This window comes from uncultured Bradyrhizobium sp. (assembly GCF_964252615.1).
Classification (GTDB): Bacteria; Pseudomonadota; Alphaproteobacteria; order Rhizobiales; family Xanthobacteraceae; genus Bradyrhizobium.
Genome location: NZ_CAXUNQ010000026.1, coordinates 1 through 57671 on the forward strand (window position 1 = coordinate 1; position 57671 = coordinate 57671).

The 57671-nt window shown below is 60.9% G+C and carries 41 protein-coding genes and 1 pseudogene (1 of these 42 running past the window's edge); 28 read left to right on the forward strand and 14 right to left on the reverse strand.

From position 1 onward, the window contains the following. The 11 genes from ACFE72_RS14445 to ACFE72_RS14495 form a co-directional block, all read left to right on the forward strand. The coding region (locus ACFE72_RS14445) for a hypothetical protein (RefSeq protein ID WP_375413791.1) at nt 1-190 on the forward strand (190 nt) is incomplete at its 5' end. Between the two features lie 227 nt (nt 191-417). After that, a complete protein-coding gene (locus ACFE72_RS14450) occupies nt 418-3705 on the forward strand; it encodes a DUF2126 domain-containing protein (protein WP_375413792.1) in 3288 nt (1095 codons plus the stop codon). Nucleotides 3706-3724: 19 nt separating this feature from the next. Further along, on the forward strand, nt 3725-6232 hold the full coding sequence (locus ACFE72_RS14455) for a circularly permuted type 2 ATP-grasp protein (protein ID WP_375413793.1): 2508 nt from the start codon (nt 3725-3727) through the stop codon (nt 6230-6232). Next, nucleotides 6229-7107 (forward strand): transglutaminase N-terminal domain-containing protein, encoded by an 879-nt coding sequence (locus ACFE72_RS14460; protein WP_375413794.1) that lies wholly within the window; start codon nt 6229-6231, stop codon nt 7105-7107. The genes ACFE72_RS14455 and ACFE72_RS14460 overlap by 4 nt, the downstream gene beginning before the upstream one ends. A gap of 48 nt (nt 7108-7155) precedes the next feature. Continuing rightward, on the forward strand, nt 7156-8334 hold the full coding sequence (locus tag ACFE72_RS14465) for an NAD(P)/FAD-dependent oxidoreductase (RefSeq protein WP_375413795.1): 1179 nt from the start codon (nt 7156-7158) through the stop codon (nt 8332-8334). A gap of 157 nt (nt 8335-8491) precedes the next feature. Continuing rightward, entirely contained in the window at nt 8492-8959 is a 468-nt protein-coding gene (locus tag ACFE72_RS14470; protein WP_375413796.1) for a cache domain-containing protein, read from the forward strand. Between the two features lie 45 nt (nt 8960-9004). Next, nucleotides 9005-10705 (forward strand): methyl-accepting chemotaxis protein, encoded by a 1701-nt coding sequence (locus tag ACFE72_RS14475; RefSeq protein ID WP_375413797.1) that lies wholly within the window; start codon nt 9005-9007, stop codon nt 10703-10705. Between the two features lie 169 nt (nt 10706-10874). Then, the gene (locus ACFE72_RS14480; protein WP_375413798.1) at nt 10875-12257 is read left to right on the forward strand and encodes an ethanolamine ammonia-lyase subunit EutB; all 1383 of its coding nucleotides are present in this window, start codon (nt 10875-10877) and stop codon (nt 12255-12257) included. A gap of 79 nt (nt 12258-12336) precedes the next feature. Next, nucleotides 12337-13917 (forward strand): B12-binding domain-containing radical SAM protein, encoded by a 1581-nt coding sequence (locus tag ACFE72_RS14485; protein ID WP_375413799.1) that lies wholly within the window; start codon nt 12337-12339, stop codon nt 13915-13917. Between the two features lie 6 nt (nt 13918-13923). Beyond that, nucleotides 13924-14688 (forward strand): ethanolamine ammonia-lyase subunit EutC, encoded by a 765-nt coding sequence (eutC, locus tag ACFE72_RS14490; protein WP_375413800.1) that lies wholly within the window; start codon nt 13924-13926, stop codon nt 14686-14688. Nucleotides 14689-14892: 204 nt separating this feature from the next. Beyond that, nucleotides 14893-17277, forward strand: coding sequence for an RND family transporter (locus ACFE72_RS14495; RefSeq protein WP_375413801.1), 2385 nt, complete (start codon nt 14893-14895; stop codon nt 17275-17277). A gap of 72 nt (nt 17278-17349) precedes the next feature. On the opposite strand, the gene ACFE72_RS14500 is transcribed toward ACFE72_RS14495, so the two are convergent. Then, nucleotides 17350-17853, reverse strand: coding sequence for a hypothetical protein (locus ACFE72_RS14500; protein ID WP_375413802.1), 504 nt, complete (start codon nt 17851-17853; stop codon nt 17350-17352). 472 nt (nt 17854-18325) lie between these two features. On the opposite strand from ACFE72_RS14500, the gene ACFE72_RS14505 reads away from it, so the two are divergent. The 6 genes from ACFE72_RS14505 (at nt 18326) to ACFE72_RS14530 (ending at nt 24483) form a co-directional block, all read left to right on the forward strand. After that, complete coding sequence (locus ACFE72_RS14505) at nt 18326-18559, forward strand: hypothetical protein (protein WP_375413803.1); 234 nt, start codon at nt 18326-18328, stop codon at nt 18557-18559. Nucleotides 18560-18761: 202 nt separating this feature from the next. Continuing rightward, nucleotides 18762-19640 (forward strand): squalene synthase HpnC, encoded by an 879-nt coding sequence (gene hpnC, locus ACFE72_RS14510; RefSeq protein ID WP_375413804.1) that lies wholly within the window; start codon nt 18762-18764, stop codon nt 19638-19640. Next, on the forward strand, nt 19637-20476 hold the full coding sequence (hpnD, locus tag ACFE72_RS14515; RefSeq protein ID WP_375413805.1) for a presqualene diphosphate synthase HpnD: 840 nt from the start codon (nt 19637-19639) through the stop codon (nt 20474-20476). The genes hpnC and hpnD overlap by 4 nt, the downstream gene beginning before the upstream one ends. Continuing rightward, nucleotides 20476-21723, forward strand: coding sequence for a hydroxysqualene dehydroxylase HpnE (gene hpnE / locus ACFE72_RS14520; RefSeq protein WP_375413806.1), 1248 nt, complete (start codon nt 20476-20478; stop codon nt 21721-21723). The genes hpnD and hpnE overlap by 1 nt, the downstream gene beginning before the upstream one ends. 49 nt (nt 21724-21772) lie before the next feature. Further along, nucleotides 21773-23731 carry a squalene--hopene cyclase gene (shc, locus tag ACFE72_RS14525; RefSeq protein ID WP_375413807.1) on the forward strand — a complete coding sequence of 653 codons (1959 nt, stop codon included), beginning with the start codon at nt 21773-21775 and terminating at the stop codon, nt 23729-23731. After that, nucleotides 23728-24483 carry a phosphorylase gene (locus ACFE72_RS14530; RefSeq protein ID WP_375413808.1) on the forward strand — a complete coding sequence of 252 codons (756 nt, stop codon included), beginning with the start codon at nt 23728-23730 and terminating at the stop codon, nt 24481-24483. Before shc ends, ACFE72_RS14530 begins: the two co-directional genes overlap by 4 nt. A 74-nt stretch (nt 24484-24557) precedes the next feature. Here the strand turns inward: ACFE72_RS14530 and hpnH are convergent, their stop codons facing one another. Together hpnH and ispH are read right to left on the reverse strand one after the other, a co-directional pair. Further along, a complete protein-coding gene (gene hpnH, locus ACFE72_RS14535) occupies nt 24558-25715 on the reverse strand; it encodes an adenosyl-hopene transferase HpnH (RefSeq protein ID WP_375413809.1) in 1158 nt (385 codons plus the stop codon). A 36-nt stretch (nt 25716-25751) separates the two neighbouring features. After that, nucleotides 25752-26678 (reverse strand): 4-hydroxy-3-methylbut-2-enyl diphosphate reductase, encoded by a 927-nt coding sequence (gene ispH, locus ACFE72_RS14540; protein ID WP_375413810.1) that lies wholly within the window; start codon nt 26676-26678, stop codon nt 25752-25754. A gap of 411 nt (nt 26679-27089) precedes the next feature. Here ispH and ACFE72_RS14545 point away from each other — a divergent pair, with 411 nt between their 5' ends. Continuing rightward, on the forward strand, nt 27090-29705 hold the full coding sequence (locus ACFE72_RS14545) for an MMPL family transporter (protein WP_375413829.1): 2616 nt from the start codon (nt 27090-27092) through the stop codon (nt 29703-29705). Here the strand turns inward: ACFE72_RS14545 and ACFE72_RS14550 are convergent. Beyond that, entirely contained in the window at nt 29646-30299 is a 654-nt protein-coding gene (locus ACFE72_RS14550) for a DUF2147 domain-containing protein (RefSeq protein WP_375413811.1), read from the reverse strand. The two genes, ACFE72_RS14545 and ACFE72_RS14550, sit on opposite strands and share 60 nt — an antisense overlap. Nucleotides 30300-30437: 138 nt before the next feature. Here ACFE72_RS14550 and hpnO point away from each other — a divergent pair, with 138 nt between their 5' ends. Next, entirely contained in the window at nt 30438-31829 is a 1392-nt protein-coding gene (gene hpnO, locus ACFE72_RS14555) for an aminobacteriohopanetriol synthase HpnO (RefSeq protein WP_375413830.1), read from the forward strand. A 108-nt stretch (nt 31830-31937) separates the two neighbouring features. Here hpnO and ACFE72_RS14560 read toward each other — a convergent pair. Beyond that, nucleotides 31938-32216 (reverse strand): annotated as a pseudogene (locus ACFE72_RS14560) (metallophosphoesterase); the annotation flags it as partial. 112 nt (nt 32217-32328) lie between these two features. Beyond that, nucleotides 32329-33948, reverse strand: coding sequence for a GMC family oxidoreductase (locus ACFE72_RS14565; RefSeq protein ID WP_375413812.1), 1620 nt, complete (start codon nt 33946-33948; stop codon nt 32329-32331). A gap of 207 nt (nt 33949-34155) precedes the next feature. Here ACFE72_RS14565 and ACFE72_RS14570 point away from each other — a divergent pair, with 207 nt between their 5' ends. Further along, complete coding sequence (locus tag ACFE72_RS14570) at nt 34156-35328, forward strand: M20 aminoacylase family protein (protein WP_375413813.1); 1173 nt, start codon at nt 34156-34158, stop codon at nt 35326-35328. A 141-nt stretch (nt 35329-35469) separates the two neighbouring features. Here ACFE72_RS14570 and ACFE72_RS14575 read toward each other — a convergent pair whose 3' ends face one another. The 5 genes from ACFE72_RS14575 to abiEi form a co-directional block, all read right to left on the reverse strand. Further along, nucleotides 35470-36276 carry a hypothetical protein gene (locus ACFE72_RS14575; RefSeq protein WP_375413814.1) on the reverse strand — a complete coding sequence of 269 codons (807 nt, stop codon included), beginning with the start codon at nt 36274-36276 and terminating at the stop codon, nt 35470-35472. A 141-nt stretch (nt 36277-36417) separates the two neighbouring features. Further along, entirely contained in the window at nt 36418-37860 is a 1443-nt protein-coding gene (locus ACFE72_RS14580; protein ID WP_375413815.1) for a UdgX family uracil-DNA binding protein, read from the reverse strand. Between the two features lie 97 nt (nt 37861-37957). Further along, nucleotides 37958-39187 (reverse strand): putative DNA modification/repair radical SAM protein, encoded by a 1230-nt coding sequence (locus ACFE72_RS14585; RefSeq protein WP_375413816.1) that lies wholly within the window; start codon nt 39185-39187, stop codon nt 37958-37960. 27 nt (nt 39188-39214) lie between these two features. After that, nucleotides 39215-40129: a nucleotidyl transferase AbiEii/AbiGii toxin family protein gene (locus ACFE72_RS14590; protein WP_375413817.1), complete on the reverse strand. Its 915-nt coding sequence runs from the start codon at nt 40127-40129 to the stop codon at nt 39215-39217. Further along, the gene (abiEi, locus tag ACFE72_RS14595) at nt 40104-40715 is read right to left on the reverse strand and encodes a type IV toxin-antitoxin system AbiEi family antitoxin (protein ID WP_375413818.1); all 612 of its coding nucleotides are present in this window, start codon (nt 40713-40715) and stop codon (nt 40104-40106) included. Before abiEi ends, ACFE72_RS14590 begins: the two co-directional genes overlap by 26 nt. Nucleotides 40716-40888: 173 nt before the next feature. On the opposite strand from abiEi, the gene ACFE72_RS14600 reads away from it, so the two are divergent. The 7 genes from ACFE72_RS14600 to ACFE72_RS14630 all read left to right on the forward strand — a co-directional run bounded on the left by ACFE72_RS14600 (nt 40889) and on the right by ACFE72_RS14630 (nt 53801). Then, nucleotides 40889-41710, forward strand: coding sequence for an ImuA family protein (locus ACFE72_RS14600; RefSeq protein ID WP_375413819.1), 822 nt, complete (start codon nt 40889-40891; stop codon nt 41708-41710). Further along, complete coding sequence (locus ACFE72_RS14605; protein ID WP_375413831.1) at nt 41616-43217, forward strand: DNA polymerase Y family protein; 1602 nt, start codon at nt 41616-41618, stop codon at nt 43215-43217. Before ACFE72_RS14600 ends, ACFE72_RS14605 begins: the two co-directional genes overlap by 95 nt. Continuing rightward, nucleotides 43214-46558, forward strand: a complete 3345-nt coding sequence (locus ACFE72_RS14610) for an error-prone DNA polymerase (protein ID WP_375413820.1) — start codon at nt 43214-43216, stop codon at nt 46556-46558. The genes ACFE72_RS14605 and ACFE72_RS14610 overlap by 4 nt, the downstream gene beginning before the upstream one ends. Before the next feature lie 126 nt (nt 46559-46684). Next, a complete protein-coding gene (locus ACFE72_RS14615) occupies nt 46685-48094 on the forward strand; it encodes a CoA transferase (RefSeq protein WP_375413821.1) in 1410 nt (469 codons plus the stop codon). 144 nt (nt 48095-48238) lie between these two features. Then, a complete protein-coding gene (locus ACFE72_RS14620; RefSeq protein ID WP_375413822.1) occupies nt 48239-49483 on the forward strand; it encodes an efflux RND transporter periplasmic adaptor subunit in 1245 nt (414 codons plus the stop codon). 156 nt (nt 49484-49639) lie between these two features. After that, the gene (locus tag ACFE72_RS14625; RefSeq protein ID WP_375413823.1) at nt 49640-52762 is read left to right on the forward strand and encodes an efflux RND transporter permease subunit; all 3123 of its coding nucleotides are present in this window, start codon (nt 49640-49642) and stop codon (nt 52760-52762) included. A gap of 112 nt (nt 52763-52874) precedes the next feature. Further along, nucleotides 52875-53801 (forward strand): ketopantoate reductase family protein, encoded by a 927-nt coding sequence (locus ACFE72_RS14630; RefSeq protein WP_375413824.1) that lies wholly within the window; start codon nt 52875-52877, stop codon nt 53799-53801. Nucleotides 53802-53900: 99 nt separating this feature from the next. Here ACFE72_RS14630 and ACFE72_RS14635 read toward each other — a convergent pair whose 3' ends face one another. The 3 genes from ACFE72_RS14635 to ACFE72_RS14645 form a co-directional block, all read right to left on the reverse strand. After that, on the reverse strand, nt 53901-55262 hold the full coding sequence (locus ACFE72_RS14635; protein ID WP_375413832.1) for a TolC family outer membrane protein: 1362 nt from the start codon (nt 55260-55262) through the stop codon (nt 53901-53903). A gap of 297 nt (nt 55263-55559) precedes the next feature. Next, complete coding sequence (locus ACFE72_RS14640) at nt 55560-56339, reverse strand: enoyl-CoA hydratase (protein ID WP_375413825.1); 780 nt, start codon at nt 56337-56339, stop codon at nt 55560-55562. A gap of 67 nt (nt 56340-56406) precedes the next feature. Beyond that, the gene (locus ACFE72_RS14645; RefSeq protein WP_375413826.1) at nt 56407-57126 is read right to left on the reverse strand and encodes a hypothetical protein; all 720 of its coding nucleotides are present in this window, start codon (nt 57124-57126) and stop codon (nt 56407-56409) included. Nucleotides 57127-57440: 314 nt separating this feature from the next. Between ACFE72_RS14645 and ACFE72_RS14650 the strand changes: the two genes are divergently transcribed. Then, nucleotides 57441-57671: the 5' portion of a sigma-70 family RNA polymerase sigma factor gene (locus ACFE72_RS14650; RefSeq protein WP_375413827.1), read on the forward strand. Its footprint extends 315 nt past the window's final position; 231 of the gene's 546 nt are visible here — the first part of the coding sequence; it begins with the start codon at nt 57441-57443; the stop codon falls past the right edge of the window.

Genomic DNA, 57671 nt, shown 5'->3' on the forward strand with positions numbered 1-57671 from the left:
CGAAGAGGGCGGGACGTTCACTGGCAAACCTCGGGCGCATGGCGCCGCGAGATCGCGGAAACTTGCGCTGTTTGAAGCTGTGAATCGAAAATCAGGAAGCCTCGACCCGTACCCGCTGTCATTACCGCGCAGGCGCTGGCGCATCTACGCAGCTCTCGAAAACTGGAACAGACTCATCATCAAGGGCTAGTGAACTGCCTGCAAGAGCTGAAATATTACAGCCAATGCAAATGAGCAAATTTCACAGTCGGTCAACTCCACTGAGAAGAAACAAAAATGGTCAAGGTAACCCCAGGCCCGCGCAAGACGGCGAGTTATCGGCGTCAGCGCCTTCCAATAGGCAACTTTGCCCGTTGTTAGTGCTTGATCCTCGCCGGTTCCGATGTTCTGCTTAAAAACGCCGCTGGAGTTGCCAACTTGTCGATCTTCGTCGCTTTACACCACGTTACGCATTACACCTACGACCGTCCAATCGATCTCGGTCCGCAAACCATCCGCCTGCGCCCCGCGCCGCACACGCGTACGCCCATCCTGAGCTATTCGCTCAAGGTGACGCCTTCCAATCATTTTGTGAACTGGCAGCAGGATCCGCAAGGCAACTGGCTGGCTCGGTTCGTGTTTCCGGAAAAAGTGACCGAACTCAAGGTCGAAGTCGACTTCACGGCGCAGATGACCGTGATCAATCCGTTCGATTTTTTCGTCGAGTCTTATGCCGAAAGTTTTCCGTTCGCCTATACCGCCGATCTCGAGACCGAGCTCGCGCCATATCTCGCGACCATTGAGCCGGGACCGTTGCTCGCAAACTATCTCCAAGGCATTCCCCGGGAAGCCCCCAGCACGGTCAACTTCCTGGTCGACCTCAACGCGAAACTGCGCGATCAGATCCGCTACATCATCCGCATGGAGCCCGGCATCCAGACCCCGGAAGAGACGCTGGCGTCGGGGGCGGGATCGTGCCGCGACTCCGCGTGGCTTTTGATTCAAACCCTGCGGCACCTCGGACTCGCCGCGCGCTTCGTCTCCGGCTACCTCATTCAACTGCGTCCCGACATCGATCCGGTGGAGGGGCCGCGCGAGGTCGAAAACGATTTTACCGATCTGCACGCCTGGGCGGAAGTCTATCTTCCAGGCGCCGGCTGGATCGGGTTTGACGTCACCTCGGGCATGCTGACCGGCGAGGGCCATATCCCCGTCGCCGCGACGCCGCATTATCGCTCCGCCGCGCCGATCTCAGGCAGCGCCGGCTTTGCGGAAGTCAAGTTCGGTTTCGAAATGAACGTCAGGCGCATCCGCGAAGCGCCACGGATCACCAAACCCTTTTCAGACGATGCCTGGGCGCGCCTCGACAAGGTGGGCGAGCAGGTCGACGCCGACCTCAAGGCTGGTGACGTTCGCCTGACCATGGGTGGCGAACCGACCTTCGTCTCGATCGATGATCTCGAATCGCCGGAATGGAATATCGCCGCGGTCGGCCCGACCAAGCGCGGCCTCGCCGACGACCTGATCCGGCGGATGCGCACACGGTTCGCGCCGGGGGGGCTGCTGCATTACGGCCAGGGCAAGTGGTATCCCGGCGAAAGCCTGCCGCGCTGGGCCTTTGGACTGTACTGGCGCAAGGACGGCGTGCCGATCTGGAAGAATCCCGATCTGATCGCGACGATCCAAGGGCCGCACAAGGCCGGAGTCGCGGATGCCGAACGGTTCGCGGAAAGTGCAGCGAAAAAACTTGGCGTGGCTTCCGAGTTTATCTTGCCGGCGTTCGAAGACCCGTCGCACTGGCTGCAGAAGGAAGCCGCGTTGCCGCCGAATGTCGACCCCAGCGACTCAAAACTGTCGGATCCGGAAGAGCGCTCGCGCATGGCACGGGTGTTCGATCAGGGGCTCAACGTGCCCAAAGGTTTTGTGCTGCCGATCCAGCGCTGGAATGCCGACGCCGGCAAATCATCCACGCGCTGGAAGAGCGAGCGCTGGAAGCTGCGTCGCGGCAATTTGTTCCTGACTCCCGGTGATTCGCCGCTTGGCTTGCGGCTGCCGATTGCGTCATTGCCGCACATTTCCGCCGAGGAATATCCCTACATCGTCGAGCAGGACCCGCTTGAGCCGCGCGAGGCGCTGCCGGTTTATGATCACACCGCGATGACCGAAGGCGCCCCGGCGCAGGAAGTGCAGGAACAGCAGCTCAAGCGCGGCGGCGTGCGCACCGCGATGTCGATCGAAATACGCGACGGCATCCTGTGCGCCTTCATGCCGCCGGTGGAGCGGCTGGAGGATTATCTCGAACTGGTCACGGCGGTAGAAGCCACCGCCGAAGAGATGCAGATGCAGGTGCATGTCGAGGGTTACCCGCCGCCGTTCGATCCGCGCGTCGAAGTGATAAAGGTGACGCCCGATCCCGGCGTGATCGAAATCAACATCCAGCCGGCGCAAAGCTGGCGTGAAGCCGTCGATATCACGTTCGGGCTTTACGAAGACGCAGCGCAGGTCCGTCTCGGCGCCAACAGGTTCCTCGTCGATGGACGGCATACCGGCACGGGCGGCGGCAATCACGTGGTGGTCGGCGGCGGAACGCCTTCAGATTCACCGTTCTTGCGCCGCCCGGATCTGCTGAAGAGCCTGGTGTTGTACTGGCAGCGGCATCCGTCGCTGTCCTACATGTTTTCCGGCATGTTCATCGGGCCGACCAGCCAGGCGCCGCGCATCGACGAGGCGCGGCATGACGGCCTTTATGAACTGGAGATCGCGCTGGCGCATGTGCCATCGGCGGAAACAAAGGCTCCGCTGTGGCTGGTGGACCGATTGTTCCGGCACATCCTGGTCGATATCACCGGCAACACCCATCGCGCCGAAATCTGCATTGACAAACTCTATTCCCCGGACGGCACCAGCGGCCGGCTTGGTCTGGTCGAATTTCGCGCACTGGAGATGCCGCCCGATCCGCGGATGTCACTGGCGCAGCAGTTGTTGATTCGAGCGCTGATCGCGAAATTGTGGCGCGAGCCGCAGGATGGCAATTTCGTGCGCTGGGGCACCACGCTGCACGATCGTTTCATGCTGCCGCATTTCCTCTGGGAAGATTTTTTGGGCGTCCTCGCTGAACTCAAGGCATCCGGCTACGATTTTTCGCCGGAATGGTACGAGGCGCAGCTCGAATTTCGCTTTCCGGCGTTCGGCATGGTTCATCACGGTGGCGTAGCGCTGGAAGTCCGGCAGGCGCTGGAGCCGTGGCATGTGCTGGGCGAGGAAGGCTCCGCCGGCGGCACCGTGCGTTATGTGGATTCATCGGTCGAGCGGCTGCAGGTCAAGGCCTCCGGCTTTGTCGAAGGTCGCCATGTCGTCACCTGCAACGGCAGGCGGATGCCGATGACGCAGACCGGTCGTTCCGGCGAAGCGGTCGCCGGCGTCCGCTTCAAGGCATGGCAGCCGGCATCAGGCCTGCACCCGACCATTCCGGTGCATGCGCCACTGACCTTTGACATTGTCGATATGTGGAATGGGCGGTCGCTGGGCGGCTGCGTCTACCATGTCGCCCATCCCGGCGGACGCAGCTACGATACCAAGCCGGTCAATTCCTACGAGGCCGAGGCTCGCCGGCTGGCTCGGTTCCAGGACCACGGCCATACACCCGGCAAGATTGATCCGTCGCGCGAGGAGCGCTCTTACGAATTCCCTTTGACCCTCGACTTGCGGACGCCGCTTCGCCATTGAAATGTGCTAGAAGAATCGGATGGTGGGGCAAACCGGAAGCAGTCAGGGGAGCAAAGTCCGCCCGGGACATCGCCGCGTGGCGCAATGGACCCGCGACTACATCCGCCTGCCAGGGATTCCGGACGAATATATCGCGCAGGATGGCGCGCCCCGCGAGGTCTGGACCCGTTTTTTTGAAGCGTTTGCAGCGCTAACCCCGGCGGATATTGAACGGCGGTTTGGCGCGGCGGACCGGCATCTGCGCGAGGCCGGCGTTACTTACCGTCCACCCGGCGAAACTGCCGAAAAGCTGTGGCCGCTGAGCCACCTGCCGCTGCTGGTTGGCGAGGCGGAATGGCAGCAATTGTGCGTCGGCATCGTGCAGCGCGCGGAGTTGCTGGAACTCGTGCTGAACGATCTCTATGGCGAGGGCCGACTCGTCGCGGAAGGCGCGGTCCCGGCGGCGGCGATTGCCGGCAGCACCGAATATCTGCGCCCGGTATGCGGCATCAAGCCGCCCGGCGGGCGTTACCTCAATCTCTATGCCGCCGACATCGGCCGCGGCCCCGACGGACGCTGGTGGGTCTTGAACGATCGCACGCAAGCGCCTTCAGGGACCGGGTATGCGCTGGAGAACCGGCTGGTGTTGTCGCGCGCTTTTGCTTCTCTTTACAAATCCATGAAGGTCGAGCGGGTAGCGCCGTTCTTTGAAGCGTTTCGCGAAAGCCTGCGCGCCAGCGCCGACCGCGACGAGCCGCGCATTGGATTGCTCACTCCGGGCAGCTTCAGCGAAACTTATTTCGAGCACGCCACGCTGGCGCGCTATCTCGGATTCCTGCTGGTCGAGGGCGACGACCTCGCCGTCAGCGGTGACCGCATTCATATCCGTACTGTGGCCGGATTGAAGCGGCTCGACGTGCTGCTGCGCCGGGTGGACGCCAACTTTCTCGATCCGCTCGAACTCAACGCCTCCTCACAGCTTGGGGTGCCCGGCCTGATCGACGTAATCCGCAAGAACGGCGTCGTCGTTGCCAATATGCCGGGTTCGGGTGTCATGGAAGCGCGCGCGCTGCTGGGTTTCCTGCCCAGTCTCAGCCGGCGCTTTTTCAGCGAAGAGCTCAAGATCCCGCACATCGCAACGTGGTGGTGCGGGCAGAAATCGGCGCGCGAGCAAGTACTGTCGCAGCTCGACGATTTCGCGATCGAGGGCGCCTACGTCCGGGGCGTTCCCGGTTTTCCCGGCAACGGCCCGGTGTTGGCTTCCGAGCTTTCCGTCAATGAGCGCAATCGGCTGAAGGCAGCGATCGAACATCGCGGCATCGATTTTGTCGGACAGGAACTGGTGCGACTGTCGACGACGCCGGTGTGGGAAAATGGCCGCATCACGCCGCGGCCGTTCGTGCTGCGGGTCTTCGCGGCGGCCACGCAGGATGGCTGGACGGTGATGCCCGGTGGCTTCTGCCGGATCGCCGACCAGCTCGATGCGCGCGCGGTTTCGATGGGCGATGGCACCCGCGCGGCCGACGTTTGGGTAGTGTCCGACAAGGCGGTTTCGACCACGACGCTGCTGCCGGCCTCGGACAGCGTGCGGATCAGGCGCGTCGCCGGCGTATTGCCGAGCCGGGCCGCCGACAATCTGTTCTGGCTCGGACGTTATCTTGAACGGGCCGAAGCGACGTTGCGGCTGGTACGCGCGCTCGGCCTGCAGCGCGACCACAACCGCGCCGCGACCTCGCAGCATTCGGTGGAGCGGATCGCGCGGTTGCTGGTGACCTGGGGCGCGACGTCATCGGGCGCGCGCTCGCAGACGGCACGGATCGCAACCGAAGCGCTGCAAGCCGCCGACAAGTTTGGCTCGGCGCTGTCGCTGGTTCGCTCCGCGCTGCGAACGGCAGCTTCGCTGCGTGAACGGTTGTCGCCGGATGCCTGGCAGGTCATTACCGAGATGGCAGCGCGGCTGTCTGAGGCTGTCCACGATGACGACGGCGTGGTCAGCGCTGCCGAACTGACGCTGCGTGAGCTTGCGACGTTCTCCGGGCTTAGCCAAGAGAATATGAACCGCGCCGCCGGCTGGCGCTTTCTTGACATGGGCCGCAGAGCCGAGCGCTCCATCAACACCGCACGCTTCGCGCGGCAGTTCGCCTATGAAGAGGCTGACGAAGAAGACCTCGACATCCTGCTGACGCTGGTGGATTGCCAGATCACTTATCGTTCGCGCTATCTCATAGCGCCCCTGCTGGCCCCGGTGCGCGATCTCGTGGTCCTCGATCCCTATAATCCAAGGTCGGTCGCGTTCCAGGTCTCGGCACTGAACGATCACATCGCCAGCCTGCCGGCTTTGAAAGAGGGCGGATTGATCGAGCGTCCGCAGCGCCTTGCGGTCGCGCTGCGGGCGACACTGACCACGGGTGACGCCGCTGAACTCGATACCAAATCGTTGTTCGCGCTGGAACAGGATTTGCTTACACTCGCCGACGCCATTGGCTCGCATTATTTCCCGCACGGCGCCAGCGCGAGCCGGCCCGAGAAACTGACCGGCCTCGCGTGATCTACGAAATCCGCCATGTCACGACATACAGCTATGATAGCCCGGTCAGCTTCGCGCGCTGTTCGCTGCGGCTGGAACCGAAAAGCGGCGACGGCCAGCAACTGGTATCGCATGTCGTCGACATCAGGCCGCGGCCTGCGGATCGAACCGCACGCTCCGACTTTTTCGGAACGCACATTGAGAGCGTGCTGATCGAAACGCCGCACCGCACCTTGCGCATCGATTCCCGTTCGCGGGTCACGATATCCCGTCATGCGCCACAGCGCGCCGCCGCCAGTCCTGGATGGGAAAGCGTCCGCGAGGCGGCGTTCGAAGCCAATACATTGGGGGCCGCGTCGCCGATCGGCTACGTCTTTGCGAGTCCGCTGGTGCCGGTGCTCGATCTCGGCACCGCCTACGCTGCGGAAAGCTTTCCTTTTGGGCGCGGGATCCTGGCGGGTGCGGTCGACCTGATGCACCGCATCCGCACCGAATTCAAATACGATCCGAAAGCGACGGTGATCTCCACGCCGATGCAGGAGGTGTTCGAGAAACGTCATGGCGTGTGCCAGGATTTTGCCCATGCCATGATCGCAGGCCTCCGCGGCCTCGGGCTGCCGGCGGCTTATGTCTCAGGCTATTTGCGTACCATTCCGCCACCAGGCAAGCCGCGTCTGCAGGGTGCAGACGCCACCCATGCATGGGTTTCGGTCTGGTGCGGCGAGGAGGTCGGCTGGGTGGGGTTTGATCCGACCAACGATCTTTTGGTCGAGAACGACCACATCGTTCTCGCGGTCGGGCGGGATTTTTCCGACGTATCGCCGGTGGACGGCGTGATCGTGGGCTCGCGCAAGCAGAAGCTTGGCGTTGCAGTGGATGTGCTGCTGGTGGAATGAACGGAGGCATGATTCCGAAAAGTGTAATCTGGTTTTCAGAAAACGATCATGCCCAAGGGTGACCATGACGTCATCATTCTAGGGGCGGGTGCCGCGGGGCTGATGTGTGCCGGCATCGCGGGTAAGCGCGGCCGCTCGGTGCTGGTGCTGGAGCAGGCCAGGCATCCGGCTGAAAAAATTCGTATCTCCGGCGGCGGGCGATGCAATTTTACCAATTTGCACACGTCGGCGGCGAATTTCCTGTCCGGAAATCCCCGATTTTGCCATTCGGCGCTCAACGGATATACCCAGCATGATTTCGTCGCCCTGGTCGAGAAACACGGCATCGCATGGCACGAGAAGAGCCGCGGCCAGCTATTCTGCGATGGATCCTCGCGGCAGATCATCGACATGCTGCTGCATGAATGCCAGAGCGCGCATTTGCGTCTCGGTGTGCGCATCTCCGCGATCACTAAAAACGAGGGCGGCTTTGCCGTCGTTGCCGATCAAGGCGAGTTTCGTTGCCGATCCCTGGTAATCGCAACCGGCGGACCGTCAATTCCTAAACTCGGTGCCAGCGGATTCGGCTACAAAATCGCCGAGCAATTCGCTCTCCCGATCGTAACACCGCGCGCGGCGCTGGTGCCGCTTACCTTCGACGCGCGCCTGCTGGCGCAATTCGGCGGCCTGTCCGGCGTTTCCGTCGATTGCGTTGTGAACTGCGGCAAGACCCGTTTCGATGAGGCACTGCTGTTCACGCATCGCGGATTGAGCGGTCCGGCGATTTTGCAGATATCGTCCTACTGGCGCGAAGGCGAAGATATCGCCATCGACTTGGCCCCGGAGCGCGATGTGCTCGCGTTCCTGAAGCAGCTGCGCCGCGACCATCCCCGGCAGGAGCCGGCCACGGCGTTGAGCGGCGTTCTCCCAAGGCGGCTCGCCCAGACCATCGCGAATACCGTGGGCGGCCCGGACCGGCTGGCAGATTTTCCCGACAAGCTGCTGGTGCAGGCTACTTTGGCAGTGAAGGCCTGGCACGTCCGGCCCAGCGGGACTGAAGGCTACCGGACCGCGGAGGTGACGCTCGGCGGCGTCGACACCGCCGGGCTGTCGTCAAAGACATTCGAGGCGAAATCGGTGCCCGGACTGTATTTCATCGGCGAAGTGGTCGACGTCACCGGCCATCTTGGAGGCTTCAATTTTCAGTGGGCCTGGTCCTCCGGTCATGCAGCAGGCCGGCACGTCTAACGACACCGATGGTGAGGAGGTGGTGCTTGCGCGTCTCGGGCGCTAAATTGGCCATCCTGGCCCCCCGCGCGGACAATGTTAACGGACGGTTTCCTGTTTTATGCGAATTCTCCCGTGTGCGGCTTTATGGGCCGCTAAAACCATCCGGAGGTTGAACATGAAAGCCAGGGCATTCACACATTTTGTTTCCGCTATAGGCGCCTCGATCGTTTTTGCGGGCGTTGCCGTCGCGGCTGATGGGGCGGGCAAGGATGACGCCATAGCCATGGTGAAAAAGGCCACCGCCTTCATCAAAGACCAGGGACCCGACAAGGCCTATCCCGAAATCAGCAACAAAGCCGGCAAGTTTATCGACCGCGATCTCTACGTCGTGGTCTATCAGCTCGACGGCAAGGTGCTGGCGCACGGGTCGAACGAAAAGTTCGTTGGCAAAGATATGATCGACGCCCAGGACGTGGACGGCAAACTTTACGTCAAGGAACGAGTCGAACTCGCCAGCAAGCAGGGGTCGTTCTGGCAGGACTACAAATTCGTCAACCCCGTCAGCAAAAAAGTTGAACCCAAGCAAATGTACTGCGAGAAGCTGAACGATACCGCAGTGTGCGCGGGCATCTACAAGCTCTGACTCGCAGTCGCGACCGCTTGCGAACGCGCACCTCAAAGGGTTGATATGCTGAACTGGATAAGAAACATCGGCCTGTCCTGGAAGGTCCAGATCGCGCCGGCCTTCTTGATCGTGGTGCTGGTAGGGCTCGGCGCCTACGCTTTGCAAACCCTGCGCTTCAATCAGGCCAGCGTCGATGCGCTGATGGCAGGTCCGGTGCGGCAATCTGAACTGGCGACCGATCTCAACACCGCGGTGTGGATCGCGCACGCCAAGCTCTATCGGCTGGCGGCCACCGCGGCCAACGAGAAGGATGAAAAGAAGGTCCAGGCCGTCGCCAAGGACGCTTCCGCCGCAGCCGCGAAGATTTCGGACGTCTTGAAGGCGGTCGAGGGCAATCAGGGCGCGATCAGACAGGAAACCTTTGAGAAACTGAAAGCGGCTGTCGCAGGCTACCTGAAGCAGTCGAAAAACGCGATCGAGATGGCCGACGGCGACGCCGGATCGGCACTTATGTTCATCAAGGGCGCGGAGCGGAATTTCCTCGACATCGAGAAGCTCATCGACGAATTGATTACTGCAAGCAGCGACGGCAAAGATCGAGAGATCGCCCGCGCCGGCATCAAACTTGACCAGCAGCAAACGATGCTGACCTTGATCCTTCTTGGCGTGGCCCTAGCCGGTACCGTCGCTTCATTTGTGGTCGGGCGCAATATTTCCCGGCCGGTGACGGCGATGTCCAAGGCCATGCGCGAGCTTGCGATCGGAAATTTTGACGTGCAATTGCCGGGACTTGGGCGCAACGACGAGGTCGGCCAGATGGCCCAGGCCGTCGAGGAGTTCAAAGTGCAGGCGATTGCCAAGGCGGAACGCGAAACCTTTGAGCGTGAGGAAAAGGCGCGTGAGCTGGCAGCGGTCCGCCGCGTCGAGCTGCACAATCTGGCAGACAGTTTTGAGACCGCCGTCGGCAATATCATCGAGAACGTCAGTTCGGCCTCGAACGAACTGGAAAACTCCGCCATGGTCCTGACCCGGAGCAGCGCGGCGACCCAGCAACTCTCGGGCGTGGTGGCGGCGGCATCAGAAGAAACCTCGGCCAACGTGCAGTCAGTGGCCTCCGCGACCGAGGAAATGACCACATCCATCAATGAGATCGGCCGCCAAGTGCTGGATTCCAACCGTATTGCCACCGAGGCGGTGGATCAGGCGGAGAAGACCGATGCGCGCATTGCGGATTTGTCGCTTGCCGCCAATCGGATCGGCGACGTCACCAAGCTGATCACCACCATCGCCGAGCAGACCAATCTATTGGCTCTTAACGCCACCATCGAAGCCGCCCGCGCCGGCGAAGCAGGGCGGGGCTTTGCGGTGGTGGCTCAGGAGGTTAAGGCGCTGGCTTCGCAGACCGCGAAGGCGACCGACGAAATCTCCAGGCAAATCGCCGGGATGCAGGCGGCGACGCGGGAATCGGTGGTCGCAATCAAGGAAATCAGCGGCACCATCGGCAAGGTGTCGGAAATCGCCGCGACCATCGCAGCCGCCATCGAGCAACAGGGGGCGGCTACCCAGGAAATCGCCCGCAGCGTGCAGCAGGCGGCGATCGGCACCACGCAGGTCGCAACCTCGATTGCCGATGTCAACCGCGGTGCGGGTGACACCGGCTCGGCGTCGTCGCAGGTACTGTCGTCGGCACAACTGCTGTCGAATGAGAACAAGCGCCTCAAGGCCGAGGTCATCAAGTTCCTGGCGACGGTGCGAGCTGCTTAGACGTCTCAAACAGGCATTCTCCTTCGTCATGGCCAGGCGTGTCCCGGCCATCCGCATCTTTGCCGGTCAGTACGTAGGGCGGCTAGCGCAGGCGCAATCCACCATTTCATTTCCAGTTTTCCCGCGGCGGGTTACGCTGCGCTAATCCGCCTACGAGGTTAGTGCTGTCATGATCTACCGCCACGTCATCGGTGCGCACTCATATGTCTTCGATGACCTGCGCGATCTGCTGGCCAAGGCCACGCCGTCTCGCTCCGGTGATCGGCTGGCGGGTATTGCCGCGGACACGGCGGAGCAAATGATCGCGGCGCGAATGGCGCTGGCGGATGTCCCCCTCCGGCAATTCCTGCACGAAACCGTGGTGGCTTACGAAGACGACGAGGTCACGCGGCTGATCATCGACAGCCACGACACGGCGGCCTTTGCCGCAATTTCCGCGCTGACGGTCGGTGCCTTCCGCGACTGGCTGCTGTCGGACGCGGCGACATCGACTGCGCTGGCACAGGTTGCTCGGGGCATAACCCCGGAAATGGCGGCAGCGGTCTCAAAACTGATGCGCAACCAGGACCTGATTCTAGTCGCGAAGAGATGCGATGTCATCGCGCGCTTTCGTAACACCATCGGCCTGCGCGGGCGCATGAGTGTGCGGCTGCAACCCAATCATCCGTTTGACGACGCCAAGGGAATCATCGCGTCCATTCTCGACGGCATCATGCTCGGATCGGGCGATGCCTGCATCGGGATCAATCCGGCCAGCGACGATCCGCGGGTATTGGGAGGACTGGTGCGGTTGCTTGACGACATTATTTCGCGGCTTCAGATTCCGACCCAAGGCTGCGTGCTGGCGCATGTTACGACAACGCTTGAGTTGATCAATCAGGGTCTTCCCGTCGATCTGGTGTTCCAGTCCGTCGCCGGGACTGAGATCGCCAACAACAGCTTCGGAATCGACCTCGCGCTCTTGAAAGAAGCGCGCGAAGCCGGACTGTCGCTGCGCCGCGGCACGGTCGGCAGCAATGTGATGTACTTCGAAACCGGGCAGGGCTCGGCGCTATCGGCCAACGCCCATCACAGCGTCGATCAGCAGACCCTTGAAGCCCGGGCTTACGGCGTCGCCCGTGCCTTCGATCCGCTGCTGGTCAATAGCGTGGTGGGCTTCATCGGCCCGGAATATCTTTATGACGGCAAGGAAATCATCCGCGCCGGGCTGGAGGACCATTTCTGCGGCAAGCTGCTTGGCCTGCCGCTCGGCGTCGATGTCTGTTATACCAACCATGCTGAAGCCGATCAGGATGACATGGACAATCTGCTGACGCTGCTTGCGGCGGCCGGCGTCACCTTCATCATGGGTGTGCCCGGCGCCGACGATGTCATGCTGAATTACCAGTCCAGTTCGTTTCACGATGCGCTTTATGTCCGCGACCTGTTCGGCCTGAAGCGGGCGCCTGAATTTGACGAATGGTTGTTCCGCACAGGCCTCGCGGGGGCCGATTTCCGGCTGGTGGGAGGCGAGGGGCTGCTGCCCGATTTTGCATTGCCGTTGATTGCCTGACGCTGCCACAATGTTGAGGAATTTGTAGCCCAGCCTCCGCTGTCGTGCTTAGAATGCTTCTGGTGGCATGGGAACTTCGATGAGAGCTGAGGGCATAGAGACTGTACGGCGCATCCTGTGCGTCTTTCCGCGCTATACGCCGTCATTCGGCACCTTCGAATATGCCTATCCCTTAGCAGGCGTGCAGGCCTTCATGCCGCCGCAGGGCATTTTGCTGATCGCGGCCTACATGCCGGCGCACTGGCCGGTGCGCTTCGTCGACGAAAACATCCGCCTGGCGACGCAGGAAGACTTCGAATGGGCCGAGGCCGTGTTCGTCAGCGGCATGCACATCCAGCGCCAGCAGATGAATGATATCTGTCGTCGCGCCCATGCCTTCGATCTGGCTGTGGCGATCGGCGGGCCGTCGGTTTCAGCATGCCCGGACTACTATCCCTCGTTCGACTATCTGCATGTCGGCGAACTCGGCGACGCCACCGACGACCTGATCGCGCGGCTTGCGCGGGATCCGTCGCGGCCGGAACATCAGGTGGTGCTGAAAACCGCCGACCGGCTCGATATGACCAAATTTCCGATTCCGGCCTACGAACTCGCCGAGATCAAACGTTATTTTCTGGGCAGCATTCAATATTCCAGCGGCTGTCCCTATCAGTGCGAGTTCTGCGACATTCCTGGGCTGTACGGACGCAATCCGCGCCTGAAAACGCCGCAGCAGATCACTGCGGAACTTGACAAACTGCTCGAATGCGGAATTGGCGGCTCGGTCTACTTCGTCGATGACAATTTCATCGGCAACCGCAAGGCCGCGCTCGACCTGCTGCCGCATCTGATCGAATGGCAGAAGAGTACCGGCTTTGTGCTTCGCTTCTCCTGCGAAGCGACGCTCAACATCGCCAAGCGCCCTGAAATCCTGTCGCAAATGCGTGAGGCCTTCTTCGCCACCATCTTCTGCGGCATCGAGACGCCCGACCCGGTCGCGCTGAAGGCGATGAAGAAAGACCACAACATGATGGTTCCCATCATGGAAGCCATTCATACCCTCAACAATTACGGCATGGAGGTCGTGTCCGGCATCATTTTGGGCCTAGACACCGACAAGCCAGAATCCGGGCAGCATCTGCTCGAATTCATCGATGCATCGCAAATTCCGCTGCTGACCATCAATCTTTTGCAAGCGCTGCCGCAAACGCCGCTGTGGGACCGGCTGCAAAAGGAAGGCCGCCTGATCGAGGACGAAGGCCGCGATTCCAACGTGGATTTCCGGTTACCCTACGACGACGTGGTGACGACGTGGCGCGCCTGCATGGGCAGCGCCTACGAACCGGAAAAACTGCTGGAGCGCTACGAGTATCAGATCCGCGAAACCTATCCGAAGCGGATCCATGTACGTACGCCGCAACAGGCGACGTGGGCGAACGTCAAACTCGGCCTGACCATGCTGCGCAACATCTTCTGGAAGGTCGGCGTGCTCGGCGACTACAAATGGCAGTTCTGGAAATTCGCGCTGCGGCGGCTGGCGCGCGGCCAGATCGAATATCTCATCAGTTCGATCCTCGTTGCGCACCACCTGATCATGTTCGCGCGCGATGCCTCCAGCGGTCAGCAGAACGCGTCAAATTATTCGATACGGCTGCGCGAGGCATCGGTTCCTGCCGAATAACAGCCCTTGAAAACGCCCCCGCCATCCCCAGGGTTGCGCGATCTGCGGCATCTGACCCCGGCGCGGGTCGGGCTGGGCCGTTCCGGCGCCAGCCTGCCGACGTCCGCACTGCTTGCGTTCATGCTTGATCACGCCCGCGCCCGTGACGCCGTTCATGCCGGCTTCGATATTTCGGCCATCATTGCCGGCCTCGACGCGCTGGGCTTGCAGACATTGCGGGTTTCGAGCCGCGCACGAAGCCGCAAGGATTATCTGCGGCGCCCCGATCTTGGACGCAAGCTCGACGCGGCCTCGCAGGGTCTGTTGGCGGACGGTTCGCGCGTTCCATGCGATCTTGCCATCGTCATCGGCGATGGCTTGTCGCCGTCGGCGGTCACCGTGCAGGCGGTCGAACTGGTACGCGCTCTTGTCTCGCGGTTAGCTATCGGCAAAATCCAACTCGGCCCCGTCATTGTCGCCTCCGGTGCGCGGGTCGCTTTGAGCGATGAGATCGGCGCGCTGCTTGGCGCACGCATGGCCGTAATGTTGATCGGCGAACGGCCGGGCCTGTCCGCTCCCCACAGCGTAGGGGCCTATCTGACTTTCGCGCCCCGAACCGGCCGTATGGATGCCGAACGCAACTGCGTCTCCAATATCCATTCGTCGGGGCTGAGCCATGACGAGGCCGCCTTCAAGATCGCCTGGCTGATCCGGGAAGGGCTGGCTCGGCAAGTGACCGGTGTCGCGCTGAAGGATGAAAGCAGCGGTCAGGCTCGTATCGAGCCGGCATGAACCAAATCAAGCTCCAAAGCCGTCGAGTGCACCAGATTGCTGCTGCCTCGCACTTGCGAGATGTCACCTAGACCTGCTACACACCCGTCGCGGCGATTTAATGCATGTTTTCAAGGGCTAGCGCCCGATCCGGCGCGGCTTTCAGCCTCATTCACGCCCCGGAACCAGGGTACAGGCTGAGTCGACGTAAGAATTGGATAAGGCATGCTCGAAAAGAACAGCGACAGTGAGGTCCACGTCGAACAAGCCGAAAAAATAGAACGGCGGCCGACGGACAGCATCGCTTTCGGGCTCGAGCGGATCGGACTAATCGCGGTTCAGGCGCCGATTCTGTCCTGCATCATTCTCGGCGTGCTTTTCATTGCGGCGATTTTCGGCATTGAACGCATCAAGATAGACGATTCGCTGAGCCAGCTGTTCCGCTCCAATTCTAAGGAATACCGGCAATACGAAGCGGTCACCAAGCGCTTCCCCGCGACCGAATTCGACGTCCTGGTCGTAGTCGAGGGCAAAACGCTGCTGGCCCGCGACAATCTGGAAAAGGTGCGCGATCTGGTCACTGACCTGCAGCTTGTCGAGGGTACTCGCGGCCTGATCTCGCTGTTTTCCGCCCGGCAGGCGCCGGCGCCAGGCAAGCTGCCGGCTGCGTTGTTTCCACAGGACCTGCCCCAGGGCGCCGAGTACGACAAATTCATCGAGACCGTCAAAACCAACGAGATCATCCGCGGCAAATTGCTGTCCGAAGATGGCACGTTGGCGCTGATCGTGCTGTCGCTCGAGCCCGACGTCGTTTCCAGCAGCAAGCTCAGCAAAACGATCGGCGAGATCCGCAAGCTGATGGCGGACGATCTCAAGGGCAGCAATCTCAACGCCGAATTATCCGGCGTGCCTGTGATGCAGCTCGAAATCCGCAATGCGGTCAAGCGCGACGGGCTGACCTACAATATCCTCGGCATTCTCGCCGGCTGCATCATCGCAATCATCTTCTTCCGCAAGATATCGTTCATGGTCGTGGCGGCCTTTCCGCCGATCATCGCGATCGTGCTGGCGCTGGGCGGGCTTGGCTGGGCCAATTTCAACCTCAACATGTTCCTGAACGTGATGACGCCGCTGATCATGGTGATCAGCTTTTCGGACTCGATGCAGCTGACTTTTGCCGCGCGAGACCGCCTGATCGCCGGGCAGGACAAATATACCGCGTTCAAGAACGCCGTGCTCGTGGTCGGACCGGCCTGCGTGCTCACGCACGGCACCGCCGGCATATCGTTCATTGCCCTGCAATTCTCCGACTCCGACCTGATCCGCAAATTCGGCGAGGCGGGGCTCGCCGCCACCATCATCGCGCTGATCGCGGTGTTGTCGCTGGTGCCGGTGTTCGGCGTCCTGTTCGTGCGCAACGAAAAGGTTTTCGCGGTGAAGTTTCAAAGCGCCGATGCCGGCGTGCAGGCGCTGCGCAATTTCTGTTACTGGATAGCGGTGCGGATGGTCGGCCGCCCTGGCCTGTTCAGCCTGCTTGCGCTGCTGTTCGTCGGCGGGCTCGGTGTCATCTACGCGAACCTCGAGCCGCGCTACCGGCTGGCCGATCAGGTGCCTGACAAGCAGCAGGCGGTGGCCGCAAGCGGACGTCTCGACGCCAAGCTCACCGGCGCCAATCCGATCGACGTGCTGATCGAGTTTCCCAAGGACGCCTCGCTCTATTCGCCGGAGACGCTGCAGACCATCGCCGATGCGCATTCGCTGGTCGAGAAACAGGCCGGCGTCGGCAATGTCTGGTCGCTGGAGACACTGCGGCGCTGGCTCGCCGAGAAAGCCGGAAGTTCCGATGTCGCGACCCTGAAGGCGTATGTCAACGTCATTCCCGAGCATCTGGTGCGGCGTTTCATCTCCGCCGATCAGGACGCGGTGGTGGTGTCGGGCCGGGTGCCGGATCTCGATTCCAGCGATATTCTTCCAGTCGTCGAAAAGCTCGACCGCGGGCTCGACACCGTGCGCAAGGCACATCCGGGCTACGAAATCGCGGTCACCGGTCTTTCGGCGATTGCCGCGCGCAACAGCGCCAACATGATCCAGAAGCTCAATCGTGGCCTCACCATCGAATTTGCGCTGGTCGCCATCTTTATCGGACTCGCGTTTCGTTCGATGGTCGTGATGTTGTCGTGTATTCTGCCGGGGATTTTCCCGGTGGTATTGTCCGGCACCGTGCTGTGGTTACTCGGGGAAGGATTGCAGTTCGCAAGCGTCGTCGCGCTTACCGTGTCGTTCGGGCTGGGCTTAAGCGCCACGATCCACTTCCTCAACCGGCTAAGGCTTGAAATGACGCCGGGCGTCAGTCCGGAACTGGCGGTGGAGCGGGCGACCGTGCTGGTCGGGCCGGCGCTGATCCTGACCACCGTGGTGCTGGCCTGCGGCCTGGTGGTGACGGTATTTTCCGATCTGCCGTCGCTGCGGCTGTTCGGCTGGCTCAGCGCGTTCGCGATGGTCGCGGCATTGGTTGCGGACCTGTTTATCCTGCGGCCGACGGCAATGTTCCTGATCAACCTGTCGCAAAAACTTCGCGGGACTGCGGGTCACGCGAAGCCTGCGGAATAGTCCGGCGCAAACGCTCTCGGGTCATCCGGATGCGCCCTTGAGCGCAGACCCGGAATAACCATGACAATCGCATCAGCCCTTTGTCATCGTGATGTTGACGCCTCTGATTTCCCCTTTGGAGCTGATTTGAACTGTCTGCTTGTTGCCGGTGGTACGAAGCGTCAAGTTGGCGGCAAATCCCGATGCCTCGACAAACACCTCGATCTGTCCGCCGCCAGCCGTACCCTGCAGATTGCCGAAGATATTGCGGCTCGCCTCGCTCCAATTGCCCGAGATACGGTCGCCATAACTGGTGACATCGCTGCTCAGGTCGAATTTGTAGCTGTCGCTGGCGCAATGAAGGTTTTGCTTCAGGCCAAGCCCGGTATTGTTGACCTTGTAACTGGCCTTGCAGCGGATGCGCTCGGTCGTTCCGTCGGATAGGGAAACCGTGCCGTTGCCGGACCATGATCCATCGAAACCGGCAAATGGCGCTGCCGGCTGGGCCTGGCTTGCCGACGCCGACAGCATCAATGCGGCGCCGACGCTGGCAATTTTTATGGTCCGCCCCAGAATTTTGGAACCAAACACTTTCATATCGAGCTTTCCCGTTAAAATGACGTCTCACCAAGATACGTCGCGCCGCATCAAAGTTTTAGTGTCGCAGATTTGCATCTGGTTCAACCAGGTCGTGGTGGTCGAGCACCCGCTGTTCTGCCGACCGCAGGGACCGCTATAAAACATACCGATCGGCCGATGCTAGCGAAGGGATTTACTGCTGCGAGAATTTCGATACCGCCCAGGCTTGGTGTAATCATAATAATGATATATATCAATGCGTTATTGCTGCTATTGAAGCGAATCGTCGCGCGGCATGCGGCCGGTGTGAGTCCGACGTAAATTTAGCCGCAATTGGAAGCGCCTTTGGATATCCGAACCATCCTCGAAGCCGCGCGTTTGAAGTGAACAATCCCACCTGAGGTACATCAAGCGACGCGTGGGCTGCGCGGTCCTCCTTGGTGTGCTAGGCGCTCGAATCACAATTCTCTTGTCAGAACGAAGGAATCCAATGCGAAAATTTTTCTTTGCCCTCATGCTGCTGTCTGCATCGATTTCGACTGGTGCCATCGCGCAACAGCGTGGCGGCACGCCAGATGAACAGAAGGCTTGCTCGCGCGATGTTTCGCGTTTTTGCCGCTCCCTGATGGATCAGGGTGATTTCACCATTCTGGCGTGCTTGCAGCAAAATCGTGCGAAGTTGACGAAGGGTTGCATTCAGGTGCTAACCAATCACGGGCAGTAACTTCTTCAATAACATTGAACGCTGGCTTTCACGCCTAGGTTTTCTGCCTGACTGGATGCCGTGCTCTCCGAAGCCATGAGATAGCATTGGTTTTGCCCGCGAATTTCCCATATATGGGGGTCCGCGAGCGATCCCGGCTGCCACTGTTCCATTGGAACATCCGGGGAACGGCCATGTCCAACAGTCAAGTACAATCGATCCGATGACCACCGCGCGTGAACTGCGATCCGGCAAGACCCATCGCGATGAAAATTTTCCGGTCGCGTCATGGATCATCCATCCTCGTCACCGGGCGCTAATTCTTGCGTTCTACAATTTCGTCAGGAGCGCCGATGATATCGCCGATCATGGGTCGCTGGACAATCAGGCCAAGCTCGGATTGCTGGACGAGCTTGAGGCAAATCTGCTCGGACAGGGGGACCGTCAACACGAGGCGGTGGTCTTGCGTGATGCCCTTTCGGCGCGTGGCTTACCGCCGCGTCACGCCCGGGACCTGCTGACGGCGTTTAGAATGGACGTCACCAAGCTTCGCTACGAGGACTGGGACGACCTGATCCATTACTGTTCCTATTCGGCAATGCCGGTCGGACGTTTCGTGCTTGACGTTCACGGCGAGAGCACCGCGACCTGGCCTGCATCGGATGCCATATGTGCAGCGCTGCAGATCAACAATCATTTGCAGGATTGCGGCAAGGATTTCCGGGAACTCAACCGCGTCTACATTCCCCGCGATGTGATGGCCCGGCATGGTGCATCCGCCGAAGAACTTGGAGCCTCGCGCGCCTCAGGGACGTTGCTGTCATGCCTTCACGAGCTTGCAAGCAGAAACGCGGCGCTGCTATATGAAGGCTGCTCATTGGAACTGCAGGTCGCCGATGCACGATTGGCCTGCGAGATCGCCGTGATCCAGACCTACGCGCGCCAGATCGTACAACTTCTGAAGGTGCGCGATCCCCTCAGCGAACGTGTCCACCTCAGCAAGGCCGCGATGGCCGGCTTCAGCCTGAGCGGCATTGCAGGCGCGATCTGGCGTCGCGCGACGGGCAGCCTTGCGATGTCCAGACCGACGCCGGGCGCATGAACCAGCCAATGACAAGCCAGCCTGCAGCCTTCGAGAGGTCAGCATCGGGAAGTTCGTTCTACGCGGCGATGCGTATTCTGCCGCACGCGCAGCGCGACGCGATGTTTCAGATCTACAGCTTCTGCCGGCAGGTCGACGACATTGCCGATTCCGACGGCCCACGGCCGGAGCGGCTGGCCGCGCTTCAGCAGTGGCGTGACGATATCGGGGCGCTGTATCAGGGCCATCCGCCGGCCAGGCTGCGGGATTACGCCGCATCGGTCCAGAAGTTCGGCCTGCAGCGCGAGGATTTTCTAGCCATCGTCGACGGCATGGAGATGGACGTACCCGCGGATATCCGGGCGCCGGATTTTGCAACCCTCGACCTCTACTGCGACCGCGTCGCCAGTGCGGTAGGGCGCCTGTCGGTACGGGTGTTTGGTCTCGCACAAGACGACGGCATTCTGCTCGCCCATCATCTGGGGCGCGCGTTGCAGCTCACAAATATCCTGCGCGACCTCGACGAGGATGCCGGCATCGGCCGTCTGTATCTTCCGCGCGAAGGTTTGCTGCACGCCGGCATCACCAGCTGCGATCCGCAGAAAGTAATCGCGAATCCCGCATTGCCCAAAGTCTGCTTGCCGCTGGCGGCGCGCGCGCGGGCACATTTTGTCAAAGCGGACGAGGTGATGGACCGCAATGCGCGGCGCGTGGTGCGCGCGCCACGCATCATGTCCAAATACTACCAAGCGATTCTGGAACTGCTTGTCGACCGCGGGTTCTCGCCGCCGCGCGAGCCGGTTCGCCTCAACAGGGCCGCGCGCATCGTCATTCTCCTTCGCTACGCTTTCATCTGATGCAGAGAAACGTCCACGTCATCGGTGCGGGAATTTCGGGCCTGTCGGCAGCCGTCCGGCTGGCCAGCGCAGGATACAGGGTGCAGGTCCACGAAGCGACCCAGCAGGCCGGCGGACGCTGCCGCTCCTACTTCGACGCGGCGACCAATCTCACCATCGATAATGGCAACCATCTGCTGCTGTCAGGCAATCGCCACGCCCTGGCTTACGCAAGGTCGATCGGCACCGAAGCCGGCTTGGTCGGGCCTAAAAGCGCGCAATTTCCATTCGTCGACCTTGCTTCGGGCCAACGATGGCAGCTTGATCTTGGCGACGGCCGGCTGCCGCTGTGGGTATTGGACGGCAACCGCCGCGTGCCGGCCACCGGATTGTCGGATTATCTCGCGCTGGCGCCTTTGATATGGTCGCGACAGAGCCGGTTGGTCGGCGACACCATTCGCTGCGAAGGAACGCTGTACCGGCGACTGGTGCAGCCACTGCTGCTGGCGGCGCTTAATGTCGATCCGCCGGAGGGGTCCGCCGGACTGGCCGGGGCCGTGGTGCGCGAAACGTTGCTGTCCGGCGGTCGGGCTTGCCGGCCCTTGATCGCGCGCGACGGTTTAAGCGCGGTCCTGGTCGAGCCGGCGATCAAGCTGTTGCAGGACAAGGGCGCGTCGGTCCGGTTTGGACATGAACTGCGCGAATTCGCGCTGTCGGGAAACAACGTCAGGGAATTGAAGTTCGGCGACGCCACCGTGGCGGTCGGCCCCGGCGAAGCCGTCGTGATGGCGGTGCCGCCGCGGGCCGCCGCTGCGTTGTTGCCGGGGCTGAAAACTCCCTCGAAATTCCGCGCCATCGTCAACGCACATTTCCGGTTCGAGCCGCCCAGCGATCAACCTCCGATCCTGGGCGTCGTTGGCGGGCTGGTGGAGTGGCTGTTCGCTTTTCCGCAACGGCTGTCGGTGACCGTCAGCAATGCAGATCGGCTGGTGGAACTGCCGCGCGAAGAACTCGCGCGGGCGATCTGGCGGGATATCTGCAAGGCGGCGGGCATCCAGGGTGATCTGCCGCCGTGGCAAATCGTGCGTGAGCGGCGCGCGACCTTTGAAGCCACGCCGGAACAAAACGCGCTGCGGCCAGGTCCCGTCACCACATACAAAAACCTGTTCCTGGCCGGCGACTGGACTGATACCGGATTGCCGGCAACCATCGAGGGATCGGTGCGGTCCGGCGACCGGGCTGCTGACCTCGTGATGGCCATGCATTAAGAATCTGGATCGAGCACTGCAAGCCCAACACTGATAGACAGCGAGCATAATGGATTCCGATCGTACCAGACCCGGTCCCGACAACGTCGCGCTCGAGCACAGCGTCACCGCGGCGACGCGTGCGCTGCTCGGCCTCAGGCAACCCGACGGCCATTGGGTGTTTGAGCTGGAAGCGGATTCCACCATCCCTGCCGAATATGTGTTGCTGCGCCATTATCTCGGCGAGCCGGCCGATGCAGCTTTGGAAGCCAAGATCGCGAACTATCTACGTCGTGTGCAGGGTTCCCATGGTGGCTGGCCACTGGTTCACGACGGTAATTTCGACATGAGCGCCAGCGTAAAATCCTACTTCGCGCTCAAGATGATCGGTGACTCACCCGATGCGCCGCACATGATGCGGGCGCGCGAGGCGATTCTGTCACATGGCGGCGGTATCAACAGCAACGTGTTCACGCGCTTCATGCTGGCGATGTTTGGCGTCATGAGCTGGCGCAGCGTGCCGGTGCTGCCGGTGGAGATCATGCTGCTGCCGATGTGGTCACCGTTCCATATCAACAAGATTTCCTATTGGGCGCGAACCACCGTCGTGCCGCTGATGGTGCTTGCTGCACTCAAACCGCGCGCGCGAAACGAGATCGGTGTCGGAATCGACGAACTGTTTCTGCAGGATCCGCGATCGATCGGCATGACGGCAAAGGCGCCGCATCAAAGCTGGGGTTGGTTCACGCTGTTCCGCGGGCTGGACATCGTACTGCGGACGATCGAGCCGCTGTTTCCGAAGAAGCTGCGCGCGCGCGCGATAAATGCCGCCGTCGCATTCGTCGAGGAGCGGCTTAACGGCGAGGACGGGCTGGGTGCGATCTATCCGCCAATGGCCAACGCCGTGATGATGTACGAAGCACTCGGCAAGGGTGCAGACTATCCGCCCCGCGCGGTTACGCGCAAAGCCCTCGATCTGCTTCTGGTCATGCGCGAAGACGAGGCCTATTGCCAGCCCTGCGTCTCACCGGTGTGGGACACCGCGCTCACCTGCCATGCTTTGCTGGAAGCAGGGGGCGAAGCTTCGGGTCCGGCCCGACAGGGCCTGGACTGGCTGCTTCCCAGGCAGGAACTGAATCTCAAAGGCGACTGGGCGGTGAAGCGTCCCGACGTGCGGCCCGGCGGCTGGGCGTTCCAGTACAACAATGCCTATTATCCCGACCTCGACGATACCGCCGTGGTCGTGATGGCGATGGATCGCGCGCGACGCGGCCAGATGAACGGTAAATACGATGCTGCGATCGAGCGCGGCCGCGAGTGGATCGAAGGCATGCAAAGCCGGGACGGCGGCTTCGCCGCGTTCGATGCCGACAATCTTGAATACTATCTGAACAACATTCCGTTTTCTGACCATGGCGCGCTGCTCGATCCGCCCACCGACGACGTGACGGCGCGCTGCGTTTCCATGTTGGCTCAGCTCGGGCAAACCATTCATGACAGTCCCGCGGTCGCGGCAGGCGTCGACTATCTGCGTCGGAGCCAACTGGCCGAAGGCTCATGGTACGGCCGCTGGGGATTGAACTACATCTACGGCACCTGGTCGGTGCTGTGTGCGCTCAATGCGGTCGGGATCAGCCATCAGGATCCGATGATGCGCAAGGCTGTCGACTGGCTGGTGTCGATCCAGAACGGCGACGGCGGCTGGGGCGAGGATGCGACCAGCTACCGACTCGACTATAAGGGATTTGACGGCGCGCCCACCACGGCCTCGCAAACGGCATGGGCCTTGCTTGGATTAATGGCGGCGGGCGAGGTCGATCATCCGGCGGTCGCACGTGGCATAGAGTACCTAATAAGCACACAGACCCAAAAAGGTCTGTGGGACGAGCAGCGCTACACGGCAACGGGCTTTCCTCGGGTGTTTTATCTGCGCTATCATGGCTACTCGAAGTTTTTTCCGCTCTGGGCGGTGGCACGGTATCGGAATCTAAGGAGCACCAATAGTAGGGTGGTAGGGGTTGGAATGTGAATTTGGGGGCGGGGACTGCCGCGTCCGTGGGCACTTCGTTTGACCCGCGGCCGGTATTGATCGTGACCGGTCTTGTGCAGGAAGCCCGCATCGCGCGTGGGCCCGGCATGACTGTTATCTGCAGCAGCAGCGATCCGCGGCAGTTGCGCTCGCTTCTGGCGGGCATTGACCCCTTGACCGTGCGCGGCGTCATCAGCTTTGGCATCGCAGGCGGCCTCGACCCGACTCTGAAATCCGGCGACGTAGTGGTGGCCACCGAAGTCATGGCCGGCGCCTCGCGCTGGCTGGCCGGCCTCGCGCTGAGCGAAGAACTTATCGCGGGTACGGGGCTGGGACGGCGACGCGTCGTCCAAGGCGGACTTGTTGGCGTCGAAGAAGTCATCGGGGCTCAAGGCGGCAAGGCGGCGCTGCGGTCGGAAACCGGCGCGGTTGCCGTTGATATGGAGAGCCACATCGCCGCCGATTATGCCGCCGCTACAGGCCTTCCGTTTGCGGCGCTGCGCGTAATCAGCGATCCGGCCGGCCGCGCGCTGCCGGCGCTGGCAGCTAACGCAATCAAGCCCGACGGCAATATCGATCTGCGCAAGCTGCTGCGCGGACTCGCGCGAAATCCGCTGACCTTGCGGGCGATGGTTTCAACCGGGCTCGATTTCAATCGGGCGCTACGGTCCTTGCGCGGTTGCCGAGGCTTCCTGTTAGGCGGTGAGAGCCTCGTCGTGGAGGATGCCGGGGAAGTGCCCGCCATCGCCTAAGTTCCCACGCGCAGGTCGAACGGCTAATCGCTTTGTCCGAACTCTCATCGCGATAAGGTGAGTTTTGGCACAACTCATGCCGCTGTCGAGGCTTTTTGTTGCTTGGCTGCGGCCGCTGCTGCCTCGTCGCGGCGAATGTCTGACAGGCGCTTCTGCACCTCGGCTGAAAAGATATACTGCGCCGGACGCTGGTTATCGAGATTGATCTCGGGCGCCATTGGTCCGGTGGTGCGAATCCCGCGCAAGGCCACCCACATGGCCTTCAACGGGTTGGTCAGCGCGGCGTTGGCTGCGGTCGGCTCGTAACCGCAATGCGCCATGCAGTCGGCGCATTTCTCATACTTGCCGGTGCCGTAGGTTTCCCAGTCCGTGGTGTCCATCAACTCCTTGAAGGTCTTGGTATAGCCTTCGCCCAGCAGATAGCACGGCTTCTGCCAGCCAAAAATGTTACGCGCCGGCATGCCCCACGGGGTGCATTCGAAATCCTGATTGCCGGCTAGAAAGTCTAGAAACAGTCCGGAGTGCATGAAATTCCACTTCTTGCCCTTGCCGAGCGCAAAGACGTCGCGGAACAGCTTCTTGGTTTTGGTGCGGTTGAGGAAATGCTCCTGGTCCGGCGCGCGCTCATAGGCATAGCCGGGTGACATCGAGACGCCGACTCCAAGTTCGGTGGTGAAGTCGAGAAATTTTGCAATCTCCTCCGCGGCGTGACCATCGAAGATCGTCGCGTTGACGTTCACCGTGAAGCCACGGGCCTTGGCAGCCTTGATCGCCGACACCGCGCGATCGAACACGCCCTTCTGCGACACCGCCTTGTCGTGGTGCTCCTTCAGGCCGTCGAGGTGGACCGAGAAAAATAGATAAGGCGACGGTTCAAACAGATCGAGCTTCTTTTCCAGCAGCAGCGCGTTGGTGCAAAGCGAGACGAATTTCTTCCGTGCCACGAGTCCGCGCACGATTTCGCCGATTTCCTTGTGAATGAGCGGCTCTCCGCCGGGGATCGCCACCATCGGTGCGCCGCATTCGTCCGCTGCGTCCCAGCATTCCTGCGCTGACATACGGCGGTTCAGGATCGCATCGGGATAATCGATCTTGCCGCAGCCGACGCATGCAAGGTTGCAGCGAAACAACGGCTCCAGCATCAGCACAAGCGGGTAGCGCTTTCGGCCCGCCAGTTTCTGCTTGATCAGATAGCCGCCGATGCGGAGCTCTTTGAAGAACGGTATTGCCATTACAAGTTTTCTTTCTAGACTCGAGTCGAGAGTATATCAGCCCGCAGTTAGTTCGGCTGGAAGCCGGAATTCAATGTTTTCTTCCCGTCCCGGCAGCACGGAAACCGCAACCGGCCCGATGCGCCGCAGAGCCTCGATGACGTCGTCGACAAGAACTTCCGGCGCCGAGGCGCCAGCCGTGATGCCTACGGCTTTCGCGCCTTTCAACCACTCCGGATTGAGCTCGCTGCCGTCAGCGATCAAATAACTCGCAACACCGACCTCGGTGCCGATTTCGCGAAGCCGGTTCGAGTTGGAACTATTGGCCGCCCCTACCACCAGGATTACATCCACGAGCTTGCTGAGGTCTCTTACAGCAGATTGGCGGTTCTGTGTCGCATAGCAGATATCCCGGATGTCCGGGCCTTGGATGTCGATAAAACGGGCTTGCAACGCAGCGATGATGTCCTTGGTATCGTCGACGCTGAGTGTCGTCTGGGTAATGTAAGCCACCGGGGTATAGGCGGGCAAGGTCAGGGCGGCGACATCATCTACATTCTGAACCAGGACGACGGGACCGGGAACCTGTCCCATGGTTCCCTCGACCTCCGGATGGCCGGCATGTCCGATCAGGATCAAGGCACGACCCTTCGACATATACCGCTTGCCCTGATTGTGGACCTTTGTCACCAAGGGGCAGGTTGCATTCAAAACAGGCAGGCTACGGGAAACGGCTTCTTGTTCGACGCTTTTCGCCACGCCGTGGGCGCTGAAGACGGTGACCGCATAGGGAGGAACTTCCGACAAATCCTCAACAAAAATCGCGCCTTTTCCCTTCAGGCTCTCCACGACGTATTTGTTGTGTACGATCTCGTGGCGCACGTAGACCGGGGGACCATATTTTTCCAACGCACGCTCGACGATTTCGATGGCGCGGACGACACCGGCGCAAAAGCCACGGGGCTGTGCCAGAAATACGTCCATAGGGCGACCGTTAAGCAAACTGCACCACGCTCATGATTGACTCACACCATAGCCTTAAATATGTGCAATATCCGCACCAATTCGCTCGAACCCATGCCTCACGTGCATGGAGGACCGAGGACGTTGTGACAAAATTACTCGCGAAAGCAAAGATGGATCAGGATCAGATTGCTACGACCGTCCATCATAGGTATTATTTTACAGCATAACATTAATATCGGGTACGTCACAATCTCACTCGTTCGTCATTTTACGGCTCAGCAATCCCGACTATACCACCGGGCAGTATCGCAGCACCCTCGGCCACCTTACCGCGGCGTTGAGAGAAGTGTATTCAACCACCAGCTCAGGTTCCGGAACCCCGGTATATCCGTGGCGTTCAAGCAGACCTGGCAGATAGAAAGAGAAATTGTGCTAACAAGCCTAATTGTATCAATTGTCAAAAACTGCACCCGGTTTGCCCTTCTGACTGTTCTGCTCGCACTCGTCCTTGCGGTAGGGGCTGGTTTCTACACGGCTCGAAATTTCGCCATCAACACCGACATCAACACGCTGATTTCTCCCGACCTCGATTGGCGCAAGCGCGACAACGCGTTCGAAAAAGCTTTCGAACAGGAGCGAATGATTCTGGCCGTGGTGGATGCTCCGTCGCCGGAATTTGCCAGCGCCGCCAGCGCCAAGCTCATCGAGAGGCTTTCCAGCGACACCAAAAATTTCGATTCGGTCCGATCGCTGAACGATAGCGAGTTCTTTCAAAAGAATGGTCTCCTGTTTCTGTCAAAAGAGGAAGTCGCCCAGGTAACCGGCCAGTTCGAAGCGGCGGCACCCCTGATTGAGATCATGGCCGGCGATCCGAGTTTACGTGGTCTGACCGGCGCGTTGGAAACCGGCTTGCAAGGGGTCAAGCGCGGCGAAGTCAAACTGGACAGCACGGTGAAACCGTTCTCGAGGATTGCTGAGACCGTCGAGAACGTATTGAACACCGGATCCGGAAGTTTTTCATGGCGCGAACTCGTCAATGACAAGCCGCCGTCAGATGCCGATCGTCGGTCTTTCATCGAATTCAGGCCGATTCTCGATTTCAACGCGCTGGAACCAGGCAAGGACGCGACCGACGCAATCAGACAAGCCGCCCGGGATCTAAATCTGGCGGGCGAATACGGCGCGCGGGTGCGGCTGACCGGGCCAGTCCCTACCGCCAATGAAGAGTTCGCGACCGTCCAGGATGGCGCCATCATCAATGGGGTCGGCACCGTACTGGTGGTGCTGTTCATCTTATGGATGGCGCTGCACTCCTCGAAGATTATTTTTGCGGTATTCGCCACGCTGTTTGTCGGCCTTTCGGTGACGACCGCCGCCGGCCTGATGATGGTCGGCTCGCTCAATCTGCTTTCGATCGCATTTGCCGTCCTGTTCGTTGGCCTTGGCGTTGATTTCGGTATCCAGTACAGCGTGCGCTATCGTTCGGAGCGCTTCAAAAGCGACGATCTCGAAGCCGCACTCGTAAGCGCGGCTCACCGCTCTGCGGTTCCGCTGTCGCTGGCGGCTATGGCGACCGCTGCAGGATTCCTGTCGTTCCTGCCGACCGACTACAAGGGTATTTCCGAACTTGGCAAGATTGCCGGCGTCGGCATGATGATCGCGTTCCTGGCGAGCGTCACCGTACTTCCCGCGCTGTTGAATCTGCTCAATCCGCCGGGCGAAAAAGAGCCGGTCGGGTATGCCTTTTTGGCGCCGGTCGATCATTTCCTGGAAAAACATCGCATCGCGATTATCGTCGGCACACTTCTGGTCGCCGTCGCCGGCATGCCGGCGCTGTACTATCTCAAGTTCGATTTCAATCCGATTCATTTAAGAAACGCCAACGTGGAGTCGATCGCCACCTATCTCGATCTCCGGAAAGATCCGAATACGGGGGCCAGCGCCGTCAACGTCATGGGTAAGTCGGAAGACGACGCGCGCAAGATCGAGGCGCATCTCGGAAAGGTCCCGGAAGTGCTGCGCACTATGTCGTTGGACAGTTTTGTTCCGACCGATCAGCCAGCCAAGCTTAAGCTGATCGCGCAAGGCGCCAAAACTCTCAATCCGGCGCTGACCCCTGATTCGGTTGATGCGCCGCCTGCCGACGAAGAGAACGTTACCTCATTGAAGGGAGCTGCGGATAGCCTGCGTAAGACGGCCGGCGACGGCAAGGGTGAAGGCGCGGCGGCGGCGCGGCGTCTTGCCGATGCGCTGGCAAAACTGGCCGATTCCAATGAATCCATGCGAAACAAGGTACAGGCGGTCTTTGTGAATCCGCTCAAGATCATGATCGAACAGCTGAAGCTCTTGCTTCAGGCGCAACCCGTCAATCTCAAGACGCTCCCGCCTGACTTGGTGCGGTCATGGCAAACCAAGGAAGGCGTAACGCGCGTCGAAGCGCTGCCGCGCGGCGACCCGGACGATAACGAGACGCTGCGCAAGTTTGCCGCCGCGGTGCTTGCCGCGGAACCAAATGCGATCGGCGGACCAGTATCGATCCTCAAATCCGGCGAGACTGTTGTAAAAGCCTTTATTCATGCCGGGATCTGGGCGCTGCTCTCGATCAGCCTGTTGCTCTGGCTAGCACTGCGGCGAATCACGGATGTGCTGCTGACCCTGGTGCCGTTGCTGGTGGCGGGTGCGGTCACATTGGAAATCTGCGTGCTGATCGGACTGCCCTTGAACTTCGCCAACATCGTAGCGTTGCCGCTGCTGCTCGGCGTCGGCGTCGCGTTCAAGATCTATTACGTTACAGCGTGGCGCTCCGGGCGAACGAACCTGCTGCAATCGAGCCTGACCCGAGCCATCTTTTTCAGCGCGATGACCACGGCCACGGCATTCGGAAGCCTCTGGCTGTCGAGCCATCCGGGCACTGCGAGTATGGGCAAGTTGCTGGCGTTGTCGCTCGTTACCACGCTTGCAGCGGTGTTGCTGTTCCAGCCGGCGCTAATGGGCAAACCGCGCGATGTCAGGGAGGAGACAAATATCGCCGACGACATCACCTGAGGCCGCCGCGGTCTTTTGGCCGGGGACGGCCTTCTGACCAGTCGACCCGGTCGTCCTGGGGACTGCAGGCGGCGGCGGCGGTGCAACAGCTTTCGGACCTGGTTGGCCTGGCAGACCGGTCGTCTTGATCCCCCCCGATTTCGACATTCCCTTGGCCATGCTATTGGAAGGGCTGCTCGGAATCGGGGGTGCGACCCGGGTCCAGGTTTCGCCGCCGCACAGAAATCCCAGGACGCAGCCTTGAATCTCAAGCTGATCTGAACCGATCGGCTTGATCGTCGAACTGTAGAGCTTTCCATCCTTGGCGTTATATACTTGGCCTTCCCACTGCTCTACGCCGGGCTTTTTCTTCATGTCCAGGAGGATCGGCATGCCCAAGGTTGGCCTGCTCTGCAGCGAAACATCGGGATTGTTCTTATCGCGACCCCCGGGTGTCTTCTCCCATGCAACCACACCCCACATGCTCCCGTTGCATTCGGCGACGCGGATGTTGGCCACTTCGTCCGCGACTTTCCAGTCGCCGGTCGGATCGGCGGCGAAGGCTGTTCCTAAAGTCGTTGTTAAAACTACTCCGCAACCTAATCCGTAGTACATGAGGGTACGCGTACGCTTTCGTGGGCAGTGCAACATGGTTCGACCCTATGCTTAAGTAGATGACCGGGACTTGGGGGCAAAACGCCGCATTGTGCGTTTTCAGTTGACGAAACGACCACCAACCGAAGTATGTATCTGATGCTATATCCTAATCTAGACGTTTCCGAGATGTTTGTGGACCGCCAGGCGCAGCGGAGTTCCATGCATTCGCGTTATCTCAACGAACAACTGGTCCGCGTCCTCAAGACGATTGGTTACGATGTTGGCTTCCAGAAAGGTCAAGGCCAGTACCTGTTTGATCGGGTCGGTGCCCGCTACTTGGATCTACTGAGTGGTTTTGGCGTTTTTGCGATCGGGCGGAACCATCCGGTACTTCGCGAAGTATTGAAGGGCGTTCTCGACAGCGATCTGCCCAATCTCGTGCAGTTGGACGTCTCTACGCTTGCCGGCATTCTCGCAGAGCGCCTGCTCGGTTACGTGCCTTATCTTGATAAAGTCTTTTTTGCGAATTCCGGCGCCGAATGTGTCGAAGCTGCGGTCAAATTCGCACGCTGCGCGACCGGGCGGCCGGGAATCGTCTACTGCGATCACGCGTTCCACGGGCTGTCGTATGGCGCGCTCTCCCTGACCGGCGACACCAATTTCCGGGCCGGCTTCGGACCGCTGTTGCCGGATTGTATGTCGATCCCCTTCAACGATCTCGCAGCGCTTGAAAAGGCGCTGTCGTCGCGCCAAGTCGCCGCCTTCGTGGTCGAGCCGATCCAGGGCAAAGGCGTCAATATGCCGACGGACGAATTTCTGCCGGGCGCGGCGGCGCTGTGCCGGCGCTATGGCACGCTGCTAGTTGCCGACGAAATTCAAACCGGTATCGGCCGCACCGGACGCTTTCTGGCATGTGAGCACTGGAACGTCGAACCGGACATGGTCCTGCTCGCCAAGGCGCTATCTGGCGGCCATGTCCCGGTCGGCGCACTGCTGACGCGCAAGCACATCTTCGACAAGATATTCAATCAGATGGACCGCGCTGTCGTGCACGGTTCGACCTTCGCGAAAAACGATCTTGCGATGGCGGCGGGTATTGCGACCCTTGAGGTGATCAAGTCCGAAAAACTGGTCGAGAACGCGGCAAAGCGCGGCGCCGAACTTCGGCTGGCTTTGACCCGGATGGTTCCTGGCTTCGAATTGATGAAGGAGGTCCGCGGCAAAGGCCTAATGATCGGCGTGGAATTCGGCCCGCCGAAGTCGTTGCGGCTGAAGGCATCGTGGAACGTGCTTGAGACCGCCAACAAGGGGCTGTTCTGCCAGCTCATCACCGTGCCGCTGTTCAAGGATCACAAGATCCTTACCCAGGTCGCCGGCCATGGTAGCCATACCATCAAGCTGTTGCCGCCGCTGACCATCACGGATGAAGATTGCAACTGGATCGAAACCGCCTTCAATTCCGTCATCTCCGACAGCCACAAGGTTCCAGGGGCGATCTGGTCGCTGGGCAAGACGCTGGTAGACAACGCGATCCGTAAATCGGCCTGAGCGCGCCGTCTTACTCCTGGCTCTGGATTGCTCGCAACGACGATTTTAAAGTCTTACCCCGTCCCACGCGTGCGCATTGCAGCTTCAAATTTCTCGCTGAAATCCGTCAATCATGAAGGACGGCTTTACCGGCATCGATTTGATCTTGCCGATCGCCTCTTCGAGCGTGCCGATGGCATTCGGATTAGCCGGCTTGCCGAAGCCGACATGGCTGTCGCTGATCTGCAGGAATGTCAGGCCGGCCGGTTCGGCCTGCGCCGAGCCGACGAGGCCCAGCGAGCGCGGCACCCCACCGGAAATGGTCCACAGCATACCGGTGCCGGCCCATCTCCTGCATTCCAACGCCCGGCGTCGGGTGACGCCGCAGGTTTCATCGTGATCGCTCATCACCAGCTCCATGCACCCTTAATTGGGTTCACGGACCTGATCGGGGAGGGCGGAGGTTTATTCCCGGCGCATCAATCAATCGGCGCTGCCGCAATGACGATCGCGTGATTGATTACCGCGAATCCTCGATTATCATCGCAGAGCCCTTTTCGCCGATCATTGCGGTAGGAGTGTTGGTATTGCCCGAGGTGATCGTGGGCATCACGGAAGCGTCGACGATGCGCAGGCCTGCGATTCCATGACATCGCAGCCGCTCGTCCACCACGGCAAAACGGTCCGAGGCCGCGCCCATTTTGGCGGTGCCGACGGGATGAAAGATCGTGGTGCCAATATCGCCGGCGGCCTTTGCCAGCGAGGCCTCGTCGTCGCCGACCGATGCGCCCGGTAGAAATTCCTGCGGATGGTATGGCTTAAGTGCTTCCTGCTGCATCAGCCGTCGGGTGGTGCGGATCGCGTCGGCTGCAACCTCGCGGTCCTCATCCGTTGAAAGGTAATTCGGGGCGATTGATGGCGCGTCATTCGGCCTGGCGCTGCGAAGCCGAACGCTGCCGCGCGACGTCGGTTGCAGGTTGCAGGCGCTGACGGTGATGGCGGGAAAGCGATGCAGCGGATCGCCAAACTTGTCGAGCGACAGCGGTTGTATGTGAAATTGGATGTTGGCGCGCTCGCGATGCGGATCGGATCGCGTGAAAATACCGAGCTGGGACGGCGCCATGGTCAGCGGCCCGCGGCGGCGGAACGCATAGTCGAGGCCCATGACGCCGCGCCGGAACAATGAATAGTAGGTTTCATTGAGCGTACGTGCACCTTCGATCTTGTAGATCGCGCGCTGCTGCAGGTGGTCCTGCAGATTGCGCCCGACGCCCTGGCGGTCGAGCACGGTTTCGATGCCAAGCGGCGCCAGCCAGTCCGCAGGACCGACGCCCGAACGATGCAGCACCTGCGTTGATCCGATCGAGCCGGCGCAGAGAATGACTTCGCCGCTGGCGCGGGCCTCGACGATCTGGCCGCGCTGAATGAAACGCACCCCGACCGCGCGACGGTTCTTGACGATCAGACGATCGACCAGCACGTTCTTTTCAAGACGCAGGTTGCGCCGTGCCAACGCCGGTTTCAGAAACCCTCGCGCCGAAGACCAGCGCCGACCGCGCTTCTGGTTGACATGGAAATACCCGACGCCTTCGTTGTCGCCGGTGTTGAAATCGCGGATCTTACGGATGCCCATTTCAGCCGCGGCATCCCCAACCGCGTCGAGAATTTTCCAGGACAGCCGCGGCGCTTCGATTCGCCAACCGCCGCCGGCGCCATGATGCTCGCTGTCCCCGAGGAAATGATCTTCCAGTCGCCGGAACGCCGGCAGCACGTCGTCATAGCCCCAGCCAGTCAATCCAAGCTGGCGCCAGTGATCATAGTCGGCGGCCTGGCCTCGGATGGAGATCATGGCGTTGATCGCGGAGGAGCCGCCAATCACCTTGCCTCTGGGATAGGCAAGCGCCCGGCCATTGAGACCGGGTTCGGGTTCCGTCTTGAACATCCAGTCCGAGCGCGGGTTGCCGATCGCAAACAGGTAGCCTACCGGAATATGAAACCAGATCCAGTTATCGTCACCGCCGGCTTCCAGGATCAAAACCCGGCTGGCTGGATTGGCCGAAAGCCGGTTAGCGACGATACAGCCGGCTGTTCCGGCACCCACCACAATATAGTCGAAATCGCCCTCGATCTGTTTCGGCATTTCCAACATCCAGGCCGTTACACCACCTCGCCATGCCCGGCCTTGGCCCGGCATCGACGTCTTCTGCAGCAAACAAGACGTGGATGGCCGAGACAAGCCCGACCATGACGATAGAACGTTTCAGACCACCAACTGCGAGAGCATGTTGGGCGACGCGCGCGAGCGTGCTAGACAGGGCGAAACAACCTGACCTGACCGAGACGTGTCATGCCCATTATCAATCGTGTCGCCGATCTGCAACCGGATATCATGGCATGGCGCCGGGAGATCCATGCTCATCCCGAATTGCTGTACGATGTGCATCGCACCGCAGCATTCGTGGCTGACAGGTTGAGGGAATTTGGTTGCGATGAAGTTGCAACAGGTCTCGGCCGCACCGGTGTGGTTGGGGTCATCAAGGGCCGCAAGCCGGCCGCGACGGCCGACCTCAAGGTCATTGGCCTGCGCGCGGACATGGATGCGCTGCCGATCGAGGAAGAAACCAAGCTGCCCTACGCCTCCAAGACATCCGGCAAAATGCACGCCTGCGGCCACGATGGCCACACCGCGATGCTGCTCGGTGCTGCGCAGTATCTCGCGGAAACCCGGAATTTCGCGGGCGATGCCGTTGTGATTTTTCAGCCGGCGGAAGAGGGTGGCGCCGGCGCCGCCGCCATGATCAAGGATGGACTGATGGACCGCTTTGCCATCGATCAGGTCTATGGAATGCACAACGGTCCGGGAATCCCACTCGGCTCGTTTGCAATCCGTTCGGGGCCGATCATGGCTGCCACCGATAGCATCGATATTCACATCGAAGGATTGGGCGGCCATGCTGCGCGTCCGCACAAATGCATCGATTCCGTCCTGGTCGGCGCACAACTCATTACCGCACTGCAGTCTGTCGTTTCGCGCGGCGTTGATCCGCTGGAATCGGCCGTCATTTCGATCTGTGAATTTCACGCCGGCAACGCCCGTAACGTGATACCACAGACTGCCGAACTGAAAGGCACGGTCCGGACATTGAATCCGGAAGTCCGGCAATTGATTGAGAAGCGGGTGCGCGAAATCGTAGCCGGGGTCGCCCAGATTACGGGCGCAAAAATTGATCTTGAATACGAGCGCGGCTATCCGGTGACGGTCAATCACGCCTCGCAAACGGATATCGCGACCCAGGTGGCAAAGGAAATCGCTGGTGATGCCAACGTTCATGAAATGCCGCCGATGATGGGTGCCGAAGACTTCTCCTACATGCTGGAGGCGCGTCCTGGCGCATTCATCTTCTGCGGCAATGGCGACAGCGCCGGGCTGCATCATCCGGCCTATAACTTCAATGACGACGCCATCGTCTACGGCACCTCGTACTGGATCAAGCTGGTGGAGAACACGCTGGCGGCATGAGAGGCCGTCATGCGCGGCCTTGACCCGGCAATCCATCCTTTAAAAGAGTCTGCCAAAGGGGATGGATACGCGGGTCAAGCCTGCGTATGATGAGATGTGGGAATCCAGTAGGGTCAAGCGCGGCCATGACGGGATGAAATACTATCCGCCCTCAAAATCCTCCGGCGTGAAGCTGAGATCGAGCACTTTCCATTCGTCGTATTTGTCTGCCGGAAGCACGCTGTAAGGCTGACATTCCTGAAGCGCCTTGATGGCGGCTTGCATTAGCGACGGTCCCTTGGCGGATGCGCTGGCCTCGATCAGCAGCGGCACGGTGCGCAGGTGCCCGTCCGGAATGAAAGCCGCCCGGATGACAATCCTAACCTTGTCGGCCGGTGTGATTCCTGCAGGCAGGATCGAACAGGTTTTCAGGTATTCACGGAACTTGCCGATGTCGCTGATCTCGATCTTGGCAATGCTCATGGCCGGTGCGTCGAAATCGCTGCCGGGCAGCGGCGACAGCCCCAGATTCACCTGATATTTGACGCTGACATCCGGCTGAGCGCCTCCAGTGAAGGTTGGCAACCAAGGTGATGCGGGTTGCGCCGGAGGTGCCGGTGCAGGTAGCTGTGCCGCAGCGGGCAGAGCGCCTTGGCGCACATTGGACTTCGGATTCGCGCGATGCGGTGATGGTGCTGCCGGTTGCGCGGACTGAGGTGACGCCAACGATGGAATAGCCTGGTCTTTTGCGGAAAGGTCGGGAATTTCAGCTGATGGCGTCTTCGGCGCGACCTCCGTCGTCGCAGACTTGACCTTGTCGGACGAAACGAGATCGACCGTGATAGGCTGGACCGGCTTCGTTTCAAACGGCCGCACGCCAGCGTAGCCAAGTCCAACGGTCAGCGCCGCCAGATGGATGAAAATTGAAACGGCAGTGCCTGAGCGGAGGAGGAGCCGTGGTTGGAGCATCTGACATCAACGCGGGTTGTACTGTCTTCTACCCCAGCATAACGGCCCAAGGCTCCTTGCGGTGGCTTTTTTGCCGCACTTCGGCTGTTCAGAGCAATGCCGATCCCACCCAGGGAGAAGCGGGAACGTCCGGGAACGGCATTAAGCCGCCCGCGCCGCCTTCTTTATCTGCGCTGCGACGATCTTCAAATCATCGACAAAGCGCTCATACTCTCTTGCCTTTGCGGCTTCATCCGGCAGCCGCAGCAGGTAGGATGGGTGCACCGTCACCAGCGCCTTGGTGCCGTCCTCAAGTTCGATCAGGCGGCCGCGCGACTTGTTGATCGGCGTGATCTTTCCGAACACGCTTTGCGCTGCGGTGGCGCCCATTGCTACCACCAGTTCGGGTTTGACCGAAGCCCGTTCGCGCTCATACCACTGCCGGCAGGCCTTGATCTCCAGGGTATTCGGCTTCTGGTGCAGGCGAATTTTTCCGCGCGGCACAAACTTGAAATGTTTTACCGCGTTGGTGACATACACCTTTTCGCGGTTAACGCCGGCTTCCCGCAACGCGCGGTCGAGCATCTGGCCGGCCGGCCCCACAAATGGCTTTCCGGCTAGGTCTTCCTTGTCGCCGGGCTGCTCGCCGACCAGCATCACCGAAGCATGCTGCGGGCCTTCGCCGAACACGGTCTGGGTTGCATCTTTCCAGAGATGACAGGCACGGCAGCCCTTGGCTTCCTCGCGAAGGGCGTCGACGTCGTCGCCAGGCGCTAAATGCTTGCGTGGCATGGGCGGCCGTTTCTGCGATTTATGCGGTTCCGTGGCGGCATTGGCGATCATGTCGCCGGTCGCGCGTCCGGCGCCGGCGATCAGAGGCTTAATCAACGAGGCCTCGGGTAAGTTCCGCCAATATTTCTTCGGCATCTCGGCCTGCATCGCCTTCACCTTCAGCCGAGCCGGATTGAAAATGCTGGCATAATAACGCCGCCAGGTTTCCTCCAGCCGGTCTTGCGACGGCGCGTGCGATTTGTTGACACCGGGCGTGAACGAGACGGCATGGCCGTTCCAATGCGCGCAAATGTCCGGGGTCAGGATCGACCAAGCCATGTCGGCAAAGCGCCGCGCGAAGAACGGCGCGGCGAGTTCGACGATGTGATGCTCCGGCTCGAACCAGGCAATGAAATGCGACTCACGTTCGCATCCGACCTCGCGGAAGCGGACGAAGGCATGCATCTTGTGCTCATCGCGGCGTACCGCCTTAGCCATCGCCGCGACCTGCGAGACATCAGGATCGATCGCAACATCAAGCAGATCGTGGTTGCTCCGCAGCCGCCATAGCAGCCGATACAGGATTGCAAAACGCGTGGAGTTCCGATGCAGAATGGCAGTCTGCGCTAATTCGACGAACTTGGCAGACACGTTGAAGGTGCGGCGAGGCGTCTCGAGGAGTGGCGCTGGGGTGGATGGTTCGAACAATTCGGGCTCATTGCCCGCCACCGTCCACGTTACGTCGGCCGGCGTTACATCGTTCAGCGCCAAGGCCCGCGCCGCTTTGCGCCAGCTCTCGAAGTCGGTTTCGCTCGTCAGCGGGATGAAGTGCATCGATCTTCCCTTCGTCATTGCGAGGAGCGGAGCGACGGAACAATCGAGTGCTTCGGCGCGCCTCCGGATTGTTTCGCTCCCGTTCCCACCATGACGGTTAGAATCCAAATCGGAGCTGCGTTGCTTTCGGACGAAACCGTTCCACCAGCCTCGCGCTGTCCAGCAGATGCGGCGAGGGCCGGTGATCGGAGAGAATGATGAAAGGCAGCGCCTTGTTCCGGGGAATATGCAGCCGGGCGAGGTCCGCCGCGCGGATCGAGGTTACGCGCCGCGTGGCGATGATGCGATCGACGGCCTTGGCGCCGAAGCCCGGTACGCGCAGCAGATCCTCCCGACTGGCGCGATTGACATCGAGCGGAAAGCGACCCCGGTGGCGCAGCGCCCACGCCAGTTTTGGGTCGATGTCGAGCGGCAGCATGCCACGCCCGTCTTCGACAATTTCACTTGCGTTGAATCCATAAAACCGCATCAGCCAATCGGCTTGATAGAGCCGGTGTTCCCTGACCAGCGGCGGCGCAAGCAGCGGCAGCGCGCGGCTGGCATCGGGGATCGGACTGAATGCGGAATAATATACGCGCTTGAGATCGTAGGAGCCATAAAGGTTGGCGCTGGTGTTGAGAATGGTCTGATCGGACGCAGCATCGGCTCCGACGATCATCTGCGTGCTCTGTCCTGCCGGCGCGAAGCGCCGCGCGTTTTTGCTTTTGGCGTTTTCTTTTGCCTCATCAAGCTTGAGCCGCAGCCGGCCCATGGTGCGCCTGATCGCGCGCATGTCTTTCTCCGGCGCCAGCTTCGCCAGGCTTGCTTCCTCGGGCACCTCGATATTGATGCTGAGACGGTCGGCATATTTGCCGGCCTCCGTGATCAGCGCGTCGTCGGCTTCGGGAATGGTCTTTAGGTGAATATAGCCGCGGAAGTGATGCTGTTCTCGCAGGCTGCGAGCCACGCTTACCACCTGCTCCATGGTGTAATCGGCATTGCGGATGATGCCCGATGACAGAAACAGCCCCTCGATATAGTTGCGGCGATAGAAGTCGAGCGTCAGCTGCACTACCTCATTAACGGTAAAGCGTGCGCGCGGCACGTTGCTGGTGGCGCGGTTGACACAATAGAGGCAGTCGTAGTTGCAGGCATTGGTCAGCAGGATTTTCAACAGCGAGATGCAGCGTCCATCCGGTGCATAGGAATGGCAGATGCCCATGCCCGGTGCGGTCGATCCAAGGCCCTTGCCATCGCGGGAATCCCGCTTCTCAGTGCCGCTGGAAGCGCACGAAGCATCGTATTTGGCGGCATCGGCCAGAATTTCCAGCTTGCGCTGCACGTCCATCGATGAATTCCTTTGGCCCAATCAAAACTAAGGAGATGCCGGGGCAAAGACGGTCGTGCGAATGAGATCGGCACTTTCCGAAAGCATTGTATGATGCAGATTCATCTGCGACATCTGTGCAACTCGTGCTGACGGAAGGAAACGTTTCATCTCGGCATAGAATTCCGTCGCCGTTGTTTCACAGGCCAGCTCGTCGAGCTTGGCGGTCGCTTTGACCTTGACATCGGTGGTGCCGTAGTCGGCGAATTTTTTCAGAACCATCTCCCGGTTTGCCGCCGCGCCCAGCTTGTTGACGAGATACCAAACGTCCCAGACGTCGCGGAATTTTAGGGCAGTTCCTGACGTCAGGGCGACGGCCTTGTCCGCCAGAATTTCGTTGGGGGTTTCGGTATTGAGGATCACATCCTGGATCTGCACCAGGCCTGGCGCGACGCCGAGTGCGACAGGTTTGAAGTCGTAGGACGGCACGTTGGCGAATTCGATCTTGATGCGGGACATCGGCGCTCGCTGCGTTGGGTTCACGGGGATCACGATCTGCCATGTTGAGACGTTGACGCCGTTTTCCTCGACAGGCTGGGATCGGGCAGGGCGCTTCAGGGTGATCTGTCCAGCATCGATGTCGAAGTTGCGCTGCAGGGTTCGCTTCGTCGTCTCCATGGCCTTATCGACAAGACCATCGAAATCAATGTTCTTCGGATACGAGCCGGCCCCTCCAGCCACGAAGTCGAGATCTTCGCTGTAACACTCGCCACCGCAGCACAGACGCAGCACGGTGCCTCCCCGAAACACCACGTGCTGAAGCACGCCGGCTTCTGAAAGCGCGGACAGGAGATGGAGGTGGATAACCTCCTTCATTAGGTTCTGATCCATGTCCACCTCGATCCCGCGGCGCCGGATGAAGGCGTCGATGGCACTCTTAAGGCCTGCAGCTTTGTTGCTCATCACGGCTCTCTTCCTTCGAGATGGCCTCGGTAAGGGTTTTGGCATCGATCACATCATGGTTTCTGCCCACGCGGCGCAAGTCACGCAGCGCAGTTCGCATGGTTGCCTCCAATGTTCCGTCGTCCCGTGCGATGACGTCCACTCCGATCCTGATTTTTCGATCGGTATGGGTGAATTCGATCGTACCCCAAGGCGTTTCGAATCGGCCCTGGGATCCGGTTGTCATGCAGGTTAGTGCGGTCGATCTCTGCGAGATCGCTCCAGCTTCGGAAAGTTTCGATTCCAGGCTGACGTAATTGATTTCCCGGGGTCGAAGAAATCTGAGAAGCGCGCGTCGGACGTCGGACGGGCGAGATCGGGCATGTGGATTAACATAAACCCCTCGTACTGCACGGGTGAGGACGCCTTGATCCGCCAGGCGTTTCATCATCAATTTCAAATAATCAGGTTTGATGCCCCCCATAAGCGCTGAAAAGCTGGATGGAGTGAACGCCCACACGCCATCGGCATCGGCATGAGACAATTTGCGATTGAGATCTTTTCGCTTCATAAGGTTGACGCCAGTTATCATGGTAATTTCAGACATGCTTACGTTGGATGTTGAGAAGTCAGCCGCTCCAGCAAACCGTGAAGTTCCATACTTCCGATTGACTCTCACAACGATCTTAGCTTTATATTAGAACATATCATGAACAAATGAGCCAGCTTCTAGTTTCTCTGCGGAGCTGAAATCGGCCACATCTTTCCAGGAGCGACCGCATGACCGGCGCACGCATACGCATGCTTGCGGCTTTGCGCGACAGCATCGAGCGCATTGAAACCCACGACGGCACCGCCCCGGCCCGGGTAGCGCTCGGCCACGCCGGGGCCGATGCAGCGCTGCAGGGCGGACTTGCGCTAGGTGCGATGCATGAGGTGTTCGCCGAAGGCAGGCAGAGTGCAGCGGCCACAGGTTTTATCGCGGGCTTGGCGCGGCGCATCAGCGCGCGGCGGCCGCTATTATGGGTGCGGCAAGATTTCACCGAAGTGGAATCCGGGGCGCTGTCGATGAGCGGATGGAGCGAGCTCGGCCTCGACCCGCGCCTGCTGGTAATGGTGCGCGCTCCCGACGTGGAAACCACGTTGCGCGCGTCAGCCGATGCGCTGGCATGCGATGCGCTCGGCGCCGTGGTGCTGGAAATCTGGGGGGAGACGGGGCAATTCGATCTCGTTGCCAGCCGCAAGCTGACGCTGGCCGCGCGTATGTCGGGGGTTACCGGCCTGATGCTGCGGATGGCAGCCGCGCCAATGCCCTCGACGGCGGAAACGCGATGGATCGTACGCGCGGCGCATTCGCCGCCCGCCGTTCCCTGGAGCGCGTGGGGCGCCTCCATGCTCGATATCCAACTTGTCCGCAACCGTCATGGCCCCGTTGGCCATTGGATCATGGAATGGAAATGTGATGAGTGCCTTTTCCGTGAAGCGCCGGCGCATCCTCGGCCTGTGGTTGCCGCGCCTGCCGACCGACCGCATCAAGCGGCAGTTTTCGCGCAACGCCGCGACGGAAGCGTTTTCAAGCGAAGCGGGCACCGGTTCGCTTGAAGAGAATGCGTCAAAAAGAGACCCTAACGGTCTTCCATGCATCGTCGTCGCAAAACAAAACAACGCGCTACAGATTTCCGCGCTTGACGACGTCGCAGCGCGTCTCGGCCTTGATGTCGGCCTGCCGCTGGCCAATGCCCGCGCCGTGTGTCCTGATGTGCAGGTGTTCGACGCCGATCAAGTCGCGGATGCGCAGGCATTGAATGCCATCGCTGACTGGTGCGACCGCTTCACGCCTCTGGTGGCGCTGGATTCTCCGCACGGACTGTTCCTCGACATCACCGGCTGCGCGCATCTGTTCGGCGGCGAGGCCGCGCTGATGCAAATGGTATGCAGTGCGCTGACGCGGCAGGGCTTTGCCGTCAGTGCCGCGATTGCCGCCACCTCGATCTGCGCGCGAACCATGAACCGTCATGTCCATGGGCGCATCGTTGGCGATGGCGAGGAAGCAGACAGTGTCAAACCACTGCCGGTGTTCGCACTCGGCGCTGACGATACGATCACCCGTGGCCTGCGCCGGGCCGGATTGAAAACCATCGGCGATGTCGCCTCGCGCGCGCGCCACGAGATAACCGCAAGATTCGGCGCTGGCTTTACAGCCCTGCTAGAGCAGGCGCTGGGACAGGGCAATGCGCCGATCAGCCCGCGCAAGCCGCTGCCGGACTATATCGTGGAGAAGCGGTTCGCCGAACCGGTTTCCACCGGCGAGGTGATAGCGGCGACATTATCCAGGCTGGCACAGATGCTGGTCAAGGCGATGGAGAAACAAGGCAAAGGTGCGCGACGGCTGACGGCGAGTTTCTTCCGCACCGACGGCGCGGTGCGCGCGATTACGGTAGAAACCGGACAGCCCGTCACCAAGGCTGAGATGATCGACCGCCTGTTCCGCGAGCGGCTTGATGCATTGAGCGATCCGCTCGATCCCGGTTTCGGTTTCGATCTTGTTAGATTGTCCGCCGGCCGCACCGAAATCATGGTGCAGCAACAGCACGACCTTGATGCCCATGTGCACGATAATGACGAACTGACGGCGCTGATCGACCGCATTGCCGCGCGCATCGGCGGGCGGCGCGTGGTCGTCCATCTGCCGCAAGACTCCCACATTCCGGAACGCGCGGCCTGGGAGGCGCCGGCGCAGCATCATCTAACCGCCGCAACGCTTGCCGCTTGGCCGGCCCGCGTCGAGGGCGAGCCGCCGCAGCGGCCGCTGCGGCTGTTCGAGCGGCCGGAGCCGATAGAGGTGCTGTTTGCGGAGATTCCTGACAAACCACCGAAACGTTTCAAATGGCGTTGCGCATCGCACACGATCGTTCGCGCGGAAGGTCCGGAGCGTGTCGCAATGGAGTGGTGGCACGCGCGACAAATGATGCCGACACGCGATTATTTTCGGGTCGAGGATGAGGCGGGAACACGGTTCTGGCTTTATCGGAACGGGCTATATGGCGAAATCGTCAAAGATGGTGAAGCCGTTGCGCCGGGTTGGTTTGTGCATGGATTGTTCGCATGACGACATCTTATGCCGAAATCGGCATTACCACGAATTTTTCATTCCTGCGCGGCGGTTCGCACCCGCAGGAATATGTGCACCAGGCGAGCGAACTGCAGATACCTGTCATTGGAATTGCCGATCACAACACGCTGGCTGGAGTGGTGCGCGCATACAATGAACTTGAAAATCCTAAGGTGAAACACAAGCCGAAATTGCTGATTGGCTCGCGAATAGTCTTTTCCGACGATACGCCGGACATTCTGCTCTATCCCAAAGATCGCGCAGCCTATGGCCGGCTCTGCCAATTGCTGACGCTGGGCAAACGGGGGGATGATACCAAGAAGGGCGAGTGCCATTTAAAACTCGATGACCTCCTGGATTTCGCTACAGGCCAGCTTCTGATCCTGATAGTGCCACATCGCTTCGAGACCAGGAAAACGCTCAAAATTCTGGATCAATTGCAGCACAGCGGCGCGGACGGCGTTTGGCTTGCGGCAAGTTTGCTGTATCGCGGCGACGACGAGCGGCGTCTTATGCGGCTGCAGCGCATCGCGGCAACCGCCCGCGTACCTTTGCTGGCGACCAACGAAGTGCTGTATCATGATCCAGCGCGCCGTCCTTTGCAGGATGTTCTCGTCTGCATAAGAGAAAAGACGACGATCGAAGCCATTGGAAGGCGGCTTGAGGCCAATGCCGAACGGCATCTCAAGCCGGTTCATGAAATGGCGAGGCTGTTTCGCAAACTGCCGGAAGCAATTACGGAGACCATGCGCTTTGCCGAGCGTATCGCGTTTTCCCTGGATCAGCTCAAATATCAATATCCCGACGAGCCGGTGCCGCCAGGCAAGACCGCACAACAGCATCTGGAAGACCTGACCTGGGCGGGAGCCGATCGATATTTTCCGCAAGGAATCGATGCGACGTTGCGAGCCACGCTTCGAAAAGAACTCGATCTGATCGCGGAGCTTAAATACGCGCATTATTTCCTTACCGTGCACGACATTGTCCGCCATGCGCGGTCGCTGAACATTCTGTGTCAGGGCCGGGGATCGGCGGCCAATTCCGCGGTGTGCTATGTGCTTGGCATGACCTCGGTGAACCCTGCCGAGGTCGATCTGCTGTTCGAGCGTTTCATCTCCAAAGAACGTCTGGAGCCGCCCGACATCGACGTCGACTTTGAGCACGCACGGCGCGAAGAGGTGATGCAGTATGTCTATCGCCGCTATGGCCGCCATCGCGCCGCGATCATCGCGACTGTCATTCATTACCGGCCGCGCAGCGCGATCCGCGATGTCGGCAAGGCGCTGGGATTAACGGAAGACGTCACGACCGCCCTGGCCGATACGGTATGGGGAAGCTGGGGCAACGGCCTCAACGAAATGCAGGTCAAACAGGCTGGGCTCGATCCGCGAAATCCCATGATCGAACTCGCCGTCGACCTTGCCACCGAACTGATTCAATTCCCGCGGCATCTGTCGCAGCATGTCGGCGGTTATGTTCTGACCCAGGACCGGCTCGACACCTACGTTCCGATCGGCAATGCTGCGATGGACGGCCGCACCTTCATCGAATGGGACAAGGACGATGTCGACGCGTTGAAGATGATGAAGGTCGACGTGCTGGCGCTGGGCATGCTGACCTGCATCCGCAAATGCTTTGATTTGATTGCAGAGCACAAGAGTGTGCGTTACGAGCTCGCGGATATCAAGTCCAAGGATAATGACGAAGTTTATCAGATGCTGCAGCGCGGCGAGTCGCTCGGCGTGTTCCAAGTCGAGAGTCGCGCCCAGATGAACATGCTGCCGCGCCTGAAGCCGCGGACGTTTTATGATCTGGTGATCGAAGTGGCCATCGTCCGGCCCGGACCCATCCAGGGCAACATGGTGCATCCTTATTTGAAACGCCGGAAAATGAAACGGGAAGAAATTGAATATCCCTATCCCAAGGGTGGCAACAAAGACGAACTGAGGAACGTCCTGGAAAAAACCCTCGGCGTGCCGCTGTTTCAGGAGCAGGCAATGCGAATTGCCATGCAGGCTGCGGAATTCACCTCTGAAGAGGCAAACGGCCTGCGCCGGGCGATGGCGACATTCCGCAATGTGGGCACCATGCATACGTTTGAAGAGCGAATGGTGAATCGCATGATCGAACGCGGTTATGATCCGGTATTTGCCCGAAGCTGCTTCGACCAGATCAAAGGATTTGGCAGTTACGGTTTTCCCGAAAGCCACGCCGCGAGTTTTGCACAGCTGGTCTATGTTTCCTCATGGCTCAAATACTGGCATCCCGACGCTTTCTGCTGCGGATTGCTCAATTCACAGCCAATGGGCTTTTATGCACCGGCGCAGATCGTCGGCGATGCCCGCAAAAATCGAGTCGAGGTGTGCGAAATCGATGTTTCGTTCAGCCAGGCGCAAAATACGCTGGAGGAACGCTGCGGGGAACATCATGCCGTCCGGCTCGGCTTTCGCCAGATCGACGGATTCAAATGGGCTGATCCGGACGAGGACTATCTGAGGCAGAAAAACGGTAAGCCGAAAGCCGAGGATTGGGCCGAGCGCATCGTGGCCGCGCGGATGAAAAAGCCCTTCACCTCGCTTGAGGATTTTGCCCGCGACACGGGTTTGCCAAAACGCGCGCTGATTTTACTGGCCGATGCCGATGCGTTTCGTTCCATCGGCCTCGATCGCCGCGCAGCGCTCTGGGCGGTTCGGCGGTTGCCGAATGACGTACCGCTGCCGCTGTTTGAAATCGCCGCCGCGCGCGAACAGCCTGACGAGCATGCGGGTCCTTTGCCGCTGATGCCGTTGTCGGAGCAGGTGGTGGCCGATTATCAAACCATTCGGCTATCGCTGAAAGGCCATCCGATGGAATTTCTGCGGCCGATGTTCATGAAAGAACGTGTCATCGCCTGCGAAGCGGTTTCGCATGCCAATGACAGGCAGCGCGTCCGATGCGCCGGCGTGGTGCTGGTTCGGCAGCGGCCGGGCAGCGCCAATGGCGTCGTATTCATGACGCTGGAGGATGAAACGGGCATTGCAAATATCGTGGTGTGGCCAAAGGTGATGGAGCGCTTCCGCAAGGAGGTGATGGGCGCGCGGCTGGTTCTGATTGAAGGAATCATTCAGAGCAGCCCGGAAAAGGTCGTCCATCTGGTGGCCGATCGGTTATTCGACCGTTCGCCTGATCTGATGAATCTAGACAATGACACGCTTGATCGGCGGTATGTATCGGCTTCCGCCGCGGCGCCGAGTGAGCCGTTCAACGATGACCGCCGCGAACATCCTGATAATCCGGCTCAGAAAATCCGCCACCCGCGCGACGTCCGTATCCTGCCGCGCTCGCGGGATTTTCATTGAAGGCGCCATATGCCAAACCGGCGAATTCGTCGTGGCCGGGCTTGTCCGGGCCATTTACGTCTTGTTTGTTATGGATAAGACGTGGATGCCCGGGCACAAGGTCGGGCATGACGGAGTATGAGACCCATGCAAACCCCTCGCGAAATCCTTGCCGATCTCTGGACGTCAGTTGGTGGCAATCGCTCCGCCCTCGACCGCGTCACGCTGACCGGGGACGAGCCGCAACTGCCGTCCTCCTTCCGCGTGGCCGCCGCAGCGCAGGTCAGCATTGCTGCGGCGGGGCTGGCGGCGGCAAACAACTGGCGTCTGCGCAGCGGGCAATCGCAGGATGTCACGGTCGATATGCGCCATGCCGTGGTCGAATGCCGGTCCGAACGATATCTCCGCGTCGACGGCAAGCCGCCGGGGCCGGCATGGGACGCTATCGCCGGCATTTACAACACCGGCGACGGACGCTTCGTGCGGCTGCACACCAATTTTCCGCACCACCGCGACGCCGTCTGCGAGGTGCTGGGCTGCAAGCCGGAACGCGACGAAGTGCAAGCCGCGCTGCTGCGATGGGACGGCGAGGCGTTCGAGACCGCGGCCTATGCCCGCGGCGGCGTGGTCGCGATGATGCGCTCGCATGACGAATGGTCGGCGCTGCCGCATGCCCAGGCACTGGCAGAATTGCCGCCGATCTGCATCGAAAAAATCGGCGAGGCCGAACCAAGACCCTGGCCACCCGGCGATCGCCCGCTGGCCGGCGTACGGGTGCTGGATTTGTCACGGGTGATCGCCGGGCCGGTTGCAGGCCGTACCTTGGCCGTGCATGGCGCCGACGTAATGCTGATCTCCAGCCCGACTCTGCCGTCGATTCCATGGCTCACCATCGATACCGGCCGCGGTAAGCTGACGAGTTTTGTCGATCTCAAAGCTGGACCGGGGCGGGACGTGCTGCGCGGCCTGCTGGCGCAGACCGATATTTTCTCACAAGGATACCGGCCTGCAGCGATCGCAGCGCTCGGTTTTTCGCCCAGGGATGCAGCGCGGATCAGCCCAGGCATCGTTTATGTATCGCTGTCGGCCTATGGTCACGCCGGGTCTTCTACAAGTTCCTGGGCGGCGCGCCGTGGCTTCGATTCGCTGGTGCAGACCGCAACCGGTTTCAACCATGCCGAGGGGGCGGCGGCCGGCCTTGCGGGGCCGAAGGAATTGCCGGCGCAGATGCTCGATCACGCCACCGGTTACATGATGGCGTTCGGCGCGATGATGGCAAAAGCGCGCCAGTCGCGGGAGGGCGGCAGCTGGCATGTCCGGGTATCGCTGGCGCAGACCGGCCGATGGCTGTGGGGTCTCGGCCGTGTCGCCGACGGCTTTGCCACCGAGGATTTGAGGGGTGAATCCATCGCGCCTTTTATCGAGGAAACTTCCTCGGGCTTCGGTGCACTGCGGTCGGTCCGCCATTCGGCGATGCTGTCGAAAACGCCGGCGCTGTGGTCGCGTCCGGCGATGCCGCTGGGCAGCCACGCCCCGCAATGGCCGGAGCGCGGTTAGCCGGCCTGGTAGGCTGTCAGAATTTTAACTTAAAACACCGGGCCTGATCGTGTTTTTAGATTGTTTAAAACATCAATTGGGCACTATTAGCACAGCGATGAGGCAAATCGCCGCGGGAACATCAGACGTTTTAGTCAAGGCCCCATGCCGACGAAATTTATCAAGCAAATTCAGCTGTTTAACCGTCGGAGGCTGGCTGTTGGCGTAGTCGTGCTGGCACTCGCAGGTTTGGCCGTTTACGGGCTGCTGCATGTCGGCAAGGCACCGCCGGGCAATTCCGAGGTGTCAAGTCAGTCCCGCAAAGGTCAGCAGCGCTACACCCCGACGCTATCGGAATGGGCCAGCCTGACCATCGAGCCCGTGACCGAGCGGGCTTTCCGCGCCGAACACGTCACCGAGGGCAAGATCGCCGTCGATGAGGACCGCTCAACGCCGGTGTTCTCGCCCTATGCCGGTCGGGTCACCAAACTGTTGGCACGCCCGGGCGACACGGTCACCCAGGGGCAGGCGCTGTTCGTCATTGAAGCCGCCGACAATGTGCAGGCCCAGAACGACTATATCGCGGCCATGACCGGCTTGAACAAAGCGAAGTCCGCGCTCGACCTCGCGCAGTTGCAAGACAAGCGCGCCAAGGATTTGTTCGAGGGCAAGGCCGTCCCCTTGAAAGATTATCAGCAGAGTCAGGCGACCCTGATCCAGGCGCAGAACGACCAGCGTTCGGCGGAGACGGCGCTGGAGGCGGCGCGCAACAAGCTGCGCATCCTGGGCCTAACTGACGATGACATTGCGACGTTCCGGCAGAAGGGCCGCATCAATCCGGAGACGACGATCTTCTCGCCGATCGCAGGCACGGTGGTTCAGCGCAAGATCGGTCCGGGCCAATATATCAGCGCAGGCGCCAGCGATCCGGTGTTCGTGATCGGAGATCTCTCCACGGTCTGGCTCACGGCGTTTGTCCGGGAGACCGAAGCATCACTGGTTTCGGTGGGACAGGAGATTACGTTCAGCCTGTTGGCGCTGCCGGGCCGCGTGCTCACCGGGCGTATCAACTATGTTTCGGCGGCGATCGATCCCGCCAGCCGCCGCCTTCTGGTGCGCGCCACCATCGACAACAAGGAAGGGCGGTTGAAGCCGGAAATGTTTGCTGCTGTAACGATCTATGATGCCGGTGACCAGCCGTCGGTGGGGGTACCGAAGCAGGCGCTGATCTACGAAGGCGACCAGGTCCGGCTCTGGGTCGCGCACGAGGACAAGTCGATCGAACTTCGTCAGATCAAAACCGGCCTCACCAACGGTAATCTTGTCGAGGTGAAGGGTAATCTGAAGCCGGGCGAGCAGATTGTTACCAAGGGCAGCCTGTTCATCGACCGCGCCGCGTCGGGGAGCTAGGCCATTTCCGGTTTGGCACAAGACATCCAGCACGTCATGGCCGAGCTTGCTCCAGCCATCCACGTCTTGAACGCGGGAGAACGCGGATGTCCGGCACAAGCAAGGCCCGGCATGACGAACTTAAAACCATCAGTTTCTTTGAAAGATCCGATCTGAATGGATCGCCTCGTCGCCCTGGCGGTCCATCGCCGCTTCCTGATGGTGGGTTTGTTCGTAGCCGTGATGATCGGCGGACTGATCGCGTTCAAGCAGCTCAATATCGAGGCCTATCCAGATCCCACCCCGCCGATGGTTGACATCGTCACCCAAAGCCCCGGACTGTCGTCGGAAGAAATCGAGCGATACATCACCATTCCGATCGAGACCCAGGTCGCCGGCATCAAGAACCTGCGCACGATCCGGACCATCTCGCTGTACGGCCTGTCCGACGTCAAGCTGCAGTTCTCGTTCGACTATACCTATGACGAGGCGCTGCAGCAGGTGCTTAACCGGCTGTCGCAGATGGCGCCATTGCCCGGCAATGTACAGCCGGGAATTTCTCCGCTTAGCGCCATCGGCGAAATCTACCGCTATCGGCTGGCCGGGCCGCCGAACTACAGCGTTCTCGATTTGAAGACGTTGCAGGACTGGGTGCTGCAGCGCCGCTTCCGCGCCGTACCGGGCGTCATCGACGTCACCGGCTGGGGCGGCAGGACCAAAACTTACGAACTGCAGGTCGATTTCAACAAGCTGATCGCCTACGGATTGACGCTGCCGCAACTGTTGCAGGCCGTGGGCAATTCCAACATCAACGTCGGCGGCAATACCGTCAATATCGGTGCGCAGTCCGCGGTGGTGCGCGGCGTCGGCCTGATCCGCTCGATCGACGATCTGGCCAGCACCATGGTATCGCAGAGCGGCGGCAATCCCGTTCTCGTAAAGGACATTGCCACCGTTTCGGTCGGCGCCAAGCCGCGGCTCGGCATCGCGGGGCTCGATCAGGACGACGACATCGTGCAGGGGATCGTGCTGATGCGCCGCGGCGAACAGAGTTCGCCGACCATCACGCGGGTCGAGCAACTGGTAGCCTCGATCAACAACTCCAGCATCCTGCCGCCCGGGGTGAGAATCGAGCGCATCTACGACCGCAAGGACCTTATCGATATCACGACCCATACGGTGCTGCACAACATGGTGGTCGGCATTCTGCTGATCGTGCTGCTGCAGTGGATTTTCCTGGGCGATCTCCGAAGCGCGCTGATCGTCGGCGCCACCATTCCGTTTGCGCTGTTTTTCGCCGTCATTATCCTGGTGCTGCGCGGCGAATCCGCCAACCTGCTGTCGGTCGGCGCCATCGATTTCGGATTGATTGTGGACGCCACCGTGATCATGGTGGAAGCGATCTTTCGCCGGCTGTCGCAAACCACGGCCCTTTCAGAAGCCGAGCAGAGCCACATCTCGCGCGAAACCACCATGGGCATGAAGAGCCATGCCATTCTCTCGGCCGCGGCCGACGTGTCGCGCTCGATCTTCTTTGCCGCCACCATCATCGTCGCCGCCTTCCTGCCGCTGTTTACGCTGAGCGGCGTCGAAGGCAACATTTTCGGGCCGATGGCGCGGACTTATGCCTATGCGCTGGCCGGCGGATTGCTCGCGACTTTCACGGTGACGCCCGCGCTCAGCGCGCTGATCCTCCCCTCGCATATGGAGGAAACCGAAACCCGGATCATGGCGTTCCTGCACCGCATCTACACCCCGGTACTGGCCTGGGCGGTCGGCAATCGAAAGCTTGTGATGGGCGCCGCCACGGGTCTCGTGGTCCTGACCATCGTTTTCACCCGGCTGCTGGGCCTCGAATTCCTGCCCAAGCTCGAGGAAGGCAACCTCTGGATTCGCGCGACCTTGCCGCCGACCATCTCGCTGCAGGAGGGCAACGCCTATGTCAACGAGATGCGCAAGATCATTCGCGGCCGTCCCGAGGTGGAGTCGGTGGTGTCGCAGCACGGCCGTCCCGACGACGGCACCGATGCCGCCGGCCTGTTCAACGCCGAATTCTTCGCGCCGCTGAAACCGGTCGGCGACTGGCCCGGCACGCACGACAAGGATGAACTGACCTCGCAATTGCTGGCGCAGCTTCAGCACAAATTTCCCGGCGTGGAGTTCAATTTCTCGCAATATCTGCAGGACAACGTCGCCGAGGCGGTCTCCGGCGTGAAGGGGGAAAACTCCATCAAGCTCTACGGCAACGACCTGCAGGCGCTCACCGACACCGCCAACAAGATCAAGTCGGTTCTGGCAACCGTGCAGGGCGTCACCGACCTTTCGGTATTCACCTCCCTCGGCCAGCCCACTATTCAGATCGATATCGACCGCGCCCGCGCCGCGCGCTATGGGCTGTCGCCGGGCGATATCAACGCCACCATCCGTGTCGCCATCGGCGGCGACAGCGCCGGCGATCTCTACGAGCCCGGAAGCGACCGGCATTTCCCGATCATCGTACGGCTGGCGCCCGAATATCGCCGCAGCGCCGAGGCGATCCAGAACCTGCGCATCGGCACGCCCGGTCCGAATGGCGCGATCTCGCAGATTCCCTTGAGTGAAGTGGCGTCGATCCAGCTGATTTCGGGAGCTGCCTATATTTATCGCGAACAACAAGAACGCTATCTGCCGATCAAGTTCTCGGTGCGCGAGCGTGACCTCGGCAGCGCCATCAAGGAGGCGCAGGACAAGGTCGCGGCGCAAGTCCACCTGCCGCCGGGATCGCGGGTCGAGTGGGTCGGCGAATTCGGCAATCTACAGGACGCCATCAAGCGGCTGTCGATCGTGGTGCCCATCAGCCTTGCGCTGATTGCGGTGCTGCTGTGGTTCAACTTCGGTTCGATGCTCGATACCATGCTCGCGATGAGCGTCATCCCGATGGCGATCTTCGGCGGTGTACTTGGGCTTCTGATATCGGGTATTCCGTTCAGCGTGTCGGCGGCAATCGGATTCATCGCGCTGTTCGGCATCGCGGTGATGGACGGCATCATCATCCTGTCGCAATTTAATCAGCTGATCGAGGAGGGTTACGACCGGGCGAGGGCGGTGATCCGCACCGGGGAATTGCAGTTGCGGCCCGTGCTGATGACCTGCGTGGTCGCCGGCGTCGGGCTGTTGCCGGCAGCGCTCTCGGAGGGCATCGGATCGCAGGTGCAAAAACCGCTGGCGGTGGTGGTCGTCACCGGCATGATGCTGGCGCCGCTGGTCATTCTGGTAACGCTGCCGGTGCTTATCTCTGTTTTCTCGCGCCGGGCGAGATAAACAAAGGATCCGCCTCGTCATCGAGCGATGCGAAGCAATCAGAGGCCTCCGGAAAGACTGGATTGCTTCGTCGCTTTGCTCCTCGCAGTGGCGCCAACATGGGAGACTCGACATGGCCAAGATTGCAATCGTCGGCTGCGGTGCGATGGGCTCGGTCTACGCCGCGCTGATGGTCGACGCGGGTCATGAGGTTCACGCCGTCACGCTGTGGCCCGACCATGCCGAGGCGATGGCGGCCAAGGGCTTGCGCTGCGAAGGTGCCAGCGGCGACCGCACCGTGCCGATCCACGCCTCGACCACCACCGACGGCATCGGCCCCTGCGACCTCGTCATCATCGCCACCAAGGCGTTCGATGTGGAGGCTGCGGCGAATTCCTGCGTGCCGCTATTGGGACCCGGCACCATTGTGCAGACCATTCAGAACGGCCTCGGCTCGCCGGAGATCGCCGCTCCCATCCTCGGCGCGGACCGCATTGCCATCGGCGTGGTCGGCGGCTTCGGCGCCTCCGTCCGCGCACCCGGCCACGTCCATCATAACGGCATGGAGATGATCCGCTTCGGTGCGTTTGCCGGCCTGCCGAAGCAACTGCTGCAGGCCTCGGCAAAAATCTGGGAGTCCGCCGGTTTCAAGGTCGCGCTGTTTGACGACGTGACGCAGATGGTGTGGGAAAAGCTGATCATGAACGTGGCATTTTCCGCAACCTCCTGCACCACCGGTCTGACGGTCGGCGAAATCCTTGAGGATCGCGACGCCTGGAGCGTAGCGCGAGGCTGTGCCGAGGAGGCCATCGCCGTGGCTAAAGCTTCGGGCGTAAGACTGGACGTCGGCGATCCCATCGAGCACATCCGAAAACTCGGCGGCAAGATTCCCGGGGCAAAGCCGTCGATGCTGCTGGATTACAACGCCGGCCGGCGCTGCGAGGTCGATGCCATCAACGGATCGATCCCGCGGCTCGGCAAGCCGCTTGGCGTGCCGACGCCGGTCAACGATACGGTGGTCGCCATCATCAAGGCGCGGGAACGGGCTTTTATTTTGTAGTTTTGCCTTGGGGCCAAGCATCACGGCGAGCGCAGCGAAGCAATCCAGCGGCAGCAACCGATTGCTTCGCCGCATCGCTCCGCGTAATGACGACGCCGTCTATCGCCCTGACGGCGTGCGCAGGCCGTGCCAGGCGTCGCGCACCTGGTGGTAGTGCACTTCGGGCAGATAATCCGGCGTGTTCAGTCCCAAGGTCTTCACGTCGAGTTTTCCGATCGCGCTGAGCAGGGTGTAGGACGCGATCACGCGGTCGCGTTGCGCGCCGATCAGCCGGGCTTTGGCGGATGTCAGTTCCTGCTGCGAGTTGAGCACGTCGAGGGTGGTGCGCTGGCCGCCCTGCGCTTCTTTCTGCACGCCCTGCAGGGCGACACCGGCGGCGCGGACCTCGGACTCGGACGCGCTCACCGCGATCTTGGCGCCTTCATGCGCGACCCATGCGCCGGTGGCGGCGGTGCGCGCCTGATTGCGAACCTGGTCGAGCACGAGCCTGCTCTGCGTCGCGACTTCCTTGGCCTGCCGGGTTTGCGAGGCGGCCGTGCCGCCGTCGTAGATCGGCGCGGTGACTTGGCCGATCACCGAGGCCTGGTCGGTACCGAACGTTCCAAGCGTCTGATCTGAATCCCTACTCCTGCTGGCGCTGCCCTGGAGCGTGACCGTCGGATAAAGGCTGCTTTCGGCAACGTTGATCGACGTCGTTGCCACGTCGACGTCGAAGCCGGCGGCGAGAACGGCGGGATGTCCCTTGAAAGCCAGCGCCGTAGCATCGTCGCGGCTGCGTGGCAGATAGCGGTCCACCGGCTCGGCCGGGTTCAGGCGCCCTGGCGGATTACCGATCACCTGCGCGTAGGTCGCCTGACTGATGGCCAGATTGACTTCGACGGCATTGAGATCAGCCAAGCCGCGGTTCAGCCGCGCTTCGGCCTGCGAGGTATCCGTCGGCGTCACGTCGCCTGCATTCAGGCGCTTTTGCACGATGCCTTGGGTTTCGCGCAGGAATGCAACATTGGCGCGCTGCGCTTCCACCAGCGATTGGTTGGCCAGCACGTTGGTATAAGCGGTGACGGCGTCGAGCAGCACGCCCTGGCCGACATTGCGCAGCGCCTCACGGCCGGATTGCACCTGAAGTTCCGCCACGCGCACGCTGTTGGCGGTCTTGAAGCCGTTGAACAGCGTCTGCGTCACCGTGATCCCGATCGTCCATGGTTTCAGGGCCGTCGTCTGGACCGTGTTATTGGGCAGGAGGTCGCGAACCGCCTGCAACCCGCCGCCAAGACTGGCAACGATCTGCGGCCGGTACCCGGCCAAGGCCTGCGGCACGTTCTCGTCGGTGCCGCGCTGCCGCGCGCGTTCCGCGTTGAGTTGCGGATTGGTTTGATACGCCTTGGCCAGGGCTTCGGGGAGACCTTCGGCCTGCGCGATGCCGCCTGAAAAACCGAGGCAGATGGCTACGCCAAAGCCCATGCCCGATCGAAGCACGCGCCTTCCCACGTGGCCAATGCTATCGGCACGCCCAACCATTTGATCCCGCAACAAACCCGGCCATCTGCCCCCGCCGACGGCTCTTTCTGTTTAGAGGGCGTTGACCGCCTGCGCAAACCATCCGGCGCGGAAACCGGTGCATTTCTGTCAGGTGTGACTTGTCAACCCGAGGTCCTGTTTCACAACGCATTCGTCGTTGATCGATGGCAGGTTGTTTGAACGAGAATCCGCGGCGTCCCCGCGCCAGCCGCGCAGCTCTTCCTCGGTTCGAAGCGGTGACTATCTGTTCTTGTTCACCGGTTTGCGCTTCTCGATGAAGGCGGCCATGCCTTCGGAGCGGTCTTCCAGCGCGAAAGTGGAGCGGAACAGGTCGCGCTCGACATTCAGTCCTTCGGCCAGCGGTGTCTCGAACGCGCGGTTGATCGCGCGCTTGGCCATGGCGGCCGCGGGATGCGACATGCCGGCGATCTTCTCGGCCATCGCCAGCGCTTCCTCCATCAATCTGTCCGCCGGCACGACGCGGCTGACGAGGCCGGAGCGCTCCGCCTCCGCGGCATCCATCATGCGGCCGGTGAGGCAGAGATCCATCGTCTTGGATTTGCCGATGGTGCGGGTGAGCCGCTGGGTGCCGCCGATGCCGGGAATGGTGCCGAGCGTGATTTCCGGCTGGCCGAATTTCGCGGTGTCGCTGCAGATCATGATATCGCACATCATCGCCAGTTCGCAGCCGCCGCCGAGTGCATAGCCCGAGATGGCGGCGATGGTCGGCTTGCGGCATCGGGCGACGCGGTCGCCGCCTATGGCGGTGAAATCGCTGGAGAACATGTCGATGAAGGTTTTTGGCTGCATCTCCTTGATGTCGGCGCCGGCAGCGAACGCTTTTTCACTGCCGGTGAGCAGGATGCAGCCGATCTTGTCGTCGGCTTCGAGGTCGTCGATCGCTGCCGCAATCTCGCGAAATACGCCGAACGACAGCGCATTGAGCATTTTGGGGCGGTTGATCGTAAGGACGCCGACCGCGCCTTTGCTCTCGACGAGAATATGTTCGAAGGTGCTCATGGCCGTTCCCGCGCTGACTAAGCCGGTAATCTGCCCGTTGACGGGTGACGCTTCAAGTGCCGCGAATCTACGCCATGAACATCCGCGCCGCCGACGCCAGCGTCAGCAGCCCGCCGAAAGCGATGAAGATTTTCCCGACCAGCGAGGTCTGATCCCAGGCTGTTTCGCTGCTGCCGGCGACCGCCGGGGCTCGGCTCACCGCCGGGGCTTGGACCATCGCCGGGGCGGCTGCCGGCGCCGCAGCAGGCTTTTCCTCACTTTTGCTCTCGCTCAAGGCGCGATCGACGTCGTTGAGCTGATCGGCGGCGACGACCTCGGCTTCAGCCGCAGGCGCGGGGGGCTGCGGGAAGGCGGCCGAATCGCCCTGCCTAGCGGCCATGGTTCGCAGCATGTTGCTGGCCTGGCTGGATACCGAACCGGCATTGTCCGCCGGCACGTCGGCGGCCGCAAGCTGAGCGTTCGCATTGGCGATGGACGGCGGGAGCGCGGGTTGATCGTCGCTATCCTTCAACGCGATTTCGGCATCGACAGCCTGCTTTTTTGAGGCCTTTGTCGAGGTCCTGGATGCCACCTTCACCGATTTACGGTGCGATGATGCGATCTTCCCATGACGGGACCTGTGGCTGGTGAATTTGCTGAGCGCGCCCGGCGGCCCCGCGGCGATTTCGGGTTTCGACGCGGTAGCGCCGCCGTCGGCATCCTCCGCTGCCTGCAACGGACCCGCGACCCATAGCAGAAGGCCTGCTGCGAGGATCAATGCCGCGCGTCCGCTGGCTTTGGTGTTCATGTCGATAATCTCCCCACTTGTTCAGCTTGCGAAGGCAAAGAGAACTCCCGGCGTGTCCACAGCGGGGCAAAAAAAGGGAATCTTCGGGCTGATCCGGGCAAAGCGGGCAGGTCGTTCAATCATCGACCGGCGCTTGGTTGCCGGGAGGACCCGATGTCGGCAAGGCACGATCATGCTATGAGGCTGAAACACGCTGGATTCGTCGTTCGCAATGCTTGCAGATGCTTGCCGCATTCCGTATTTCACGATGTCGTGATCCAGCCCCCGGTGCGTAACAAATTGAAAGCTTAAACGAATTGCAGGCGGGAGCGCACGTGCGCGATCATGAGGACGAATGGACCGGCCTGATGCGGTTGGCCATTTCGGGCGACGGCGCGGCGTACCGGCGACTGCTCGGCGCCATAGCCCCGGTGCTGCGGGCCGGCGCGCGGCGCGGGCTGGCGCGGGCAGGTCAACCGGTCGATCAATCCGAGGACATCGTGCAGGACATCTTACTGGCAGTGCATCTGAAGCGGCATACCTGGGACGCCGGCGCCCCGTTCGCG

Coding starts and splice junctions, on each gene's coding strand:
- ACFE72_RS14455 (WP_375413793.1), top strand. CDS start 3,725: ATGGTGGGGCAAACCGGAAGCAGTCAGGGGAGCAAAGTCCGCCCGGGA.
- ACFE72_RS14465 (WP_375413795.1), top strand. CDS start 7,156: ATGCCCAAGGGTGACCATGACGTCATCATTCTAGGGGCGGGTGCCGCG.
- ACFE72_RS14470 (WP_375413796.1), top strand. CDS start 8,492: ATGAAAGCCAGGGCATTCACACATTTTGTTTCCGCTATAGGCGCCTCG.
- ACFE72_RS14475 (WP_375413797.1), top strand. CDS start 9,005: ATGCTGAACTGGATAAGAAACATCGGCCTGTCCTGGAAGGTCCAGATC.
- ACFE72_RS14480 (WP_375413798.1), top strand. CDS start 10,875: ATGATCTACCGCCACGTCATCGGTGCGCACTCATATGTCTTCGATGAC.
- ACFE72_RS14485 (WP_375413799.1), top strand. CDS start 12,337: ATGAGAGCTGAGGGCATAGAGACTGTACGGCGCATCCTGTGCGTCTTT.
- ACFE72_RS14495 (WP_375413801.1), top strand. CDS start 14,893: ATGCTCGAAAAGAACAGCGACAGTGAGGTCCACGTCGAACAAGCCGAA.
- ACFE72_RS14500 (WP_375413802.1), bottom strand. CDS start 17,853: ATGAAAGTGTTTGGTTCCAAAATTCTGGGGCGGACCATAAAAATTGCC.
- ACFE72_RS14505 (WP_375413803.1), top strand. CDS start 18,326: ATGCGAAAATTTTTCTTTGCCCTCATGCTGCTGTCTGCATCGATTTCG.
- hpnC (WP_375413804.1), top strand. CDS start 18,762: ATGACCACCGCGCGTGAACTGCGATCCGGCAAGACCCATCGCGATGAA.
- hpnD (WP_375413805.1), top strand. CDS start 19,637: ATGAACCAGCCAATGACAAGCCAGCCTGCAGCCTTCGAGAGGTCAGCA.
- hpnE (WP_375413806.1), top strand. CDS start 20,476: ATGCAGAGAAACGTCCACGTCATCGGTGCGGGAATTTCGGGCCTGTCG.
- shc (WP_375413807.1), top strand. CDS start 21,773: ATGGATTCCGATCGTACCAGACCCGGTCCCGACAACGTCGCGCTCGAG.
- hpnH (WP_375413809.1), bottom strand. CDS start 25,715: ATGGCAATACCGTTCTTCAAAGAGCTCCGCATCGGCGGCTATCTGATC.
- ispH (WP_375413810.1), bottom strand. CDS start 26,678: ATGGACGTATTTCTGGCACAGCCCCGTGGCTTTTGCGCCGGTGTCGTC.
- ACFE72_RS14550 (WP_375413811.1), bottom strand. CDS start 30,299: ATGTACTACGGATTAGGTTGCGGAGTAGTTTTAACAACGACTTTAGGA.
- hpnO (WP_375413830.1), top strand. CDS start 30,438: ATGCTATATCCTAATCTAGACGTTTCCGAGATGTTTGTGGACCGCCAG.
- ACFE72_RS14565 (WP_375413812.1), bottom strand. CDS start 33,948: ATGCCGAAACAGATCGAGGGCGATTTCGACTATATTGTGGTGGGTGCC.
- ACFE72_RS14570 (WP_375413813.1), top strand. CDS start 34,156: ATGCCCATTATCAATCGTGTCGCCGATCTGCAACCGGATATCATGGCA.
- ACFE72_RS14575 (WP_375413814.1), bottom strand. CDS start 36,276: ATGCTCCAACCACGGCTCCTCCTCCGCTCAGGCACTGCCGTTTCAATT.
- ACFE72_RS14580 (WP_375413815.1), bottom strand. CDS start 37,860: ATGCACTTCATCCCGCTGACGAGCGAAACCGACTTCGAGAGCTGGCGC.
- ACFE72_RS14585 (WP_375413816.1), bottom strand. CDS start 39,187: ATGGACGTGCAGCGCAAGCTGGAAATTCTGGCCGATGCCGCCAAATAC.
- ACFE72_RS14590 (WP_375413817.1), bottom strand. CDS start 40,129: ATGAGCAACAAAGCTGCAGGCCTTAAGAGTGCCATCGACGCCTTCATC.
- abiEi (WP_375413818.1), bottom strand. CDS start 40,715: ATGTCTGAAATTACCATGATAACTGGCGTCAACCTTATGAAGCGAAAA.
- ACFE72_RS14600 (WP_375413819.1), top strand. CDS start 40,889: ATGACCGGCGCACGCATACGCATGCTTGCGGCTTTGCGCGACAGCATC.
- ACFE72_RS14610 (WP_375413820.1), top strand. CDS start 43,214: ATGACGACATCTTATGCCGAAATCGGCATTACCACGAATTTTTCATTC.
- ACFE72_RS14615 (WP_375413821.1), top strand. CDS start 46,685: ATGCAAACCCCTCGCGAAATCCTTGCCGATCTCTGGACGTCAGTTGGT.
- ACFE72_RS14620 (WP_375413822.1), top strand. CDS start 48,239: ATGCCGACGAAATTTATCAAGCAAATTCAGCTGTTTAACCGTCGGAGG.
- ACFE72_RS14625 (WP_375413823.1), top strand. CDS start 49,640: ATGGATCGCCTCGTCGCCCTGGCGGTCCATCGCCGCTTCCTGATGGTG.
- ACFE72_RS14630 (WP_375413824.1), top strand. CDS start 52,875: ATGGCCAAGATTGCAATCGTCGGCTGCGGTGCGATGGGCTCGGTCTAC.
- ACFE72_RS14635 (WP_375413832.1), bottom strand. CDS start 55,262: ATGGGCTTTGGCGTAGCCATCTGCCTCGGTTTTTCAGGCGGCATCGCG.
- ACFE72_RS14640 (WP_375413825.1), bottom strand. CDS start 56,339: ATGAGCACCTTCGAACATATTCTCGTCGAGAGCAAAGGCGCGGTCGGC.
- ACFE72_RS14645 (WP_375413826.1), bottom strand. CDS start 57,126: ATGAACACCAAAGCCAGCGGACGCGCGGCATTGATCCTCGCAGCAGGC.